At 68.4% G+C, this 55475-nt stretch carries 57 protein-coding genes and 4 tRNA genes (2 of these 61 only partly in view); 26 read left to right on the forward strand and 35 right to left on the reverse strand.

All coding sequences use genetic code 11. From position 1 onward, the window contains the following. From IEY60_RS23370 to IEY60_RS23385, 4 genes are all read right to left on the reverse strand, one after another. Window positions 1-589: the 5' end (the start) of an arabinosyltransferase domain-containing protein gene (locus IEY60_RS23370; RefSeq protein WP_229740056.1), read on the reverse strand. The gene continues 2780 nt to the left of window position 1, outside the view; the window shows 589 of its 3369 coding nt (coding positions 1-589); the start codon lies at window positions 587-589; its stop codon lies off the left edge, out of view. 46 nt (window positions 590-635) lie between these two features. Then, a complete protein-coding gene (locus IEY60_RS23375; RefSeq protein ID WP_189032103.1) occupies window positions 636-1148 on the reverse strand; it encodes a hypothetical protein in 513 nt (170 codons plus the stop codon). Between the two features lie 215 nt (window positions 1149-1363). Then, on the reverse strand, window positions 1364-1906 hold the full coding sequence (locus tag IEY60_RS23380) for a hypothetical protein (RefSeq protein WP_189032105.1): 543 nt from the start codon (window positions 1904-1906) through the stop codon (window positions 1364-1366). Between the two features lie 176 nt (window positions 1907-2082). Then, a complete protein-coding gene (locus tag IEY60_RS23385; RefSeq protein ID WP_189032113.1) occupies window positions 2083-3036 on the reverse strand; it encodes a helix-turn-helix transcriptional regulator in 954 nt (317 codons plus the stop codon). A gap of 93 nt (window positions 3037-3129) precedes the next feature. Here IEY60_RS23385 and IEY60_RS23390 point away from each other — a divergent pair, with 93 nt between their 5' ends. Continuing rightward, a complete protein-coding gene (locus tag IEY60_RS23390; protein ID WP_189032115.1) occupies window positions 3130-3756 on the forward strand; it encodes a TIGR03086 family metal-binding protein in 627 nt (208 codons plus the stop codon). Between the two features lie 7 nt (window positions 3757-3763). Here IEY60_RS23390 and IEY60_RS23395 read toward each other — a convergent pair whose 3' ends face one another. The 3 genes from IEY60_RS23395 to dprE1 all read right to left on the reverse strand — a co-directional run bounded on the left by IEY60_RS23395 (window position 3764) and on the right by dprE1 (window position 8067). Continuing rightward, on the reverse strand, window positions 3764-5734 hold the full coding sequence (locus tag IEY60_RS23395; protein ID WP_189032117.1) for a galactan 5-O-arabinofuranosyltransferase: 1971 nt from the start codon (window positions 5732-5734) through the stop codon (window positions 3764-3766). A gap of 129 nt (window positions 5735-5863) precedes the next feature. Beyond that, window positions 5864-6643 (reverse strand): decaprenylphospho-beta-D-erythro-pentofuranosid-2-ulose 2-reductase, encoded by a 780-nt coding sequence (gene dprE2 / locus IEY60_RS23400; protein ID WP_189032125.1) that lies wholly within the window; start codon window positions 6641-6643, stop codon window positions 5864-5866. Continuing rightward, window positions 6640-8067: a decaprenylphosphoryl-beta-D-ribose oxidase gene (gene dprE1, locus IEY60_RS23405; protein WP_229740057.1), complete on the reverse strand. Its 1428-nt coding sequence runs from the start codon at window positions 8065-8067 to the stop codon at window positions 6640-6642. Before dprE1 ends, dprE2 begins: the two co-directional genes overlap by 4 nt. A gap of 15 nt (window positions 8068-8082) precedes the next feature. Here dprE1 and IEY60_RS23410 point away from each other — a divergent pair, with 15 nt between their 5' ends. Beyond that, window positions 8083-8580 carry a GtrA family protein gene (locus IEY60_RS23410; RefSeq protein WP_308426120.1) on the forward strand — a complete coding sequence of 166 codons (498 nt, stop codon included), beginning with the start codon at window positions 8083-8085 and terminating at the stop codon, window positions 8578-8580. Here IEY60_RS23410 and IEY60_RS23415 read toward each other — a convergent pair whose 3' ends face one another. Both IEY60_RS23415 and IEY60_RS23420 read right to left on the reverse strand, forming a co-directional pair. Beyond that, window positions 8581-9210 carry a pyridoxamine 5'-phosphate oxidase family protein gene (locus IEY60_RS23415; protein ID WP_189032538.1) on the reverse strand — a complete coding sequence of 210 codons (630 nt, stop codon included), beginning with the start codon at window positions 9208-9210 and terminating at the stop codon, window positions 8581-8583. It abuts the gene before it with no gap. Between the two features lie 169 nt (window positions 9211-9379). Then, window positions 9380-11551, reverse strand: coding sequence for a molybdopterin-dependent oxidoreductase (locus tag IEY60_RS23420; RefSeq protein ID WP_189032127.1), 2172 nt, complete (start codon window positions 11549-11551; stop codon window positions 9380-9382). 185 nt (window positions 11552-11736) lie between these two features. Here IEY60_RS23420 and IEY60_RS23425 point away from each other — a divergent pair, with 185 nt between their 5' ends. Next, on the forward strand, window positions 11737-12147 hold the full coding sequence (locus tag IEY60_RS23425; RefSeq protein ID WP_189032129.1) for a hypothetical protein: 411 nt from the start codon (window positions 11737-11739) through the stop codon (window positions 12145-12147). Between the two features lie 160 nt (window positions 12148-12307). Here IEY60_RS23425 and IEY60_RS23430 read toward each other — a convergent pair whose 3' ends face one another. Beyond that, window positions 12308-12799, reverse strand: coding sequence for a hypothetical protein (locus IEY60_RS23430; protein WP_189032131.1), 492 nt, complete (start codon window positions 12797-12799; stop codon window positions 12308-12310). 181 nt (window positions 12800-12980) lie between these two features. Between IEY60_RS23430 and IEY60_RS23435 the strand changes: the two genes are divergently transcribed. Further along, window positions 12981-13580 (forward strand): DUF4282 domain-containing protein, encoded by a 600-nt coding sequence (locus IEY60_RS23435; protein WP_189032132.1) that lies wholly within the window; start codon window positions 12981-12983, stop codon window positions 13578-13580. Between the two features lie 147 nt (window positions 13581-13727). Next, a complete protein-coding gene (locus IEY60_RS23440; protein WP_189032134.1) occupies window positions 13728-14573 on the forward strand; it encodes a helix-turn-helix domain-containing protein in 846 nt (281 codons plus the stop codon). 3 nt (window positions 14574-14576) lie between these two features. On the opposite strand, the gene IEY60_RS23445 is transcribed toward IEY60_RS23440, so the two are convergent. Next, window positions 14577-14978, reverse strand: coding sequence for a MarR family winged helix-turn-helix transcriptional regulator (locus IEY60_RS23445; RefSeq protein WP_189032144.1), 402 nt, complete (start codon window positions 14976-14978; stop codon window positions 14577-14579). Window positions 14979-15063: 85 nt separating this feature from the next. On the opposite strand from IEY60_RS23445, the gene IEY60_RS23450 reads away from it, so the two are divergent. After that, entirely contained in the window at window positions 15064-16545 is a 1482-nt protein-coding gene (locus tag IEY60_RS23450; protein ID WP_229740058.1) for an MFS transporter, read from the forward strand. A gap of 60 nt (window positions 16546-16605) precedes the next feature. Here IEY60_RS23450 and IEY60_RS23455 read toward each other — a convergent pair whose 3' ends face one another. Further along, complete coding sequence (locus IEY60_RS23455; protein ID WP_189032146.1) at window positions 16606-17154, reverse strand: dTDP-4-dehydrorhamnose 3,5-epimerase family protein; 549 nt, start codon at window positions 17152-17154, stop codon at window positions 16606-16608. Window positions 17155-17156: 2 nt separating this feature from the next. Beyond that, entirely contained in the window at window positions 17157-18029 is an 873-nt protein-coding gene (rfbA, locus tag IEY60_RS23460) for a glucose-1-phosphate thymidylyltransferase RfbA (protein WP_189032148.1), read from the reverse strand. A gap of 239 nt (window positions 18030-18268) precedes the next feature. Here rfbA and IEY60_RS23465 point away from each other — a divergent pair, with 239 nt between their 5' ends. Then, entirely contained in the window at window positions 18269-19324 is a 1056-nt protein-coding gene (locus tag IEY60_RS23465) for an alpha/beta hydrolase (protein ID WP_229740059.1), read from the forward strand. Between the two features lie 117 nt (window positions 19325-19441). On the opposite strand, the gene IEY60_RS23470 is transcribed toward IEY60_RS23465, so the two are convergent. Both IEY60_RS23470 and IEY60_RS23475 read right to left on the reverse strand, forming a co-directional pair. Further along, entirely contained in the window at window positions 19442-20146 is a 705-nt protein-coding gene (locus IEY60_RS23470) for a DUF8020 domain-containing protein (RefSeq protein WP_189032151.1), read from the reverse strand. Window positions 20147-20277: 131 nt separating this feature from the next. After that, window positions 20278-20985 (reverse strand): DUF8020 domain-containing protein, encoded by a 708-nt coding sequence (locus tag IEY60_RS23475; RefSeq protein ID WP_189032153.1) that lies wholly within the window; start codon window positions 20983-20985, stop codon window positions 20278-20280. Between the two features lie 326 nt (window positions 20986-21311). Between IEY60_RS23475 and rfbB the strand changes: the two genes are divergently transcribed. After that, the gene (rfbB, locus tag IEY60_RS23480; RefSeq protein WP_189032155.1) at window positions 21312-22313 is read left to right on the forward strand and encodes a dTDP-glucose 4,6-dehydratase; all 1002 of its coding nucleotides are present in this window, start codon (window positions 21312-21314) and stop codon (window positions 22311-22313) included. 20 nt (window positions 22314-22333) lie between these two features. On the opposite strand, the gene IEY60_RS23485 is transcribed toward rfbB, so the two are convergent. Further along, window positions 22334-23869 carry a DUF2142 domain-containing protein gene (locus tag IEY60_RS23485; RefSeq protein ID WP_189032157.1) on the reverse strand — a complete coding sequence of 512 codons (1536 nt, stop codon included), beginning with the start codon at window positions 23867-23869 and terminating at the stop codon, window positions 22334-22336. Then, the gene (locus IEY60_RS23490; RefSeq protein WP_189032159.1) at window positions 23866-24831 is read right to left on the reverse strand and encodes a glycosyltransferase; all 966 of its coding nucleotides are present in this window, start codon (window positions 24829-24831) and stop codon (window positions 23866-23868) included. Before IEY60_RS23490 ends, IEY60_RS23485 begins: the two co-directional genes overlap by 4 nt. 126 nt (window positions 24832-24957) lie before the next feature. Between IEY60_RS23490 and IEY60_RS23495 the strand changes: the two genes are divergently transcribed. Next, the gene (locus IEY60_RS23495; protein WP_189032161.1) at window positions 24958-25488 is read left to right on the forward strand and encodes a GtrA family protein; all 531 of its coding nucleotides are present in this window, start codon (window positions 24958-24960) and stop codon (window positions 25486-25488) included. 111 nt (window positions 25489-25599) lie between these two features. Next, a complete protein-coding gene (locus IEY60_RS23500) occupies window positions 25600-27498 on the forward strand; it encodes a glycosyltransferase (protein ID WP_189032170.1) in 1899 nt (632 codons plus the stop codon). A gap of 66 nt (window positions 27499-27564) precedes the next feature. On the opposite strand, the gene IEY60_RS23505 is transcribed toward IEY60_RS23500, so the two are convergent. After that, complete coding sequence (locus IEY60_RS23505; protein WP_189032172.1) at window positions 27565-27897, reverse strand: hypothetical protein; 333 nt, start codon at window positions 27895-27897, stop codon at window positions 27565-27567. Window positions 27898-28458: 561 nt separating this feature from the next. Here IEY60_RS23505 and IEY60_RS23510 point away from each other — a divergent pair. Continuing rightward, on the forward strand, window positions 28459-28671 hold the full coding sequence (locus IEY60_RS23510; protein ID WP_189032174.1) for a hypothetical protein: 213 nt from the start codon (window positions 28459-28461) through the stop codon (window positions 28669-28671). A 190-nt stretch (window positions 28672-28861) separates the two neighbouring features. Here the strand turns inward: IEY60_RS23510 and rsgA are convergent, their stop codons facing one another. The 6 genes from rsgA to IEY60_RS23540 form a co-directional block, all read right to left on the reverse strand. After that, entirely contained in the window at window positions 28862-29893 is a 1032-nt protein-coding gene (rsgA, locus tag IEY60_RS23515) for a ribosome small subunit-dependent GTPase A (protein ID WP_189032183.1), read from the reverse strand. A gap of 244 nt (window positions 29894-30137) precedes the next feature. Next, the gene (locus tag IEY60_RS23520; RefSeq protein WP_229740060.1) at window positions 30138-30665 is read right to left on the reverse strand and encodes a hypothetical protein; all 528 of its coding nucleotides are present in this window, start codon (window positions 30663-30665) and stop codon (window positions 30138-30140) included. Window positions 30666-30722: 57 nt separating this feature from the next. Next, entirely contained in the window at window positions 30723-31823 is a 1101-nt protein-coding gene (gene glfT1, locus IEY60_RS23525) for a galactofuranosyltransferase GlfT1 (RefSeq protein ID WP_229740061.1), read from the reverse strand. Further along, window positions 31820-32662, reverse strand: a complete 843-nt coding sequence (gene wzt, locus IEY60_RS23530) for a galactan export ABC transporter ATP-binding subunit Wzt/RfbE (RefSeq protein ID WP_189032185.1) — start codon at window positions 32660-32662, stop codon at window positions 31820-31822. Before wzt ends, glfT1 begins: the two co-directional genes overlap by 4 nt. 13 nt (window positions 32663-32675) lie before the next feature. After that, window positions 32676-33560 carry a galactan export ABC transporter permease subunit Wzm/RfbD gene (gene wzm, locus IEY60_RS23535; RefSeq protein WP_444543806.1) on the reverse strand — a complete coding sequence of 295 codons (885 nt, stop codon included), beginning with the start codon at window positions 33558-33560 and terminating at the stop codon, window positions 32676-32678. Window positions 33561-33676: 116 nt separating this feature from the next. After that, entirely contained in the window at window positions 33677-34264 is a 588-nt protein-coding gene (locus IEY60_RS23540; RefSeq protein WP_189032187.1) for a bacterial proteasome activator family protein, read from the reverse strand. Window positions 34265-34350: 86 nt separating this feature from the next. Here IEY60_RS23540 and IEY60_RS23545 point away from each other — a divergent pair, with 86 nt between their 5' ends. Further along, entirely contained in the window at window positions 34351-35553 is a 1203-nt protein-coding gene (locus IEY60_RS23545; protein ID WP_189032189.1) for a cysteine desulfurase-like protein, read from the forward strand. Window positions 35554-35606: 53 nt separating this feature from the next. Here IEY60_RS23545 and IEY60_RS23550 read toward each other — a convergent pair whose 3' ends face one another. Further along, on the reverse strand, window positions 35607-36596 hold the full coding sequence (locus IEY60_RS23550; protein WP_189032191.1) for an NAD(P)H-quinone oxidoreductase: 990 nt from the start codon (window positions 36594-36596) through the stop codon (window positions 35607-35609). 80 nt (window positions 36597-36676) lie between these two features. Here IEY60_RS23550 and IEY60_RS23555 point away from each other — a divergent pair. Beyond that, window positions 36677-36761, forward strand: a tRNA-Ser gene (locus tag IEY60_RS23555). A gap of 57 nt (window positions 36762-36818) precedes the next feature. Here the strand turns inward: IEY60_RS23555 and IEY60_RS23560 are convergent. Further along, window positions 36819-37769, reverse strand: a complete 951-nt coding sequence (locus tag IEY60_RS23560; RefSeq protein ID WP_189032193.1) for an Lrp/AsnC family transcriptional regulator — start codon at window positions 37767-37769, stop codon at window positions 36819-36821. A gap of 84 nt (window positions 37770-37853) precedes the next feature. On the opposite strand from IEY60_RS23560, the gene IEY60_RS23565 reads away from it, so the two are divergent. After that, a complete protein-coding gene (locus tag IEY60_RS23565) occupies window positions 37854-38726 on the forward strand; it encodes a VOC family protein (RefSeq protein ID WP_189032195.1) in 873 nt (290 codons plus the stop codon). Here IEY60_RS23565 and IEY60_RS23570 read toward each other — a convergent pair. Together IEY60_RS23570 and hisC are read right to left on the reverse strand one after the other, a co-directional pair. Further along, window positions 38716-39831, reverse strand: a complete 1116-nt coding sequence (locus IEY60_RS23570) for a nitric oxide synthase oxygenase (protein WP_189032197.1) — start codon at window positions 39829-39831, stop codon at window positions 38716-38718. The genes IEY60_RS23565 and IEY60_RS23570 overlap by 11 nt on opposite strands. A gap of 193 nt (window positions 39832-40024) precedes the next feature. Then, window positions 40025-41101, reverse strand: coding sequence for a histidinol-phosphate transaminase (hisC, locus tag IEY60_RS23575; RefSeq protein WP_189032199.1), 1077 nt, complete (start codon window positions 41099-41101; stop codon window positions 40025-40027). 87 nt (window positions 41102-41188) lie between these two features. On the opposite strand from hisC, the gene IEY60_RS23580 reads away from it, so the two are divergent. From IEY60_RS23580 to IEY60_RS23590, 3 genes are all read left to right on the forward strand, one after another. Beyond that, window positions 41189-41923: a dienelactone hydrolase family protein gene (locus IEY60_RS23580; protein ID WP_189032201.1), complete on the forward strand. Its 735-nt coding sequence runs from the start codon at window positions 41189-41191 to the stop codon at window positions 41921-41923. Between the two features lie 93 nt (window positions 41924-42016). Then, window positions 42017-42106 (forward strand) — tRNA-Ser (locus tag IEY60_RS23585). 32 nt (window positions 42107-42138) lie between these two features. Next, a tRNA-Arg gene (locus IEY60_RS23590) sits at window positions 42139-42211 on the forward strand. Window positions 42212-42396: 185 nt separating this feature from the next. On the opposite strand, the gene IEY60_RS23595 is transcribed toward IEY60_RS23590, so the two are convergent. After that, on the reverse strand, window positions 42397-43122 hold the full coding sequence (locus tag IEY60_RS23595) for a maleylpyruvate isomerase family mycothiol-dependent enzyme (RefSeq protein ID WP_189032203.1): 726 nt from the start codon (window positions 43120-43122) through the stop codon (window positions 42397-42399). 144 nt (window positions 43123-43266) lie between these two features. Then, the gene (locus IEY60_RS23600; RefSeq protein ID WP_189032205.1) at window positions 43267-43662 is read right to left on the reverse strand and encodes a RidA family protein; all 396 of its coding nucleotides are present in this window, start codon (window positions 43660-43662) and stop codon (window positions 43267-43269) included. Between the two features lie 85 nt (window positions 43663-43747). On the opposite strand from IEY60_RS23600, the gene IEY60_RS23605 reads away from it, so the two are divergent. Beyond that, window positions 43748-45328: an esterase-like activity of phytase family protein gene (locus tag IEY60_RS23605; protein ID WP_189032216.1), complete on the forward strand. Its 1581-nt coding sequence runs from the start codon at window positions 43748-43750 to the stop codon at window positions 45326-45328. Here IEY60_RS23605 and IEY60_RS23610 read toward each other — a convergent pair. Next, window positions 45321-46004 (reverse strand): DUF998 domain-containing protein, encoded by a 684-nt coding sequence (locus IEY60_RS23610; RefSeq protein ID WP_189032218.1) that lies wholly within the window; start codon window positions 46002-46004, stop codon window positions 45321-45323. The genes IEY60_RS23605 and IEY60_RS23610 overlap by 8 nt on opposite strands. 142 nt (window positions 46005-46146) lie before the next feature. On the opposite strand from IEY60_RS23610, the gene IEY60_RS36265 reads away from it, so the two are divergent. After that, window positions 46147-46275 (forward strand): hypothetical protein, encoded by a 129-nt coding sequence (locus IEY60_RS36265; protein ID WP_268241489.1) that lies wholly within the window; start codon window positions 46147-46149, stop codon window positions 46273-46275. 6 nt (window positions 46276-46281) lie between these two features. Here the strand turns inward: IEY60_RS36265 and IEY60_RS23615 are convergent, their stop codons facing one another. Both IEY60_RS23615 and IEY60_RS23620 read right to left on the reverse strand, forming a co-directional pair. Beyond that, complete coding sequence (locus IEY60_RS23615) at window positions 46282-46764, reverse strand: very short patch repair endonuclease (protein ID WP_189032220.1); 483 nt, start codon at window positions 46762-46764, stop codon at window positions 46282-46284. Beyond that, a complete protein-coding gene (locus IEY60_RS23620) occupies window positions 46761-47894 on the reverse strand; it encodes a DNA cytosine methyltransferase (protein ID WP_189032550.1) in 1134 nt (377 codons plus the stop codon). Before IEY60_RS23620 ends, IEY60_RS23615 begins: the two co-directional genes overlap by 4 nt. A 195-nt stretch (window positions 47895-48089) precedes the next feature. On the opposite strand from IEY60_RS23620, the gene IEY60_RS23625 reads away from it, so the two are divergent. The 3 genes from IEY60_RS23625 to IEY60_RS23635 are packed head-to-tail and all read left to right on the forward strand — an operon-like array spanning window position 48090 to window position 52442. After that, a complete protein-coding gene (locus tag IEY60_RS23625) occupies window positions 48090-49922 on the forward strand; it encodes an ABC transporter ATP-binding protein (RefSeq protein ID WP_189032222.1) in 1833 nt (610 codons plus the stop codon). After that, on the forward strand, window positions 49919-51775 hold the full coding sequence (locus IEY60_RS23630) for an ABC transporter ATP-binding protein (protein WP_189032224.1): 1857 nt from the start codon (window positions 49919-49921) through the stop codon (window positions 51773-51775). The genes IEY60_RS23625 and IEY60_RS23630 overlap by 4 nt, the downstream gene beginning before the upstream one ends. Window positions 51776-51824: 49 nt before the next feature. Next, the gene (locus IEY60_RS23635) at window positions 51825-52442 is read left to right on the forward strand and encodes a putative glycolipid-binding domain-containing protein (RefSeq protein ID WP_189032226.1); all 618 of its coding nucleotides are present in this window, start codon (window positions 51825-51827) and stop codon (window positions 52440-52442) included. 13 nt (window positions 52443-52455) lie between these two features. Here IEY60_RS23635 and IEY60_RS23640 read toward each other — a convergent pair whose 3' ends face one another. Next, window positions 52456-53403 (reverse strand): prephenate dehydrogenase, encoded by a 948-nt coding sequence (locus IEY60_RS23640; protein WP_189032228.1) that lies wholly within the window; start codon window positions 53401-53403, stop codon window positions 52456-52458. A gap of 58 nt (window positions 53404-53461) precedes the next feature. Between IEY60_RS23640 and IEY60_RS23645 the strand changes: the two genes are divergently transcribed. The 4 genes from IEY60_RS23645 (at window position 53462) to IEY60_RS23660 (ending at window position 54928) form a co-directional block, all read left to right on the forward strand. Then, complete coding sequence (locus tag IEY60_RS23645; protein ID WP_189032230.1) at window positions 53462-54001, forward strand: tRNA adenosine deaminase-associated protein; 540 nt, start codon at window positions 53462-53464, stop codon at window positions 53999-54001. A gap of 11 nt (window positions 54002-54012) precedes the next feature. Next, the gene (locus IEY60_RS23650) at window positions 54013-54447 is read left to right on the forward strand and encodes a nucleoside deaminase (protein ID WP_189032552.1); all 435 of its coding nucleotides are present in this window, start codon (window positions 54013-54015) and stop codon (window positions 54445-54447) included. A 46-nt stretch (window positions 54448-54493) separates the two neighbouring features. Beyond that, a tRNA-Ser gene (locus IEY60_RS23655) sits at window positions 54494-54584 on the forward strand. A 152-nt stretch (window positions 54585-54736) separates the two neighbouring features. Continuing rightward, window positions 54737-54928 (forward strand): hypothetical protein, encoded by a 192-nt coding sequence (locus tag IEY60_RS23660; RefSeq protein ID WP_019044478.1) that lies wholly within the window; start codon window positions 54737-54739, stop codon window positions 54926-54928. A gap of 5 nt (window positions 54929-54933) precedes the next feature. On the opposite strand, the gene IEY60_RS23665 is transcribed toward IEY60_RS23660, so the two are convergent. After that, window positions 54934-55475, reverse strand: the final stretch of a protein-coding gene (locus IEY60_RS23665; RefSeq protein ID WP_189032232.1) for an MMPL family transporter. The gene runs 1747 nt beyond the window's last position; the window shows 542 of its 2289 coding nt (coding positions 1748-2289); its start codon lies off the right edge, out of view; it ends in the stop codon at window positions 54934-54936.

Here is a 55475-nt window from a genome sequence, read left to right on the forward strand (position 1 = left end):
TCGTCGGCGTGGAGGTGAACCGGGAGTCGATGTCGGCGTGCACGCGGGCGCCGGTGAGCGCGGCCTCGTCGAGATCGGTGAAGACGCCGACGATCTGCGGGCGCTTGTCGACGGTGACGGTGTTGCGGAACGGGCTGCCGTCCTCGCGCGTCACCCCGGCGAACTCGACGGTTGTCGCCGCGATGGTCGATTCGATCGTGATGCGCTCGCAGTTCGCGATCTCGGCGATCGGCGCCGACAGCATCGGCACATCGCGCGCCTGCACCCCCAGCACACCGTCACGCACGGCGACGGTCAGCCCCTTCTGGGTCTGGCCGGACGCGACCGGGATGGTGCCGAACAGCGTCGTCGCCCCGGTCTCCGGCAGGTCGCGCAGCATCGTGCACGGCAGCTGCGCGTCGAGCCGCTGGGGCACATAGGAGACGAGCGGTGCTTCGACGCTGGTCGCGCCCGCTTGCGGCCACTCCAGGCTCGCGCGGTCCTGCCGCACCGGCAGCAGCGGCGTGAGCAGGGCAAGCACGAACCCGAGCAGCCCGCAGACGAGGGCGATCAGGCGGTATCGGGTGAACGCTCGTTCAGATCGCAGCACGGGGGTTGATGCTAGCCATCGAACCTGTGCGCGACACGGCGCCGGGTCATCCCGTCTTGCGGTCGCTCCAATCGAGCTGGGCTTTGGCCCAGTCGGGGATTTCGCCGTCGGGCCGGGAGTAGGCGGCGAATTCGGCGCGCAGCTCCTCGACCGAGAACTCCGGCATCCAGTCCGGGACGGTGCTGGTGGAGTAGGTCGCCTTGTAGCGGGTGGGGCCCGCGATGAAGATCTCGGCGCTGAGCCAGGCGCCGACGGCGGGGTCATAGGACAGGCGCTTGTGGTCGGTGAAGTACTCGAGCACCTCGACCGGCGGCACCAGATTGGTGACCGTGCCGTCGCGCTCCTTGATCTGCACACCTGCCACGGTGTTGTCGCCGACCTGCATCGACCACAGCAGCGCGAACTTCTGGCCCGGCGCCAGCATAGCGATCGCGGCGTCGACGACTGTCTGCTCGATCTGACCGACCGTGTGGAGCTCTTCCCTGGGAGAGGGTTCGCGATCCTGACGGTGCGGGCGAGTCAGCAAGAGATCGATTCGCTCCGGTCTGCTGAGCGTCATAGCTATACCTCTGCATCCGTACCGATCAGCACTACCAAAACTGATTTCGGTCGGCCGAACTAATCAACATTTCGCAGCGTACTCGCCCCGCGACACGAACTGCGCGGTTTGTTGACACTGACCGGACATATTGTGGTCTATCGGGCTCCCGCACACCAGTAGCTACCGGGTGTCGATCAACACAACACCCGGTTGAGGGCGCCTGACCAGGCCATTCAGGCGGCCGAAGCGCGCAGCGCGAACCAGCCGTCGATCGGGTCGGCGAAACCGTGATAGACCAACGGAATGCGCTGGTCGATCTCGAAATACCGGTAGACCGCCAGCATCGCCTGGCGCACCGAATGAGACTGGAAGTCATCGATGCGGCGCGGGCCGATGCGGTGCTCGGGCAGCAGTTCCAGGCGCATCAGTTCGGCCGGGTCGTCCATGTCAAGGCCCCACGGCGCCGGTTCCTCGATGAGATGGTCGTGCAGCACGGTGCGCGCGGTAGGCGGATCATGGCGGCTGCCCGCGAACGCGACGCGCTCGACGCGGGCGAGGCCGCGGGTGCTCAGCGGCGTGCGGACCGCCTCGATCAGGTCGATCATGTCGACATCGGGTTTGGGTTCCGGCGTTCGTCCGGCGACCGGCGCTTGTTCGAGCATATGGAGCACCTGCCCACCGCGGACCAGCGGTTCGGGCACCACGAAGAAGCTGATGCTCGGGCAGTCGCAGTGCATGCCGGTGAGGCACACCCGCGTGTGCAACGGATCGGACATAAGTCCTCCTCCGGTATCGGGTCGCCGGGACCCGTGACGTGCAGGATCGATGATTCCAACGCCATCCGCCGCGGGACGCGCCCGCCGACGGCGACCGTGCCGCACCAGTCAGTGTAGTGCCGTCGAGCGGCCTGGACAGGGGGTTCCGGCACGGAACGGAAACGATCCGCGAGCGGTCACGGTGCGATGGATTCGGTGTACCGGCGGGCCAGGGTGCGCAGATGGGCGACCAGTTCGGGCGGGCCGTCGACCCGGAAGTCCATCATCAGCATGCTCAAGTAGATCGCGATCGTCTCCATCGCGTCGGCGCCGGTATGCAGCACGCAGCTGTGGTCGTCGACCGGTTCGACGACACCGACGGCGGGGTTGATCCGGGCGATGACGGTCTCGGCCGGGGCGAGCACGGTGACGCGGGCGTGCACCCGCCAGCCGGTGGTCGCGATGTGGCGCATGACGAAGGCGACCAGATCGTCGTCGGGGAGTCTGCGTGGCGCGAACACCCGGTGACCCGCGGTGGCGCTGGTGATACGGGCGGCCGGGATCGCCTCCCAGGCGTGGGATTTCATGCTGTAGGCGACGAGGTACCAGCGGCGTTGCCAGTTGATCAGCCGGTAGGGCTCCAGCTCGATGTCGTCGTCGACGGTGACCGCGGTGGTGCGGCGGACGGCGTCGGCCAGCGTGGTGAGGATGCCCGCGGCGACCGGGGCGTCCGGTTCGCGCGAGCCGGTGGTGGCGGGGCCGATCTCGGTGGCGTCGTGCAGGGCGGAGACCTTGCGCTGCAAGCGTTTCGGCAGGATCTGCTCGATCTTGCGCAGGGCTCTGGTGAGCTGGTCGCCGAGATCGGAGACGGCGAGCGAGCCGTCGGCTGCCACGGCGATGGACAGGGCGACGGCCACCGCTTCGTCGTCGTCGAGTAGCAGTGGCGGCATCGTCGCGCCGCGCCCGAGCCGGTAGCCGCCGACGGCGCCGCGTTCGGCGTGCACGGGATAGCCGAGCTCACGCAGTCGCGAAATGTCGTTGCGGACAGTGCGTTCGGTGATCTCCAGGCGATCGGCGAGTTCGCGGCCGGTGTAGGAGCGGTCCTGGAGCAGGGCGAGCAGGCGCAGGACGCGCGGTGTCGTCGCGGCCATTGTCACCTCGTCGGAATCGGTGGAGCAATTAGGAAAGAAACGAGCCTAATAGGTTTCTAGGCTGGAGTCATCACCGAGCAGGAAGGCTCCATCATGAACAGCACCGCAGCCCTCGACACCGTGTGGCGCGACGTCGTCGCCACCTCCTACGCCGCCCTCGTCGACGTCGTCGCAGGCATCCGCGACGACCAGTGGAACCTGCCGACCCCGTGCTCGGAATGGACGGTCACCCAGGTGATCCAGCACGCGGCGGGCGACCAGCTCGCCTACGCCGCGGCCCTCGGCGTCGGCCCAGGCCCGAGCTACAACCCCTTCGCTCCGTCCGGCGCCGTCGACGGTTCCGCCGTTGAGCTGGTCCGCGCGGCCGTCGACCAGACCGCCGCCGCCTGGGCCACCGTTGCCGACGCCACCGCCACCGTCCCCACCCCGCTCCCACACGGCGACCTCCCCACCGCCGTCGCCGCTACGTTGGCCGCCCTCGACGCCGCCGTCCACGCCTGGGACATCGCCGTCGCCACCGGCCAGCCCTCCCCGCTGACCGACGACCTGGCGACCCACCTGCTGACCGCGGCCCGCACCGTCCACGCGGCGCCAGGCAGCGGTGTCGACGCCGAGATCGTCGAACCTCTGCGTCAGTGGGGCGCCTACGCTTCCGTCGTCGAGGCCACCTCCACCGGCCCGGTCGACGACCTCCTGCACTACCTCGGCCGCACCGCCTGAGCAAGCCTCAGCGGCGGACCGTGATCAGGGTGAAGGGACCGATGTCGGTGGTGGTGAAGGCGGGGTCGGCGAAGAGGGTCTTGGGGAAGGCGACGGTGTAGCGCTTGACGTTCGGGTCGTTGGGGTAGACGTCTTCGGCCAGGCGCAGGGTGTAGGTGTCGCCGTCGCGGCGGAAGAGGAAAGCGTCGGGGGCTCGCCACGGGGCCGTCGACATGGCGTCGAGGAGGGCGGGAGCGGAGTCGAGTTTGCTCCAGGCGGCGATGGTGGCTGCGCGGTCTTTGAAGTCCGACAGGGGGTTCGCGTAATGCGAGGTGAGGGCCTGGAAGCCGAAGTACGGGTAGAAGGACAGGAAGCTGGTGTCGGCGGTGAGGACGACGGTTTCGTCTCGGGGACGGCCTGTTCGGGCCAGCAGGGCCTCGTCGACAGCGTGGTAGTAGGCCACTGCCGAGGGCTTGCGCTTGTCGGCGCGTTCGCCGAAAGTGCCCTCCGCGTTGGGCACATCGGTGGGCACCGTGTCGGTGTAGGCGGTGTCGATCTCGTGGGTGAGCACGGTCGGGATGTGCTGGGCGAAGGCCAGCGCGCCGAGCACCGCCACCACGCCCGCCGCAGTGCGCACCGGGGTCGAGTCGTTCATCGCTCGATAGACCAGGGCCGCGGTTTCGACGAAGCCGAAAACGCCTGCGGCGGCGAGCAGGGCGAGCAGCACCGGCTCCAACCGGAACGACAGCAGCGTGGTGCCCGCGGCGGTCGCGGCCATCGACAGCAGCGTCCACAGGTAGATCGCCACCACCCCGAGCCCCAGCGACTGTGCCCGGCGCGAGGTTCCGGCGCGCAGCACCAGCCACAGCACTCCGAGCAGGCACAGCGCACCGCGCAGTGAGAACTCCAGCATCGGGAACGCCAGCTCGGCGCCCGACTGCGGCAGATAGTGGAAGGCGTTGCCCGAGGGCAGTTTCGCCCCCGACAGCATCTTCAGCAGATACGGCGCCCACACCACCAGCGCGAGCACGGCGGCGATGGCCCCGATGACGACCAGCTTGGTCAGCGGCGCGATCGCCGACCGCCACGGCGCCGGACCACCGACGGCACGGGGTCCGCCGACCCGCGGCCGCAGGTCCTCCTTGCGCGTGTACACGGCCACACCCGCCGCGACCACGGCCATCAGCACCACCGTGAACGCCACGATCGCCAGGTACAGCGTGTAGAAGCAGGCGGCGACGCCGAGGAACAGCCCGGTGCCGAGCACCGCGCCCCACCCGCCCGACGACCGGTGCAGCGCACCCCAGGCGAGCACGAGCACCGGCGGAATGAACACGACCAGCACCGCGCCATAGGCCTCGGGGGAGGCGTAGGCCAGCGTCATGGCGGTCACCGCCGCCGCGGCGCCGACCGCGAGATCGGCCCGCACCAGCTGCGTCCACAACACCAGCGCCACCGCCGCGGCGACCGCGAGCAGCCCGATCGCGTACGGCTTGAACACTTCCCAGCCGTCCATACCGAGGACATTGCCGACCCGCCCGCCGATCCAGAACCAGCCCGCCGGATAGAACGGCGGCAGATCGACATAGGTCATATCCCGCAGCGCCGCGCTGTCGGTGAGCCGCGTCAGATACTCGGTGCGAAACTCCTGATCCACCGAGACACCGAACAGATACAGCTTGGTCGCCGCCAGCGGCATCCCGAGCGTCACCGTCACGAAGCTCGAAATGCCCACCCAGGAGGCCAGTTTCGCCACCACCGGCCACTTCCGCAGCCGGATCAGCAGCACCGAGACCACCAGCAGCGCGATGGCGACGACCTGGCCGACGGTGGTCAGCGCCCGAGTCACATTGGAGGAGTTGAACGCGGGCCACTGCACCGCCGAGAAGGCGAACAGCCCGACCGCGGCGACGACGAGCGCAACCAGCGCCGCCGCAACACCCTCACCGACCCCGGCCCCGATCCTGCGCACCGACCGCACCTGTTCGTTCGTCGTCATCGGCGCGCTGTCCTCCAGCTCCTGTCGGCTCTACGGTCCGGGCCAGCCTAGTGGAGGCCATGCCCGTGGGCGTGAACGAGAACTGCCGCACCATCCGGGGACGATGCGGCAGTTCGGGGCAGCGAGAGATCAGATCGGCAGCTTGCGGAAGATCGGGCGCGGCACGTGGCGCAGCGCCGACATCAGGAAGCGGGCCTCGCCGGGCGCCCAGACGATCTCGGTGCCCTTCTCCGAGGCGGAGACGGCCATCCGGGCGACGTCCTCGGGGTCGACCGTGAGCGGGGCTTCCTTGGAGCCGGTGGCTTCCCAGTGCGCCTTCGTCGCCGAGGTGCGCACCTGCATCGGGCGAACGACGGTGACGCGCGGGCCGTGCGGGCGCAGCGCCTCGCCGAGGCCGAGGTAGAAGCCGTCGAGGCCGGCCTTGGTGGAGCCGTAGACGAAGTTGGAGCGGCGAACGCGCTCACCGGCCACCGAGGACATGACGATGATCCGGCCGTGGCCCTGCGCCTTGAACTTCTCGCCGACCAGCACGCCCACCGACACACCGGCGGTGTAGTTGATGCCGACGGTCATGACCGCCTTGCGCTGGTTCTGCCACAGCTCCTCGGCGTCGCCGAGGACACCGAACGCCACGATCGCGACGTCGACGTCACCCGCGGCGAACGCGGAGTCGACGACCTTGGGATGCGAGTCGGTGTCGAGCGCGTCGAAGTCGATGACGTCGACCTGGGTCGCACCGGCCGCCTTCAGCTGCGCGACCGCGCCCTCGAGCAGCGGGTCGCCGGGCAGGTTGGCCAGGACGATCCGGGCCGGGCTCTTGCGCAGGTACTCGGCGCAGATCGCGAGACCGATCTCGGAGGTACCGCCGAACAGCAGAATGGTCTGTGGGTTGCCCACTGCGTTGATCACTGGAGCTCCAGCCTCCTGGCCATATCGGACATGAAAACGCCGGTCGGGTCGACGCTGCGGCGGATCTTGATCCACTCGTCGATCCGCGGGTACATCTTGTGGAACGCCTCCGCGCTCGTCCGCGAGTCCTTCGCGGTGTAGAGGCGGCCGCCGAACTCCATCACGCGCCGGTCCAGATCGGTGACCAGCTCGTTGAGGCCACGACGGATCGGGAAGTCGACGCAGATGTTCCAGCCGGGCATCGGGAAGCTCAGCGGCGCCGCGTTGCCCTCGCCGAACAGCTTGAACACGTTGAGCGCCGAGATGTGCCCGGACGCCTGGATGTCGATGATGATCCGCTTGAACTCTTCGACGGCCTCGGTCGGGACCACGAACTGGTACTGCAGGAAGCCTGCCGAACCGTAGACCCGGTTCCACTCCGCGATCATGTCGAGCGGGTGATAGAACTGCGTCAGGTTCTGGACCTTGCCGGTGTAGGTGCCGCCCATGGCGTAGTACGCCTCGCCGACCGCGCCGAGCGAGAGGCGGTTGGCCGACCAGCTCGGGAAGATGTTCGGCACCGTCAGCAGCTGCGGCGCGTCGAACTTCAGCGGATTCTTGCGCAGCTTCTTGGGCAGCTCGTCGACCTTGGCCAAGCGGCCTCGGGTCAGGCAGGCGCGACCCAGCTTGGGCAGCGGGTTCATCACGTCGAACCACGCGCTCGAGTAGGTGTAGTTCGCCTCGCTGCCGTCGCTGTGCACCGCGATGGTCTCGTCGAGCGTCGACGTCTTCACACCGTCGTTGAGGAAGTAGGCCGTCTCCGTCGGCGCCATCTCGACGGTCGCGCGCAGGATGATGCCGGTCAGGCCGTTGCCGCCGACGGTGGCCCAGAACAGCTCGGCGTCGGTGGTCGGCGAGATCGTGCGCACCTGACCGTCGGCGGTCAGCAGGTCGATCGAGCGGACGTGGTTGCCGAAGCTGCCTTCGCTGTGGTGGTTCTTGCCGTGGATATCGGAGGCGATGGCGCCGCCGATGGTCACCTGGCGGGTGCCGGGTAGCACGGGGACCCACAGGCCGAACGGCAGCGCGGCCTTCATCAGCTGGTCCAGGCTCACGCCGCCGTCCACGTCGACCATGCGGGAATCGCGGTCGATACGGTGGATGCGGTTGAGCGCAGGCATGTCGATGACGAGCCCGCCCGCGTTCTGCGCGTGGTCGCCGTAGGAGCGGCCGAGGCCGCGGGCGATCACGCCGCGTCGCAGGTGCGCCGGCTTGGAGTCGTTGTCCTCGGCGACCATGCTCACGGCCTTGACGATCAACTCGGGATCGCTGGTCGAGAGCACTTCGGCGGAGGTGGGTGCGGTGCGACCCCATCCGGTGAGCGTGCGCGTGCGCGTAGGCAGCGCAAACGCACCGTCGGTGGTGGTCGGAATGTTCTCGGACATCGGCTAAGAGGCTACATGCATGGCGGGAAACGCGACCGGTCTCGTAGTCTTCCTCACGTGCAAGCCCAACCGCATCTGCCGCTTCCCGCCGAAATTCCCCTGGTCGACGAGCCCGGTGGAACCGAAGTAGACCTGAAGACGCAGATCGTGCGGTTCACGCTGACCGGCGGCCTCTCGGCGATCGTCGACTACGGCATCTACAGCCTGCTGCTGAACCTGGTCGGCCTGCCGGTGAGCCTGGCCAAGGCCATCAGCTTCGTCGCGGGAACGACCACCGCGTACCTGATCAACCGCCGCTGGACGTTCAAGGCCGAACCGAGCAGGGCGCGCTTCTTCGCCGTTGTCGCGCTCTACGCGGTGACCTTCGCCGTGCAGGTCGGCATCAACGCGGTGCTGTACTTCGCGCTGCCCGACGAGTGGTGGCGGCAGCCATTGGCGTTCGTCATCGCGCAGGGCACCGCAACCGTCATCAACTTCGTCGTGCAGCGGCTGGTGATCTTCAAGATCAAGTAGTCAGCTGGCCTTCGCCGCCGCGGGTGCAGGCTGCTTGCCGGCCTTGACGCCGAAGTAGTCGCCGCCCTTCGCCCTGACATTGTCGGTGCCCCACTCGCGGCGATCCCGCGCGACCGGCACCATCTGCGGGATGTGCTTGCGGCAGTGGATATAGGCTTCTTCCACGTCGACGACGACCCAGACCTGCGACGTCTTCCCGCGTTCAGGGTCGGGCAGATCGCTGACGGTCTCGCGTAGCTCACTGTCGGCAACCATGCGGGCTTTCCCGTTGATGTGCAGCCCGATCAAGTCGCGAACGAAGTCGATCATCAAGATCCCCACGTGCGGGTTCTCGAGGATGTTGCCGAGGCTGGCCATTACTCCGTTACCTCGATATTCGGGGTACGCAATCGTGCGTTCGTCGATGACGTGCAGGAATCCCGGGGTACCCGCGCGGAAGCTGGCGTCACATTCGCCGTGCGAGTCGGCGGTGGAGATGAACGCCATGTCCATCCGCGCGACGAATTCGACCATGGATGGGTTCAGGTAGTCGATCACCTGGTCGTCGTAGAAGCGTTCCGCCCTGTCCGCGGTGCCCAACGTGTCCTGAAGCTCGTGCTCTCCGTCGCTGCCGACGTGTTTTCCGGGCATCGGGGCCCCCTCTGCTAGCCGAACCGGGTGCTGCGGGTTTCGCGCTGAAACCCCCGCTTGTGACCGCAATCTCACCCAGTGTAGGGGACCGTCACAAGTCGTGGGGCGTGTCCATTGTTGCGAATGGCATGGAAGCCTGGTTTGCGCAACGGTTTCCGGGGTGGACTGATCAGGCCGGTCCTACCGTCACCGGTACGCCGTTGAACACCGCGGTGCCCGACACCGCGTCGACCACCGAATCATCGGTCAGCACATTGGCATTCACGCCCGCGTGCGCGAGGGCGACCGATTGGGTGGTGCTCGCGCCGTGTCCCCAGCCGTGCGGCAAACTCACCACGCCGGGCATGATCGTCGGCGTCTGTTCGACTTGAACCGTCAATGAACCCGCCGCCGAACTGATCTCGGCCAGCTCGCCGAGACCGAGCCTGCTCGCGTCGTCGGGATGGATCTGCAGCGTGCACCGGTTCGATCCGCCGACGAGTCCGGCGATGTTGTGCATCCAGCTGTTGTTGGAGCGCAGCTGCCTGCGCCCGATCAGCACCATCTCCGGCGCGCTCGTCGCGAGTCCGGCACGCAGCCTGGTGACGTCGGCGAGCAGCTCCGGCGGTGCGAGTTCCACCTTGCGCGACGCCGTGCGCAGCACGCCGGGCAGGCGCGGTTGCAGCGGACCGAGGTCGATCCCGTGCGGGTTGGCGAGCAGGGTGCGCAGGCTCAGCTCGCCGCCGTTCCACGCGCCGTACGGGCCGAGCTTGAGCATCAGGTCGATGCGCTGCTCTGTGGTGTCGGTGCCTTCGAGCTCCTCGCGCCGCTCGCTCATCCCCGCCTTGTGCAGCATGCCCGAGATGACCAGCTCGTCGATCATCGCGATCGGGCTGTCCGCGCCGGTGCCCGCGTGCGGTTGCCCGCTGATGGCGGCGGCGAGCCGCGCGATCACCGCCGACTCCGACGGGCGGCCGTCGAGCGGAACAAGCGGCGGCGAGTACCGGGTGTAATTGCGCACCGCGAACTGCAGCAGCGCGAAGTCGTAGTGCGGCGACTGCACCGAGCGCGGCGGGGGCAGGATCACCGTCGCGTGCCTGGTCGTCTCGTTGACGTACCGGTCGACACTGACCATGAACTCCAGCCCGGCGAGTCCACGGTCGAGCCTGGCGCCGCTCGGCGCGGACAGCACCGGGTTGCCCGCGACCGTGACCAGCGCCTTGATCTGTCCCTGACCGGGGGTTTCGATCTCGTCGGCGAGGGTGGCGACGGGCAGTTCGCCCATCGCCTCCGGCAGTCCGCGCACCCTGCTGGTCCAGCGGCCCGGCCGGAACGGCCTGGTGCGCGGGATGCCGCCCGCCGCCGCGGTGGCGAACATGGCGCCGCCGGGGGCGTCGAGATTGCCGGTCAGTGCGTTGACCGCATCGACCAGCCACTGGGTCAAGGTGCCGAACTCGGCGGTGCAGGTGCCGATCCTGGCGTAGACGGCGGCCGTCGGCGCCGCGGCGAGGTCGCGGGCGATGGCGCGGATGGTGTCGGCGGGGATGCCGGTGCGCTCGACGACCGCTTCCGGGCTGAATTCCGCGGCGGCGGCGCGCAGGTCGTCGATGCCGTCGGCCTCGATCCGCACGTCGGTCAGTTCCTCGGCGAAGAGGGTGTGGACGACGGCGAACAGCAGGTAGGCGTCGGCGCCCGGCCGGATGAACAGGTGCTCGTCGGCCAGCGCCGCGGTCCTGGTCGCCCTCGGGTCGACGACGACCAGCTTGCCGCCGCGGGCGCGCAGCGCCTTCAACCGGCCGGGGAAGTCCGGCGCCGTACACAGCGAGCCGTTGGATTCGAGCGGGTTGGCGCCGAGCATCAGCAGGAAATCGGTGCGGTCGAGATCGGGCACCGGCACGGTCAGCGGGTCGCCGAACATGAGCCCGGCCGCGACCTGCTTCGGCATCTGGTCGGCGGTGCTCGCTGTGTAGATGTGCCGGGTGCTCAGCGCGCGGATCAGGGCGGGCAGATACAGCGCGCCCGCGACGGTGTGGGCGTTGGGATTGCCCAGGTAGACCGCGGTCGAGCCGCTGCCGTGCGCCGTGACGATCTCGGTGAACCTGGTCGCGATCAGGTCGAACGCCTCGTCCCAGCTCGCGGCGCGAAAGCCCTCGCCCTCGCGGATCAGCGGGGTGGTGACCAGATCGGGGTCATCGTCGAGCTTGCCGAAGCTCGCGCCCTTCGGGCACAGGAAGCCCTTGCTGAACGGATCGTCGCGATCGCCGCGCACCGAGACCACTTTGTCGGCGTCGTCGAGCGTGATCGCGAGACCACAGACGGCCTCACACAGGGGACAGGTGCGCAGCAGCGTTCGCGGAGCCATGCCCCATCCTTACGCCGACCGGCGCACCTGGGTTCGAAAACGCCGAAACCCGCGAAGACGATCGGATTGCCCATCTTCGTGTTTCTCGAAACACGTTTTCCCCCAACACTATTAGGGGCATGCGAGAAGGTCGGATCGTCCTATGATCGCCTGCGAGGGGGTATGGGGGTCACTGGAAGGGAACAATGCGTACTTTCAAGCTTGCCACCGGGGCCACTGCCCTCGTCGCCGCCGCGATCACCCTGTTCGCGGGCACCGCGTCCGCCGCGCGGACCGCCGACGCGGTGGGCGGTGCCGACACCATCACCGTCTCCATCAACAACACCGACGACACCTGCTGGTCCGGGACGGTGATGGTGGACGAGATGTTGCAGAGCGCCATCCTCTCCAAGGAGAAGCCGTCCGCGGTGCTCGCGAACATCGAGGCGGGCAACCACCGGGTGCGGGTCCACCTCTACGTCGGTGAGGGCGAGACCTGCAGCGTCAACAGCCCGGCCATCGAACTGCTGGACAAGACCGTCGCGGTCGGCGACACGGCAGGCAACCCGATCCAGGATCTCCTCGATGCGGGCAGTGCGGCCCTCGGCCTGAAGTAGGCAGCACCGGGAAAAGCTCGGGCCGGTCGACCGGCCCGAGCTTCGTCGTCTACGCAGGTGCGGTCGCGGACAGCGACGATCCCCTCCGGGAACGCCGAAAACCCGCTGATCGCGACGTCGGGGAGGCGTCGCGATCAGCGGGTTCGGTGAGTTCTTGTCCTCAGCAGGCCACGGTCAGCGTGGCGCGCTTGCGGGTCGCGGCGGCGCGCACGGCGGCACCGAGGGCGACGACCGGCGGGACCCAGCGGGCCTCGCCCGGTGCGACGCCCCACGAGGCGGAGCCCGCGGCAAGCTGGGTCGGGGGCAGCGGGATGCTGGCACCGTCGGTGTGCACGATGACGCCGGCCTCGCGCATGGCCTCGATCGCCATGGCGGCCTTGCGGACACCGGTGACCAGGTGGATCTCGCGACGCTCCTGGCCCGGGATCTCGATCACGGGGCCGGACAGGTTGTTGGCGCGCAGGAAGCGACGGACCTCGCCCGCCATCTCACCGGTGATCTCGATCGCCGAGACCTCGTCGTCGGTGATCAAGCACAGGCCATTGGCCGTTTCGGCAACCGTCCAACCCCGCGCGGCGTACTCCTGCGCGGCGGCACCCTTCTCGGCGGCCGAGGTTGTGGTCGGAAACGTCGTGCGCACTGTGTTCTCCATTCCCCGAAGAGCTCTGTTCCTGCGTTCATGGGTCGTATCGGACCGGGGTGGCCGTCTTGTTACGCCGTTCCCGAAAAATATTCGCGACTGTCTGGTTCGTCTCACTTCGCGGACCTTCGCTATCGGAGGATGTGGCCCGGCAGGGTTGGCTTAGGGGCCGAAACCGGGCAGGATTCGGCACATGACCGAAGCGCCGGGCGCCACCCCGTCTCCGGAGGGGGAACCCGAGGAGTTCGAAGCCGAATCACGGTGGCTCTCTTGGAAAGAGACCGACATCAAGCGCGCGGCGCGGCGGGCGGAGCCGGTCGGCGATGAGAATGCGGACGATTCGGACATGCCGCGCGACGAGGGTTTCGAAGATCCGTTCCGCAGCACCGGATCGGCCAAGCAGTGGGCCGCCGAAGTGCTGCGCTCGCTGCTCGATGTCCAGTTCCGCAGGCCGGCGACCAGAACGTTGCTCCCGCTGGCCTACATCCTCGGCGTCGTCTCCTTCGGCATCGGCATTCCGGTCGTGCTCACGGTGCTGGCGTGGCGGGCATCGGCACTGCTCGGCATCCTCGCCGCGCTGGTCGCGATTCCGCTCGGGCTGACGATCGCGGCCGCGGTGCGCCTGATGCTCGAGTTCGCGAGCAACGCCGCCCGGCTGGCGGGCCGGGTCGAGCACATCAGCGATCTGGCCGACGGGTTGTTCCAGGCGCTCTCCGATGTCGCCGAGCCGGTGAACCAGCTCTCCGAAGACGTTCGTGCCGTGCAGTTCTGGCGCTTCAGGAAGAAAAAGTAGTTCCGTACTTGCCCCCTGAACCAGGTGTTGCGCGATGTCCGATTCATTGTGAAACAATCCGTACGCAGATCCGACGCGTATGTCGGCTGCGTAGGGCGGTCTCCGGAAGAGATGGGGGAGGCCGGATTTGGATAACAGGGGGGAAGTATGGCTTCACCACAGGGTGTCACCGGTTCGACGATGCCGCGCAGGCAGCTGGGCAGGCACTTACGTGACCTGCGCAATCAGGCGCGGATGACGACCAGGACCGCGGCGGCGCAACTCGAGTGGTCGGAAGCGAAGATCTGGCGGATCGAGACCGGCCAGACCTCGTTGCGCAGCCTCGATGTCGAGGCGATGTGCAAGGTGTACGGCGCGCCGGCGGAGCTCATCGAGCCGCTGGCCGCCTTGGCTCGCGAAACCAAGGCACGGGGATGGTGGACGAGCTACGGCGATGTGATCCCGGAGGGCTTCGAGGTCTACATCGGGCTGGAGGAGGCGGCCACCGGGCTCTCGATCTACGAGGACGGCCTGGTCCCGGCGCTGTTGCAGACCGAGGACTACACCAGGGCGCTGCTCGAGCAGACCGTCCCAGGGCTGACCGAGGCCGAGCTCGAGCGCAGGCTGCGGGTGCGCGAGGCGAGGCAGGCGCTGCTCACCCGCGCGGATTCGCCGCTGCGGCTGCAGGTGGTGCTGGCCGAGGCGGTGCTGACCCGGCGCATCGGTGACGATCGGGTGCTGGCCGCCCAGCGCGCGCAGTTGCGTGAGCTGGCCGAGTTCGACACGGTCCGGATCCAGGTGGTGCCCGGTGATACCGGCTATCACGCGGGCCTGGAATCGGGCCGGTTCGTGATCCTGGACTTCGGCGTCGACGGCTCGCTCGACCGGCCGGAACCGCCGGTGGTCTACGCCGAGACCTTCGCGGGCTCGGCCTATCTGGACAAGCCCGCCGACTACGAGCGCTACCGCGGCGCGTTCACCGACATCAGCGCGGCGGCGTCCGGCACGCTGTAGCTCCTACCAGGAGTTGGCGAGCACCGCACGGTGCGTGGGCAGGGCTCGGTCGTAGACCGCCCTGCCCTTTTCCGTCAGGTGGACGAAGATGGCACGGCGGTCCTCGACGCACATGGTGCGCTCGACCAGGCCGTCTTTCTCCAGCCTGGCCACGGCGCGCGAGAGCGCGCTCTGACTCAGGTAGATATCGCCGGCCAGTTCGGTCATCCGGTACTTCTGACAGGCCGCGTCGACCAGGCGATCGAGGGTCTCGAATTCGCTGAGTCCGATGCGGTGTTCGTGCTGAAGCGCCTTCTCCAGTGCGCAGCTCACGGCGGCGTGCCGATCGAGCAGTTCGCGCCACTGGCCGACCAGCTCGGGGGGCGCTTCGTTGCGCCGAGCTGATGCTGTGGCCGGGTTCGACATGGCCCCATCTTAGTGATCGGGGCATGTCCATGCAACCGCAATTTATGTGTTGGCATTTAATGCGTGCGCATGTAATGTCCTCCGCATGACTTCGCCAGCAACGCTCTCGGCCGCAGATCAGGCGACCGATCCGACCAGGTGGCCGCTTCGCCTCTGGGGCATGCTGATCACCCTGTGCATCGTTCTGTTCCTCGACGGTCTCGACGTCTCGATGATCGGTGTCGCGCTGCCGTCCATCGGCGCCGAACTCGATCTGTCCACCTCCACCCTGCAGTGGCTCGTCAGCGGCTATGTCCTCGGTTACGGCGGCCTGCTGCTGCTGGGCGGCCGCACCGCCGACCTGCTCGGGCGCCGCAAGGTCTTCCTCGTCGCGCTGGCCGTGTTCGCCGTCGCCTCGCTGGTCGGCGGCCTGGTCAGCGACCCGGCGCTGCTGATCGTCACCCGCTTCATCAAGGGCCTGGCCGCCGCGTTCACCGCGCCCACCGGCCTGTCGATCATCACCACGACCTTCGCCGAAGGAAAGGCGCGCAACAAGGCGCTGTCCATCTACACCGTCTTCGGTGCCGGTGGTTACTCCATGGGCCTGCTGTTCGGTGGCCTGATGACCGGCGTCGGCTGGCGCTGGACCTTCCTGCTGCCGGTCCCGATCGCCCTGGCCGCCCTGGTCGCCGCCTACGTGCTGGTGCCCAAGGACGGGAAGGCAGAAGAAGGCGGTCACGATCTGCTCGGCGCGCTGCTGTCCACCGCGGGCATGCTGCTGCTGGTCTACACCGTGGTCACCGCGCCGGAGGTCGGCTGGACCTCGCTCCGCACGGTCGGTTCGTTCCTCGCCGTCATCGCCCTGTTCGCCGCGTTCGTTGTCACCGAGCAGCGGGTGAAGCACCCGCTGGTTCGCCTGGGCATCCTGCGCAAGGTGTCGCTGGTGCGGGCCAGCCTGGCCATCATCGCGGTCGCCGGTTCCTACTTCAGCTGGCAGTTCATCGTCACCCTGTACATGCAGGACACGCTGGGATGGTCGGCGCTGAAGCTGGCGATGGCGCTGCTGCCGGTGGGCATCCTGGTCGTCGGGTCGGCGTTCTTCTCCGAGAAGCTGATCGACCGCTTCGGCACCGGACCGGTCATCGCCGTCACCATGTCCGTCATGGCCGTCGGCTACCTGCTGTTCCTGCGGGTCGACACCGCGCCGGACTATCTGACCGTGCTGCTGCCCGCCATCTTGCTGATCGGCATCGGCTGGGTCGGCTTCCCGGCGATCAACGTGCAGGCCACCAGCGGTATCGATGACGACGAGCAGGGTCTGGCGGCCGGCGTGCTGCAGACCTCCATGCAGGTCGGCGCGGCCATCGTGCTCGCGGTGACCACCGCGATCGTCACCTCCGGCGGACACGGCGCCGGTGCGACGCCGCAGCAGATGCTCGACACCTACCGGCCGGGCCTCGAGTTCGCCGCCGGCGTCACCATCGTCGGCGCGCTGGTCGCCCTGACGGTCTTCCTGCCGCGGTTGACCCGGTCGCGGGTCGCCGAGGTGCCGGTCGCCGAGGAGAAGGTCCTCGAACCGGTCGCCTGATCGGACAACGCCGGACGGCACCACCTTTCGCGGGTGGTGCCGTCCGGCGTTTCACGTGGATCAGGAAAAAGGCGGGGCGAGTTCGTCTTTGGCGGAGCGGATATAGGTGAGTCTGCTGCCGTCGCGACCCTCGGTCGGCCACTCGATCCCGAGGCGGGGATCGAAAGCGTCCATGTCGCGGTCGAATTCGGGGGAGTATTCCAGCGAGCACAGGTAGGTGACCGTCGAGCCGTCCTCCAGCGAGAGGATGGCGTGGCCGAGACCCTCGGACAGGAACACCGAGCGGCGGTGCACGTCGTCGAGCAGCACACTGTCCCAGCGCCCGTAGGTGGGCGAGCCGGGCCGAAGATCGACGACGACGTCGAGGAACGCGCCGCGCACGCAGGTCACGTACTTGGCCTGGCCGGGCGGGTCCTCGGTGTAGTGGATGCCGCGCAGCACACCGGCGGCCGAGACCGAGGTGTTCACCTGGTGCAGCTCGAACGGCCGCCCGGTGGCCTTCTCGAACTCCGAGGCCTTGAACGATTCGCAGAACATGCCGCGGTCGTCGCCGAGCAGGCGCGGGGTCACCTCCCACGCGCCGGGGATGGCCAGTTCACGGATCTGCATGCTTACCAGTCTTTCCCGCGGTCGATCAGATCCAGCAGATAGCGGCCGTAGCCGGAGCGCACCATCGGTTCGGCCAGCTCGCACAGCTGGTCGTCGGTGATCAGCCCGCGTCGCCACGCCACCTCTTCGGGCACGCCGATCTTGAGGCCCTGGCGTTCCTCGATGGTGCGCACGTAGTTGGCGGCGTCGAGCAGCGAGTCGAAGGTGCCGGTGTCGAGCCAGGCGGTGCCGCGGGCGAGCACGTCGACGCTCAGCTTGCCCTGTTCGAGGTAGGCGCGGTTGATGTCGGTGATCTCGTACTCGCCGCGCGCCGACGGGCGCAGTTCGCGGGCGATGTCGACCACGTCGTTGTCGTAGAAGTAGAGGCCGGGGATGGCGTAGTTCGAGCGCGGCACCTTCGGCTTCTCCTCGATGGAGACCGCGCGGCCCTGCTCGAACTCCACCACGCCGTAGGCGGTCGGGTCGCTGACCCAGTAGGCGAACACCGCGCCGCCGTCGATGTCGTGGAACCGCGCAAGGCTGGAGCCGAGGCCGGGCCCGTGGAAGATGTTGTCGCCGAGGACCAGAGCGGCGGGCTCGGCGCCGATATGGTCGGCACCCAGCACGAACGCGCGCGCGAGACCGTCGGGCTCGGGCTGCACCACGTAGCTGATCGAGACGCCGAACTGGCTGCCGTCACCGAGCAGCCGGGCGAACGCGTCGGCATCCTCCGGCGTGGTGATCACGAGAATGTCGTCGATCCCTGCCAACATGAGGGTGGACAACGGGTAGTAGACCATGGGCTTGTCGTAGACCGGGACGAGCTGCTTGCTCACCCCGCGCGTGATGGGGTGCAGCCGCGAACCGGTGCCGCCCGCCAGAATGATTCCGCGCATGGGGGAAGTCTGCCAGCTCCCGCTCGCGCGGAGTCGGGGAGGTTCCGACACGTCGACGAAATGGTCACGAACGTTTCGTGACCGGGCGTGTCGGGCGATTAACGGGACAGACATCGCGTTCATCTGATTATGTGAGCATCGATGTGTGAAACATCACCGTGTTAGATGTCAGCGTCGACATCCGTTCCGGGGGTTGCCCTGGTCCGCGGTCGACGCGCCAGCTGTGAGGTAGGTGCGCGATGGCAACACCCAAGATCGCCGGAATCGGTGTGTTCAGCGGGGTCGCGCCCGCCACCACAGCCAAGAGTACGGGCAAGCCCCACCCCCAGGGCATTATCGTGAACTCCGGCCGGAGCAGCACCTCCTCGCGGGTCCTGATGGGCGCGTGCGTCGGTGTCATCGGACCGCTGCTGCGGACCGTCCCGATCAACCGGGCGACCATCCCGATCGGCGCCGCCGCCGTCGACCTGCTCTCCCGGCTGCGGCCGGAACCGCACGGCATCGAGCGCGAGCAGATCCAGATGGACGGCTTCAAGATGGAGATGGTGCGCCCCGCGGGCGGATCGCGTGCGCTGCGTCATGGCGCGGTGCTGTACATGCACGGCGGCGGATTCGCGGTCGGCGGCCTGCAGTCGCACCGCGCGATCGTCGCGGGCGTGGCCCGGCGGACCGGACTGCCCGTGCTGAATGTGGAGTACCGGCAGCTGCCGGGCCGCTCGATCACCTCGGCGATCGAGGACTGTGTGCTCGCCTACCGCTGGCTGCTGCGCCACGGCGCCGATCCGGCCAGGATCGTCTTCGCGGGCGACTCCGCGGGCGGCTACCTGACTTTCGCCACCGCGCTGCGCTCCCGCGAGATCGGGCTGCCGCTGCCTGCGGCGCTGGTCGGCCTGAGCCCGCTGCTCGACCTGGACTACCGGGCCAAGCAGGGATACGTCAACGTCAGCCGGGACGCGTACATCCCGCTGGCGGGTCTCGAGGCTGTCGTCCGGCTCGGCGCCGAGAGCGAGGGTCCGCTCGACCCGGCGCTGTCGCCGGTCAACGCCGACCTCGCCGGACTGCCCCCGGTCCTGCTCATCGCCGCGGAGGACGAACTGCTGCGCTACGACTGCGAACTCATGGCCCACCGGCTCAGCGCCGCGGGTGTCCCCAACACCCTCGAGCTGTGGCGCGGCCAGGTGCACGCGTTCATGAGCATCCTGCCGAGCATGCCGGAGAGCCGCTCGGTGCTCGGCCGGGTCGCCAAGTTCGTCCGGGTCGCCCTGGAACCCGCCCAGCGGGCCAGGACCGCGTAGAAGCTATCGAACTGGCTCGGACGTCCTGATCACGATCGGCCGGACGAGCCTCCTACCTGAAGAAGCCCCGCCCGGCACGTGCGCCGGACGGGGCTTTTCGCTGTATTCGGTCCCGGACTACTTGGCGGGAGCCTTGAACGGCGCGTTGATGGTGGTGAAGTACTGGATGGCCGCACCGATCGCGATCGGAGCGGTGATGAACAGCTGACCGGCGATCGCGCCGACCGGGCCCACCAGCAGCGCGCCGGCGATGCAGCCGACGGCGGCGGCGGGCAGGAAGGGGCCGAGCAGGCCGACGATGGTGCCCAGGGCGACCGTGCCGGCGAGGACGCCACCGAGGACGCAACCGACGGCGGCGCCGCCGAGGCCACCGACCAGCGCGCCGATGGAGGCGCCCATCGAGATGGTGCCGGTCAGGCGGCTCCAGGCCGCGACCTCACGGTCGTACTCGCTCTTCCACGGCGCCTTGTCCTCGAAGGGCAGCGCGACGGGCTTGTAGACGGCCTTGGCCGGGTCCAGTTGCGGGGTGAGGACGGCCTTGTTGCCCGAGATCTCGGCGGCGATCGGCAGCTCGAACTCGTCGAGGCGGAACGACAACGGGGTGGCGGCGATGGTGTCGCCGTTGGCGGCCTTGATCTTGAAGGCGCCATCTTCGGCGACCAGCGAACCACCGTCGGTGGTGATCACGGACGTGCCGTTCACTTCCTGGGCGGTGTAGTTGATCGGGGCGGCCTCGGCGGGCGCGGCGTTGACAGCACCGGCGGTGACGCCCATGGCGGCGATCAGCAGGGCCGAAGTCGCGGCGAACTTCTTGATGAGCATGAGCGGTGGAGTCCTCAATGTCGATGCGGTGCAGGGGATCAATGCATGAAGCCCCGCCCGGAATGCCGGGCGGGGCTCCTGGCTCGCGTATTCAGTTGTGCGAGTTCAGTTGTGCGTCGTTCGAGACCGGATTACTTGGCCGGCGCGGTGAACGGCTGGTTGATGGTGGTGAAGTACTGGATGGCAGCACCGATGGCGACGGGGGCGGTGATGAAGATGTTGCCCGCGATGGCGCCGACCGGGCCCACCAGCAGCGCGCCCGCGATGCAGCCGACGGCGGCGGCAGGCAGGAAGGGGCCGAGCAGGCCGACGATGGTGCCCAGGGCAACCGTGCCGGCGAGGACGCCACCGAGGACGCAACCGACGGCGGCGCCGCCGAGGCCACCGACCAGCGACGCGATGGAGGCGCCCATGGAGATGGTGTCCTTCATGCGGTTGAAGGCGGCGACCTCACGGTCGTACTCCGACTTCCAGGGGGCCTTGTCCTCGAAAGGCAGGGCGACCGGCTTGTACACGGCCTTGGCCGGGTCCAGCTGCGGGGTCAGGACGGCCTTGTTGCCCGAGATCTCGGCCGCGATGGGCAGCTCGAAGTCGTCGAGGCGGAAGGTCAGCGGGGTGGCGGCGATGGTGGTGCCGTCGGCGGCCTTGATCTTGAAGGCGCCTTCTTCTTCGACCAGCGAGCCCGCGTCGGTGGTGATGACGGACGTGCCGTTGATCTCCTGGGCGGTGAAGTTGACCGGGGCCGGGGCCTCGTTCGGCGCAGCGTTGACGGCGCCGGCGGTGACGCCCATGGCAGCGATCAGCAGCGCCGAGGTGGCGGCGAATTTCCTCATCAGCATTTTCGTTGAACCTCGATGTTGGAGCGTTCGGAGGGGACTCGATGATCAAAATCCCTCGCAGCTAACGCGCGGTGAACCCGCCGTGACCGTCTATTCAAATTCTGTTCACCGGCGATACCCCAGGACCAGTGCGTTGCTCGAAACCTGAGCGTTGACCGGGCCTTTTCTCAGGAAACCAGCCCCTGAGTCGTAACCTACCGTCCCGTAGTGTGACCGACATCACGGTGTAAATATCTAGGGCTTCTCCGCAGTGCGGCGGTACGGCAACGGATTTCGGCCGGACTCCGCCGCACGGTACGCGTGCGCGAGCACGTATCGTTGGCGAGGTGCGAGTGCTCGTAACCGGCGGGGCCGGCTTCATCGGCGCGAATTTCGTCCAGCAGACCGTGGCAACGCGCCCGGATGTGCACGTGACCGTCCTCGACGCGCTCACCTACGCGGGTAACCGCGCGTCGCTGGATTCGGTCGCCGATCGGATCGAATTCGTGCACGGCGACATCGCCGATCTCGACCTGGTCGACAATCTGGTCAGCGGCGTCGACGCGGTGGTGCATTTCGCCGCCGAATCGCACAACGACAACTCCCTGGCCGAGCCGTGGCCGTTCGTGCAGACCAATATCGTCGGCACCTACTCGCTGCTGCAGGCGGTGCGCCGCCACGACGTGCGCTACCACCACGTCTCCACCGACGAGGTGTACGGCGATCTCGCCCCCGACGATCCGGCCTTCACCGAAACCACCGCCTACAACCCGTCGAGCCCGTATTCGGCGACGAAAGCGGGCAGCGATCTGCTGGTACGCGCCTGGACCCGGTCGTTCGGCGTCCGCGCGACGCTGTCGAACTGTTCCAACAATTACGGCCCGTATCAGCATGTGGAGAAATTCATCCCACGCCAGATCACCAATTTGATCGACGGTGTGCGCCCGCGCCTCTACGGCGCAGGCCATCAGGTGCGCGACTGGATCCACGTCGACGATCACAATCGCGCGGTGTGGGACATTCTCGACCGCGGCCGGATCGGCCAGACCTACCTCATCGGCGCCGAGGGTGAACTCGACAATCTCAGTGTCGTCCAGCTCATTCTGCAGGCCTTCGACCGCGATCCCGCCGACTTCGATCACGTGACCGACCGGCCGGGCCATGACCAGCGCTACGCCATCGACGCGAGCCTGCTGCGCGAGGAACTGGGCTGGTCGCCGCGGTACGCGGACTTCCGGGCAGGCCTGGCCGACACCATCACCTGGTACCGCGAGAACGAGGGCTGGTGGCGGCCCAAGAAGGCCGCCACCGAACGCGCCTACGCCGCGGCGGGCGAAAAGAAGCTCTGACCCCCACCGTCGTCCGGGAATTATCCCCAGACGACGGTGTAATACGTTGCGGCCGCGGCGATCAGCGCGAAAACCGACGCGCAGGTGACGGTGATCGCTGTTCCGCGAGTGGGAATCACGCCGTCGGAATCGGTGAGCCGCAAGGGAACCCAGCGCGCGACGACGGCCAGACCCATGATTGCCAGCGGCACGAAATACCGGCCCTGCACACCGTCGATGATGTAGAAATCGACCGGCGTGAACGACATGTACAGCGTCACGTAGATCATCGCCACGCTCGCCAGCACCGTCAGCGCCACGATCAGAGTGCGCCGGAAAGTGGCTGTCACGGTGCTCATCCGGTCGGCGATACCGAAACTCACCGCGAAGGCGATCAGGCACGCCAGCATGGATATCGCGGGCACGTCGACATAGGCGAAACCGAGTTCACCGAAGAACTGGTTGAACCAGCGATGATCGCGCAGGGCGATGCTCTCGCCGAACGTGTGCACGAATTGCACCGGGTCGCCGATGATTCCCTTCAGCTGGTCGCCCGGACGCACCTCGTACCACTGGTGCGGCGGGCGCATCAGGCCCATGCCTTCACCGGTCGGCGCGGCGATCTTGGTCCACGCGAGGAAAAGCGCGCCGCCCGTCGCGGCGAACGCCCACGGAATCAGCTTGAGTTTCCCGGTGAATCCGAGCCGGTCGGCGGGCACCACGACAACGAGCATCGCCAGCAGCACATAGGTCGGTTTGCTCAGCGGCAGTGCGATCGTCGCGGCCAGCAACGCACCGGTTTCCACCGGCCGCAGCCGATCACCGACGAACAGCGCCTTCAGCAGCAGCGCCGACACCATGATCGCGAGCGCGTTGGTGAGCGTGTCCGCGGTGACGGTGCCGGCCTGGAACAGCGCGATCGGCAGCACCGCGACGGTGAACACCAGCCACTGACTGCGCCGCTCCCGCAGCGAGTACAGCGCGAAGCCGACGACCGCGAGGTAGACGAGCAGCCCGGCCAGCCGGGTCAGCAGATGCAACCCGCCGATATTCAGGCCCAGCGCCTCACCGAGCCGGATGCCGACGGCGGCGGGCACATACGGCACCGGCGAATACGCGGCGGTGTTGGTGAACCACATCTGCTTGGTCGCCGAGCTGATCTCGGCGTCACCGAGCCGGTCGTAGGCGCCGGGGTCGGCCACCATCGCGTCGGGCTCGTCGGGGTTGTCGTTGTAGTCGCGGAAGGCGTAGCCCATCAGCGCGTCGACGCTGACCGGGATCTGGCCGCCGTAGGCGACACCGCGATCGTCGGCGATGCGCTGCGGGAACACCCCGCCGTGCGCGACCTGGTAGGCGCGGCCGAACTGGGTCAGCTCGTCATGGCCCCAGAACGGCGGCGTGAGCACGGCGAACAGCGCGCCGAACACGGTCGCGATCACGGCGAACGCGACCGTGGCCGCGCCCAGCTTGTCGGTCAGTGTGCGCACCGGCGCGAGGACGCGGTCCTTGGTGCTCGGTGCGGGAGTAGCGGGCTTGCTGAGCTCGACGGTGGTGTCCGGCTCGGTCGAAGTCGTCACCGACGGTCTCCGGCAGCGACGTCGTCGTTCACCCCGGCCGCGGAATAGCGCAGGTAGACCAGCCGCGCCGCCTCGTGGCGGGACCGGCGGATGCCGTCGAGGATCATGCCCGCGGTCCAGGCCAGGCTGCCGAGCAGCATCAGCGTGAACGCGAAGAACAGCGTCGGGAACCGCGCCACCTCGTGGGTGTTGTAGAACTCGACCACGATCGGGACGGTCAGGATCAGCGACACCAGCCAGGCCAGCGTGCCGAACAGGCCGTAGAACGCCACCGGGCGCTCGTGCCTGGCCAGGCCGAGGATCAGCGCGAGGATCTTGGTGCCGTCGCGGTAGGTGCGCAGCTTGGACTCGCTGCCGGCCGGGCGGTCACGGAAACCGACCTGCACCGCGGTCTGCGGCACCCGCAGGTGCAGCGAGTGCACGGTCAGTTCGGTCTCGATCTCGAACTCGCGCGAGACGGCGGGGAAGCTCTTGACGAACCGGCGCGAGAACACCCGGAAGCCGCTCAGCATGTCTTCGACGTTCTCGCCGAACACCTTGCCGACGACGCCGTTGAGCACCTTGTTGCCGGTCTCGTGACCCGAGCGGTAGGCGTTGGTGTCCTCGTCCTGCTTGCGCACGCCGAGCACGTGATCGTAGGGGCCATCGAGCAGCGTCTTGATCATCAGCGGGGCCGCGGACGCCTCGTAGGTGTCGTCGCCGTCGATCATCACGTAGACATCGGCCTCGATGTCGGCGAAGGCGCGCCGCACGACGTTGCCCTTGCCCTTGGTGTTCTCGTAGCGCACGATCGCCCCGGCCTCGCGGGCGCATTCGGCGGTGCGGTCGGTGCTCAGGTTGTCGTAGACGTAGACGACGATCCCCGGCACGGCGGCCTTCAGGTCGGCGACGACCTTGGCGACCGCAGCCTCTTCGTTGTGGCAGGGGACCACGGCGGCAATGCGAAGCTCGGTGGAGTCCACCCGGGTCAATCCTCGATGTAGGCAGCAGTGGGACACCGGGAGGGTACACAGCGCGGTGGCGATCCGCTCACCCGGTTCAGCGAGCTTAACGCGGGAGCCGACGGGCCATCGGTGTACGGTCGGCCCGTGTCCCACCCCGAGTTGTCCGAGCCGGTCCCCGCGTCCTTGATGTCGAAGGTGGTGACGGCCCTGCGGCAGGGGGCGGCGTTCCTCGTCGTCGGCGCGATCGGATTCCTGGTCGACGCGGGCACCTACAACCTGCTGGTCTTCTGGGGCGGGGGATTCTCCTTCTCCGAAGGTGTGCTGTATCACTCTCCGCTGCCCGCCAAGATCATCGCGATCGCGGTGGCGACGGTGGTCACCTACTTCGGCAACAAGTGGTGGACGTTCTCCCACAAGAAGACCGACAACCCCGGTCGTGAGTACCTTTTGTACGCGGTATTCAACGTGGTCGCGATCGGCCTGCAACTCGGCTGCCTCGGCTTTTCCCGCTATGTGCTCGACCTGTCCTCGCCGCTGTCGGACAACATTTCCGGCACGTTGATCGGCCAGATCGTCGCGGTCGTATTCCGCTATTGGGCCTACGACAAATTCGTCTTCACCGGCTCTTCGGCAACCGAAGAGCAACACGCGCGGGGTGCGGCGACCCCTCACTGACGGCGCGACGACGCCGGGCGATTGATATCCTCACCCCCGCCTGCCGCGCCGCCCTTTCTTTACGTGACTGCTTGCGTCGGCGCAGTCGATACCGAGAATTTCGAGGACTTCATGGAACAGTCGGCTACGGGAGCCGTGACCGAATCGAACGATCGGCGCGAGGCCGCGCCGGAATCGCTGCGCGGGGAACACGCGGCGCCGGAGCGGCTGGTGCTGGCCAGGGGCATATTCACCGGTCCGTCGGCCCGGGTCAGCGACGAGCTCTACGCCGTCGTCAAGGGCGGCGCCGCGGTTCGCGAGCGCCTGGCGCTGCACCTGCCCAAGGGCGCCACCGCGCACACCAACACCTACTTCGGCCGCTTCGCCGCCAGCTACTGGCAGCGCTGGACCACCGTCACCGAGGTGACGGTGGGCGCGACCCTCGAGGTCGGTGACAAGGCCAACGTGCGCCTGGTCGCCTCCGACATCGCCGGCCACCGCCGCATCATCGCCTCGCTCGTGGCAACCAGCAGCGGGCGCGTCAGCCTGAGCGCCCCGCTCGACCAGTACGTCGACGGTGGCGCGCTGTGGCTCGAGTTCGACGCCATCGGCGGTCCGCTCGACATCACCGAGCTCGCCTGGACCGCGCAGGCGCCGGAGAAGGTCCGTCCGGTCGCGATCGCGATCTGCACCTTCAACCGGGCCGAGGACTGCGCGCACACCGTGGCCGCGCTGGCCTCGGACGCGACCGTGCTGGCCGCCATCGACGCGGTCTACGTCGTCGACCAGGGCACCGACCTGGTCGAGAACCGGCCGCTGTTCCAGCAGGTTCGCCCCGATTTCGGCGACAAGCTGCGCTACATCCGCCAGCCCAACCTCGGCGGCGCCGGTGGCTTCACCCGCGGCCTGTACGAGGTGTCGGCGGCCAACGAGCACGCCGACGTCATCCTGATGGACGACGACATCCTCTGCGAGCCCGAGACCGTGCTGCGGTTGCAGGCCTTCGCCAACCTGACCGTCGAACCGACCCTGGTCGGCGCGCAGATGCTGTTCCTGCTCAACCCCGACTACCTCAATGTCGGCGCGGAGGAGGTGCACCTGCACGAGCTCAAGCACGGGCAGAAGGTGCCCAAGGCGCTGCGCAACACCTCCATGCTCAAGAAGAACCAGGAGCGCCGCGTCGACGCCGGCTACAACGCCTGGTGGACCTGCCTGATCCCGGCCGAGGTGGTCGCCAAGATCGGCCTGCCGGTGCCGATCTTCTTCCAGTGGGACGACGTCGAGTACGGCATCCGCGCGCGCGAGCACGGTTTCGTCACCGTCACCCTGCCCAACGCGGCCGTCTGGCACGCCGACTTCTACTGGAAGGACTACGACGACTGGGCGCGCTACTTCTCCACGCGCAACTCGCTCATCGTCGGCTCCCTGCACACCGATCTCGACGGCAAGGCGATCACGCGCGAGTTCTTCCGCTACATCGCCGAGCATCTCGTCGGCATGCAGTACGGCCTGGTGCACACCACCCTGCAGGGCATCGAGGACTTCATGAAGGGCCCGAAGGTGCTGCGCGACGGCGGCATCGACGCCCTCGCCGCCGCCCGCGGCACCCGCGGCGACTACCCCGAGACGATCAAGCACCCCGCCGCGACCCCGCCGGTGAACTCCGCCGACATCCAGGTCCGCCGGGCCAGTGGTGAACCGAGCCGGGTCACCCTGGTGCTGATCAAGCGCGCGATCACCCAGTGGACCGGACGCACCCAGCCCGGCCTGATCGGAGTCACCCGCGAGGACGCGCACTGGTGGCACGTCGGCCTGTTCGACCACGTCGTCGTCACCGACGCCTCGCAGTCCGGCGTCCGCGTGCGCCGCCGCGACAAGGCCCGCGCCCGCGCCCTGCTCATCCGCACCTACCGCACCCTGCGCAAGCTCCGCAAGGAACTGCCCGCCCTGCAGGCCGAGTACCGCGCCGCAGTCCCCGAGCTCACCAGCCGCGAGAACTGGGCCAGGCTGTACGGCATCGACCCCAGCTGAGTCCGAAAGCTGCACGCCGCGCCGGAATTCGTTCCGGCGCGGCGTGTTTCGTTTTGTGCGACGGGGTCAGCCCACCAGGATCAGCACGAACATCAACAGGAAGACCAGCGCGAGCACCGCGAACGGCAGCGCCATGAACAGCAGACCGGGTGTCTTCTGCGGCTCCGGCCCGATCGCGCCTTTCAGGAAGATGACCGCGGGCGGCTTGTAGTAGACCTTGCTCCCCGGCCCATGCCCGACCGGAACCTGGATCTCCGCAGGCCCCATCTCCGACAGCCACGGCGTCACCACGCGCACGTGATACTGCCCCGGCCCGACCGGCACATGAGTCTGCCCCCACCGCGCATCCGGCACCGGCTGACCGTTGACGAAGATCTTCGGCTTGACCAGCGCCAGCATGAACGAGATCCACGGATACGACGAATCCACCGTGATCCCAGGCGGATTCGGCCCTTGCCGCGGCGCGCCCTGAGGCGGCTGCCCGAACTGGCCGGGTGCGCCCTGCGGTGGGTAACCGGCCCCGGACTGCCCGAACCGCGGCTGATCGCCCTGAGCCCCGGCGAATCCGTCAAAAGAGCCGGCCCCCGCCGGAGGACGCTGCGGAGGCGGGAATCCCGGCTGCGCGGGTCCACCCTGCGGCTGGCCGTACCGCTGCGGAGCGCCCTGCGCGGGACCGAGACCGGTTGGCGGAGTGTGTGGTTGGCCGAAAGCGGGGTTATGCGGCTGGCCCGGTGGCGGGATCTGCGGCTGACCGGGGGCCGAAACGGCCGGTCCCGCAGGCGGACGGCCGAATCCGGGTGGCGGCGCGCCGGGGCCGGGCTGGCCGTACCCGGGAGCCGGAGCGCCTGGGCCAGGCTGGCCGAACCCAGGAGAGGGAGTGCCTGGTCCGAAAGGGGGCTGGCCGAATCCGGGTGGCGGCGCGCCTGGGCCCGGCTGTGCGAAACCAGGAGCTGGAGTCCCGTGCCCCGCAGGCGGCTGACCGAACCCGGGTGGCGCACCGGGCCCGCCGAATCCCGGTGGAGCGACTCCCGGGCGACCGTGGCCGGGCTGTGGGATGTCCGGCCTGCTCACCGACCACTGGTCGCCGGTGTGGGGCCGGATCAGGCTGGGTTGCGGTGTGCCACCGCCTGTTTCGCCGACATCGGCGCGAGCCGAATCGGCGGGGTGTGGTGATGGGAAATCGCCGGGGCTACTCATTCATCCCTCCCGGATAGCGAACCGTGCGCCCGCACCCTATCGCGCTACCGCACCCGCGTCCGGGCGAGCGCGGCTCCACCGGATGAACAAGATCACCACGCTCTGGTGCGGGTCGGCACTCGGCCGATGCTTACACCAGAGCGTGGTGATCATTTGTCCAGGTGGGTTAGCGGTGGCCGCGTTCGCGGTATCGGCGGCGCTGTTGTTTGGCGATGGTGCGCCAGGCCTGGGCGCGTTCGGCGGCGAGGCGCTTGTCGGTGCGGGCCGCCATCCATTCGTTCTCCTTGGCCAGTTTTCGATAGCTCGTCAAGCGGCGTTCGGGGAGGGTGCCGTCGGCGAGGGCGGCGAGAACCGCGCAGCCGGGTTCGGTCTGGTGCGCGCAGTCGGCGAAACGGCATTCGGCGGCGAGGGATTCGATGTCACTGAATGTCTTGCCGATGCCCTCGGCCGCGTCGTACAGGCCGATGCCACGCAGTCCCGGAGTGTCGATGAGTGTGCCGCCGCCGGGGAGCGGACGGAGCTCACGGTGCACCGTGGTGTGGCGGCCCTTGCCGTCTACCGCGCGAACGGCGTTGGTGGCGAACACCTGCGCGCCGAGCAGGGCATTGGCGAGGGTCGATTTGCCCGCACCGGACGGGCCGATCAAGGCGACCGTTCCGGTGAGCGAAGCGGTGAGCACATCCAAGCCGACATCGGCGGAGGCACTCACCGCGAGCACCGTGGCCCCGGGTGCGACGGCACGTACCTCGTCGAGCGGGATATCCACCGCGGCATCGGCTTTGGTGAGCACGACGACCGGCTGCGCGTTGCTCTCCCACGCCAGGGCGAGCATCCGCTCGATCCGGCCGAGGTCCACATCACCGTCGGCGGCCGTGCAGATCAGCACGGTGTCGACATTGGCCGCCAGCACCTGGGCGACCGAACGCCCCGACACCGACGATCGCATGATCGCCGAACGACGCGGCAACAGTTGCCGCACAGTGTGTTCGGCGTCGAGGCCCACCCAGTCGCCGGTACACAGTCCGGTGATATCGCGCGGACAGGAGGCCCGCGCCGGGCCGCTCGGTGTGACCACATCGCATTCGCTGCGGTCCATCCGGACGATGCGGGCAGGGGTGAGATCGCCGAGCAGCGGCAGATATTCAGAAGCTACGGCTTCGGTCCAGCCGTAAGGGACGAGCAGGTCGTAGTCGACCATCGGTGTGAAGTCCTTCATCGGGCGCCGAACCCGACAACGGGTTCAGCGAGTAGAGGTGATGTCCGGAGCGGCCAGGGCGGGCGCGCAATCGCGCTCCCCGGGCACGGCAATCCACACGGCTGTACTCACGGACATCCACCTCCTCTCCAACGTTGCTCCCACTGTGCCGCACACCCGCGACACCGCACAACTGATTTATGCCGCCGAGGGCTGACGAATCAGGTCCCGGTGGCGTCGACGCAGGTTACGGGACGACGATCTCGGTGGAGGCGGGCAGACTCGGACGGTCGGTGCGCACGGTGAGCTGGAACCGGCCGGGGCCGGTGGGGGCGACCACCTGGAACGGATAGGTGCTGTTGTGGCTGGCGGGAACGAAATGCGTCATGGAGCCGGTGGCACCGTTGTCCAGGTTCCGCCAGTCGACGATGACATTCACATCGCACGTCAGCAGAGCAGGAGCCATGTTGCCGAGCAGGCCCTGCGAGATGCGCAGCGAGATGCTGTGGGTGGCACCGGGCGCCACGCTCGGGGAGTTGAGCGGTCCGTCGAACGCGGTGCCGCCCACGTTCACGAGGCCGAAGCAGACGCCGTTGCCGAGCGTGGGCACCGGGGCCGTGCGCAGTTCGTTCATGACGCAGGAGCGGGGGCCGACGTTGGACGCGCCGAGCTGACAGGTGTCATCGGCGTTGGCGGTGCCCGGCACGGCCAGGCATAGTGCACTGCCGGCGAGGATGGCGGCAGCGGTGGACGCGAAACTCGTTCGTAAGGTCACTTACCGATCCTAGGTTGCGAGATCGCCAGGACTACCCCCTATTTCTGGGGGCTCCGCCTAGTCCGGTTTGCCGAACTGTTCGTTCCGGCCGAGCGAGCGCAGCCGGAACCATTCCTTCAGGCCGGCCGGGTCGCGACGGGTCACCAGGAAGAACCAGGAGAATCGAATCCACTCCTGCGGCAGCAACTTGCGCATACCGGGCTGCGACATCAGATAGCCGCGGTTGCGGTAGGTGAAGTAGCGCTTGACCGGGTCGTCCGGGTACTGGGTGTGCATCCGCCCGCCCAGGATCGGCTTGAATTCCTCGGCGCCGTTGGGATGCAGGTAGGCGGTCTGCAGGCAGGTGCCGAAGGGCAGCCCGGAGCGGACCAGGCGGCGATGCACCTCCACCTCGTCGCCGCGTACGAACAGCCGCAGGTCGGGCACACCGATCAGATCCACGGCCTTCGCCGAGATCAGCGCGCCGTTGAACAGCGAGGCGATGCCGGGTAGGAAGTCCTCGTCACCGAGCTCGGAGCGCAGCCGTCGCCACACCACGCCACGGCGCAGGGGGAACGCGAGCCGGTCGGGTTCGTCGATATCGCAGACCACCGGCGATACCTCGACCAGGTTGTGCCTGCGCGCGCAATCGATCAGCGTCGCGAGCACTTCGGGCCCGTCGGGGCGGCCGTCGTCGTCGGCCAGCCACACCCAATCCGCGCCCTGGGTAAGCGCGTGCAGCATGCCGAGGGCGAAACCACCGGCGCCGCCCAGATTGTGCCGTGAACCCAGGTAGGTGGCCTCGATCGGCTGCTGCGCGACCAGTTCGGCCACCGCGTCCTCGTTGGCATTGTCGACGACGATCAGATGGTCGACCGGACGTGACTGCGAGGCGAGGACCTTCAGTGATTCGGCGAGGAGCTCACGGCGCTTGTGGGTGACGACCACCGCGATGATCCGCGCGCTCGGCCCGGTCTCGGTCGTGATGTCGGCGGGTTCGGCGCCTGCGGGCAGTTCCGCGTCGTCAGCCAGCGCGACGACCTGCGCGGGCGCCGGTTCGTCGGGCAGCACCGCGTCATCGGCCAGGGCAGCGGCGGGCTCTGCGGGTGCCTCGGTCGCCTCGAGGCGATCGGTCATGCTGAACCCACCCGGCACCGGCTTCCCGTGGTCGTCGCTCATGCCTGGTTCTGCTCCAGTTCTCGTTCGCCGCCTGCGCCCGCTGCGCCCTCGGTCTCCAGCTCGCGCAGCACCTGTGCCACGTGATTACCCGCGTCGGGACCCTCGTACGCGCGCACGACTTCCTCGATCCCGCCCTGCAGCCGGATCTGGCCGTGGTCGACCCACATCGCGGTGTCGCACAGCTGGGCGAGGAACTCGTTGGAATGGCTGGCGAAGACGAGGATGCCCGAGCGCGCGACCAGCGACTGCAGCCGCGTGCGCGCCTTCTTCATGAACTCGGCGTCGACCGCGCCGATGCCCTCGTCGAGCAGCAGGATCTCGGGGTCGATCGAGGTGACGACGCCCATCGCCAGGCGCACCCGCATGCCGGTGGAGTAGGTGCGCAGCGGCATCGACAGGTACTCGCCGAGCTCGGTGAAGTCGGCGATCTCGTCGATCTTGGACATCATCTGCTTGCGGGTCTGCCCGAGGAACAGGCCGCGGATGATGATGTTCTCGTAGCCGGAGATCTCCGGGTCCATACCGACGCCGAGGTCGAACACGGGCGCCACCCGGCCGCGGATGCGCGCGCTGCCGCGGGAGGGTTCGTAGATGCCCGACAGCAGCCGCAGCAGCGTCGACTTGCCCGCGCCGTTGTGGCCGACCAGGCCGATCCGGTCGCCTTCCTTGAGCGAGAGGTTGATGTCACGCAGCGCCTCGACGACGACCACATCGGAGCTGTTGCGCCCGATCGCGCCGCCAGCCTTGCCGAGGAACGCTTTCTTCAGCGACCGCGACTTGGCGTCGAAGATGGGGAACTCGACCCACGCCTGCTGGGTTTCGATACTCACACGGCTCATCGGGAGTCTGCTCCTAAACCCAGTACGGGACGCGGGCACGGTACTGCTTGAGCGCCAGGATCGCGACGATCCAGCCGACCACCGTGATCGCGCCGACGATCGCCCAGTGATGCCACTCCGACGGCTCGCCGAGCAGCGGCGCGCGCACGATCTCCAGGTAGTGGAAGGTGGGGACGATCTCGATCAGCTTGGCCCGGTCGCTCATGCCGCCGACCGAGTTCTCCAGCGCCTTCGTCGACCACATGACCGGGGTCAGCACGAACAGCATCAGCGTCATCGAGCCGAGGATCGGGGCGATATCGCGGTAGCGGGTGGAGAAGATGCCGAACACGATCGACACCCACATGGCGTTGAGGAACAGCAGGAGGATCGCGGGGAAGACCAGCAGGATCGACCAGTTCAGGTCACGCCAGATCGAGAACGCGGCCACCAGCACGGCGTAGATCGCCGCGTTGTGGATGAAGAACAGGAACTGCCGCCACACCAGCCGGTATACGTGCACGCTCAGCGCCGACGGCAGCTGTTTGATCAGGCCCTCGTTGGCGATGAAGACATCGGAACCCTCGAGGATCGAGGCCTGGATGACGTTCCACACGATCAGGCCGACCGTCACATACGGCAGGTACTCGCTGATCGGCTGATCGAGCAGCGTCGAATACAGCAGACCCATCGCCAGCGCCTGCAGCCCGGTCGCGATGGTGATCCAGAACGGGCCGAGCACCGAACGGCGGTACCGCTGCTTGATGTCCTGCCAGCCCAGCGACAGCCATAGCTCGCGCTGATGGAAGCCGTCGCGCATGTCCTTGAACGCGCGCGTGAACGTCTGCGAATCCGACACGATCGGCGGCGCGACCTCGGCCACGGCCTCGGTCACCGGGGAGTTGTCGTCGGAATGCACGGGGCTCTCTTCGGTACGCGCGTCACTCCGGTCGGAGACCGAATCGGGACGAGCGGCAGCTGCGGGCACGGTCCCCGACCTTACAGGGTGCATCGATGGCCGGTACGGCGTGTTCGCTACAGGTACTGCCCACCCCCGACGTGGCCACCGGCCTTGTGATCACCCGCGTGCATGCCGGGCGGCAAGGCGCCCTGACGCATCTGTTCCAGCTGCGCGCGGGCGGCCATCTGCTGGGCGAACAGCGCGGTCTGGATGCCGTGAAACAGGCCTTCGAGCCAGCCGACCAGCTGGGCCTGGGCGATCCGCAGTTCGGCGTCCGACGGTACCGACTCGTCGGTGAACGGCAGGGTGAGCCGCTCCAGTTCCTCGCGCAGTTCGGGGGCGAGGCCCTGCTCGAGCTCGCGGACCGAGGACTTGTGGATCTCCTTGAGCCTGGTCCGGCTCGCGTCGTCGAGCGGAGCCGCCCGCACCTCCTCGAGCAGCTGCTTGATCATGGTGCCGATGCGCATCACCTTGGCGGGCTGCTCGACCATGTCGGCCAGCGACTCACCCCCGTCGGCGTCGTCGGTGGCGGGCTTCTCGTCGTCGGGCACGACCTGTCCGGTGAACGTGGAACCGCCGTTCTGGTCGGCGGGCACGGTGAGCGGACGGCCGTCGGGACCGATCACGACGATGGATTCCGGTACATCCTCCGAGTGCGTCATATCCCCATCATTGCGTGTGTGCCGGGTTCGCGCTAAAACCCCGACGCGGTTACACCGGGACGCCCGCTGCCCTTAAAGTGGCCACCATGACTTATGACGTCGCGAGGGTTCGGGGCCTGATACCGTCCCTGGGCGACGGCTGGATTCATCTGGACCCGCAGGCGGGGATGCTCGTTCCCGATTCGGTATCGCGTGCCGTCTCAACGGGTTTCCGCACCTCCTCGTTTTCCCACATCGGCCGCCACGGTGCGGCGACCCGCAGCGGTGCGATCCTCGACGCCGCGCGTTCGGCGGTCGCCGATCTGGTCGGTGGAGATCCGGCCGGCGTCGTGCTCGGACCCGATCGCGCGGTGCTGCTGGCCTGGCTGGCGGAATCGCTGAGTTCCCGGCTCGGTCTCGGCACCGGCATCGTGCTGTCCCGGCTCGACGACGAGGCCAATGTCGCCCCGTGGCTGCGCATCGCCAACCGCTACGGCGCGCATGTGCGCTGGGCCGAGGTCGAGATCGAGACCTGCGAGATGCCGTCCTGGCAGTTCGAGGAGCTCATCGGCCCGACCGCGCGCCTGGTGGCGCTCACCGCCGCGTCCCCGATCGTCGGCTCGGCGCCCGCGGTCCGGGTGGCCGCCGACCGCGTGCACGACGTGGGCGGACTGCTGGTCGCCGACGCGTTCGGCGCCGCACCGTACGCGCTGATCGATATCGACGAACTCAACGCCGACGTGGTCGCGCTGAGCGCGCCGTCCTGGGGCGGACCGCAGGTGGGCGCGCTGGTTTTCCGTGACCCCGCGTTCCTCGACCGCATCCCGTCGATGTCGCTCAACCCCTATGCCAAGGGTGCTGAACGGCTCGAGGTCGGCGGGCATCAGTACGCGCTGCTGGCCGGGCTCACCGAGTCGATCGATTTCCTCGCCGGGCTCGACGAACGCGCCCGCGGTACCCGCCGCGAACGGCTCGAGATGTCGATCACCTCGCTGCAGGACTACCACGACCAGCTGTTCGACCACCTGATGCAGGTGCTCGAGAAGGTCGAGAACCTCACCGTGATCGGCCGCGCCTCCACCCGCATCCCCACCGTCAGTTTCACGATGGCGGGCATGCAAGCGGAGAAGGTGGCGGCCAAGCTGGCCGACAACCGGATCGGCACGGTCTCCGGCGTGCACGGCGGCAGCCGATTACTCGACGCGCTCGGTGTCAACGACGAGGGGGGCGCCGTCACCATCGGTCTGGCGCCGTACACCACGCGCTACGAGATCGACCAGCTCGGACGCGCGCTGAGCTCGCTCGAATAACCTGCGCCGGATTCTCGACGGCCGCGACGATCGGTGAACGCCCAGCGCGGTTCTCAGTCGCGTACCCGCAAGACGACCTTGCCGAAGGTCTCCGAATCGTCGAGCAGCTCATGCGCACGGCCCGCCTCGGTGATCGGCAACTCGGCGGAGATCACCGGCACGATCTCGCCCGCGGCGACCTGCGGCCACAGCTGTGCGCGCACCGCGGCGACAACCTCGGCCTTGCTGCCCGCCCCGGTGCGCGGACGGTTGCGCACGTTCGTCGCGTGGATCGTGCCCCATTTGCCCAGCAGCGTGGCCAGATTCAACGTCCCCGCGATGCCGCCCTGCATGCCGATCACCACCAGCTGACCGTGCGGCGCCAGCGCCTCCACATTGCGTTCCAGATACAGCGCGCCCATGTTGTCGAGGATGACGTCCGCGCCCGCCGACTGCTCCGCCGCGATCTCGGCGACGAAATCCTGAGTCTTGTAGTTGATCAGCAGCTCGGCCCCCAGCTCGGCACATTTGGCCAGCTTCTCGTCCGACCCGGCCGTTACCGCCACCCGCGCCCCGAGCCGCCGCGCCACCTGGATCGCGTGCGTCCCGATCCCACCGCCGCCACCGTGGATCAACACCAGCTGCCCCGACCGCAGCCCCGCGGTCATCACCAGGTTCGACCACACCGTCGTCGCCACCTCGGGCAGACCGGCCGCGGCGACCGGATCGAGCCCGTCCGGAATCGGCAGCAGCTGCGTAGCGGGCACCGCCACCAGCTCGGCGTACCCGCCGCCGGCCAGCAGCGCACACACCCGATCCCCGACCTGCCAATCCCGCACCCCGTCCCCGAGCGCGACGATCGTCCCCGAACACTCCAGCCCCGGCACCGAACTCGCATCGGCGGGCGGCGGATAGAACCCACGCCGCTGCAACACATCGGCCCGATTCACCCCCGCCGCGATGACCTCGACCAGCACTTCCCCCGGCCCCGGCTCCGGATCGACCGTCACGGTCCACTCCATCACCTCAGGCCCGCCGAACCCGTTCAACTCGATCGCATGCACGCTTGCCCGCCTCTCCGGCTTTCCCCATGTCATCAGTGAGATCTGTGGTCGCGGATGCGTCCGCTACGATCTCACCCTAGGGAGACGTGGCAGAGCGGCCGAATGCACTCGCCTTGAAAGCGAGCATGGGTAACACCATCGGGGGTTCAAATCCCTCCGTCTCCGCTCCTACTCCTCGTCCCACGCCGGGATCGAGGTCTGGTCGTCCGGGGACGGCCTGAATCAGACGACCGGAGCGGCCCGTTTGGCGATGGCCGTGATCGGCACCGACTCCACGCGCTGGAGACCCGCGAGCGCACCGATGGGGCCCGCGACGTAGTCGAACAAGGCGCTCGCGTCGCGGCACACGACGATGACGATCACGTTGTGCGGCCCGGTGATTCCGCCGACGAAGGCCGCCTCCTGATGCGTCGCCAACGTCCGGGCCGCGGCGACGAGCTGGCCGGGCGCGATGGTCATCCACAGGATCGCCTGTACCGGAAAACCCAGCACCCCTGCATCGATCTCCACATCGAACCGCAGCACGCGATGATGGCGCAGCTCGTCGACGCGCCGCCGCACCGCGGACTCCGACCAGTCGACCGCGCGCGCGAGCCGCGCGTAGTCGGCTCGGCCGTCGACGGCGAGAGCGGGCAGCAGCCTGCGGTCGAGTTCGGTCATCGCGACAGTGTCCGGCCGGTCGGTCGTCGCGGGTGCGAGGGCGCTGACCTGCTCGGTGGTCAGCGCCGAAGTGCGGCCGTGCCAGCGGCGTTCGGTCAGATGCCGCATCAGCAGCTGGACGTCGACCGAGTCGACCTGCGGATGCCGGGCCAGCGCGTCCAGCGGCGCCGCCGACGCGGCGTCGACGCGAAAGAAGCACGTCACCTCGGTGCCACCGGCCAGCACAGTCACCCACGAGGTATCCGCCCGCCGCGCCAGCGCCTGCGCGAGCGCGGCAGCGCCACCCGGCCGGACCCGGATGCGAACCAGCCACTCCGCGTGCCCGATCCGCCGACTGTCCGCGACGCCGGTGACCCGGGCCAGACCGTGCGCCCGCAACCGCGCGAACCGCCGCGCCACCGTCCGATCGGAGACGTCGAGCACCTCCGCGATCCGGCTGAACGCGGCACGACCGTCGACCTGCAGGGCGTGCAGCAAACCCAGATCGACGGTATCGAGCCTGACCGAATCCACCAGAAGAGCGTAGGACGTGTCGGATTCCGGCGCAGCGGCCTCGGTTCGACGACAGGCGCCCGCGACCGAACCACGATCGGCGTCATGACAGCAGACATCAGCGGCATCCACCACGTCGGCATCCTCACCAGGGATCTCGACGGCCTGGAAAGCCGATACCGCTCCTTCGGCTTCACCCTCAGCCCGCGTTCCCGCCATCTCCTCGGCGCCGAGCCCGGCCGCCCGCCCGTCGCGGGCTGCACCGCCAACCTGTGCGCCCTCTTCGGCGATTCCTATCTGGAACTGCTCGGAATCGTCGACGAGTCGGCGCCCGACCCGTGGCGCACGAAGGCGATGGCCGACGAGTACGAGGGCCTGCGCCTGCTCAACCTCGAGACCTCCGACGCCGACAAGGCAGACCGCCACCTGACCGAGGCGGGCCTGCGGACCTCCGGCGTGCTCGAGCTCGAACGCGACGTCGACACCGAGGACGGCACCCGCACCGTGCGGGCCCGCGCCGTCCACCTCGATCCACGCGCCACCCCCGAGACCTACCTCGGCATCGCCCAGCATCTGACCCGCGAATACGTCCACCAACCCCGCTACCTGCGCCACCCCAACGGCGCACGCGGGCTCGGCTCGGTGCTCTTGGTCGTCGAGGACGCCGCGTTCGCCGCTGTCGCCGACCGGTACCGCGTCATCCTGGACCGGACACCCGAGCACGAGGGTCCGCTCACGCTGTTCACCGTCGGCCCGGCGCGGCTCGAACTCGTCCGGGCAAGCGACTCGGGTGAGCTCCTGCCCGACGAGCCCGCGCCCGCCGCCTCCTACCCGGCCGCCCTGACCATCAGGGTCGACGACGTCACCGCGGCTCGCGAGCTCGTCGAAGACGGTGGCGCACCGACGATCTCGACCGCGGACGGCTTCTTCGTCTCCGCCCGGGACGCCTACGGCGCCGGACTGTTCTTCACTGCCTGACCACCGAGTCGTCGACGCGCTTGACGAAGTTGGGGCGGATGTCGAGATCCGGCTCGTCGTAGTAGCGGTGGAAGGTGGGCGTGAGCACCGCGGAGATCGGCGGGTTGACCCAGCTCCAATCGGTAGGGCAGCGGCGGCCCGCGGCTTCCTCGCGCTGGACGTGATCGCAGAACTGCTTGGCGACGGTGTGGTGGTCGACCATGTGCACTCCCGAGTGCCGGAAGCTGTGCAGAACAGCGTGATTCAGCTCGATCAGTGCCTTGTCGCGCCACAGTGTGCGCACCGACGAGGTGTCCAGGCCCATCATGTCGGCGATCAGCGGGAGCATGTTGTAGCGGTCGGTATCGCTGAGGTTGCGCGCGCCGATCTCGGTGCCGACGTACCAGCCGTTGAACGGCGCGAACGGGTAGGTGACGCCGCCGACCTCCAGATCCATATTCGACACAGCGGGTAGCGCATGCCATTTCAGCCCGAGGGTGGCGAACCACGGATAGTCGGGATGGATCAGGTCGACCTCGCGGACCAGTTCGCGCGGAACATCGAAGTACCGCAGGCCCTCGTCGGGCGTGCTGATCAGCACCGGCAGCACGTCGAAGGGCGTGCGCGCGCCGCGCCAGCCCAGGGCCGTCGCCTGCTCGGTGGCGGCGATGTTGGCGGGATCGCCGGTGACGGTCCCGTCCCCGTTGGGGTAGCCGGCGTAGCGGATCAGCTGCGAACTCACGATCCGGTACTCGCCGACCCCGGGTTGGGACTGCGGGCCGACCGTGATCATCGATTGGATCGCGCCGCCGTTGGTGGCCAGGCGCAGATGCTGCCAGCACGCCTCGGAAAGCTCCTTGGCGGAAGTAGCTCGGCGCGCGTCGAGCAGTTTGAGCGATCGCCAATGTTTGCGGCCGACACAGCGAGCGTGATTGCGCCAGGCCAATTTCGCGCCGATCAGGATTTCCTCGGCGGTCTGCCGGTAGGTGCCGGTTTCGCGGAGTTCGGCGAGCGCGCCGAGACGTCGCTGGAGGGGTAGATGTCCCAGCTCGGGCTGGCGGAAGAACTCGTCGCATTCGCGTAGCCGCCGATTCGGCTCGGTGTCGCGCGTTGCGCCGTCACGCACCGAAGTGACTGTGGTGGAAGCTTTTTCGCAGACAGCAGGGTGAGAGCGTTGGTTCACGGTACATCTCCGGTCGGGCAGCTTCGAACACCGAGATTCACTGTGCGCCAGCCTACGACCGGTGTGCTGGCAGTGTGCTCGAATTCGCGCTAATCCCAGCGCGACTGACGTCAAGGCATGCTGACCGTGCGCTGGCCTAACGGAATCGGGCGGCGGTCTCCGGTGCCGTGGCGAAGGCGAGGAATTGCTCGTTCTCGTGCGGATCGCCGATCGTCACCCGCACACCGTCCCCGGCGAACGGACGTACCAGTACACCCGCGGCGGCACTCGCCTCGGCGAAGTCGGTGCTGCGCTCGCCCAGTGGCAGCCAGATGAAGTTGGCCTCGCTCGACGGCACCTGATAGCCCGCGGCCAGCAGCGCGTCGCGCACCTGGTGCCGAGCCGCGACCAGCACATCGGTCCGGTCGAGGAGTTCGCCGCGCGCCTCCAGCGAGGCGATCGCGGCCGCCTGCGCCACCCGGTTCACGCTGAACGGGATGTGCACCTTGAGCAGCGCGGTGATCACCTCGGGATCGCCGACGGCGTAGCCGACGCGCAGGCCGGCCAGGCCGTAGGCCTTCGAGAACGTCCGCAGGACAACCACATTCGGCCGGGTGCGGCCGATCTCGACACCGTCTGGCCGACTCTCGGGAGTCAGCCGCAGGTACTCGTAGTAGGCCTCGTCCAGCACGACGAGCACGTGCGCGGGCACCCGGTCGAGGAACCGCTCCAGCTCGGCGCGCCCGCGCGCGGTGCCGGTGGGGTTGTTCGGGTTGCAGACGAAGATCAGCTTGGTCCGCGCGGTGACCGCGTCGGCCATCGCGTCCAGATCGTGCCGGTAGCCCTCGGCCAGCGGCACCGGCACCGCGGTGGCGTTACCCACCTGGGTGACGATCGGGTACGCCTCGAACGAGCGCCACGCGAACACCACCTCGTCGGTCGGCGCGTCACAGGTGATCTGCACGAGCTCCTGGCACAGCGCGACGCTGCCGCAGCCGACGGCGACATTGGCGACGGTCACGTCCAGGAAATCGGCCAGCGCGGCCCGCAGCTCGGCGACCTGGTTGTCCGGGTACCGGTTGGCCTGCTCGGCCGACTCCGCGATCGCCTTGGCAGCGCTCGGCAACGGCCCGAAGGTCGTCTCGTTCGACGCGAGCTTCACCGCATCGGGGCGGTTACGGCCGGGAACGTAGGCCGGGATGGTGGCGAGGTCGGGCCGGATGTGCGCTGTCACGCCTCCACCCTAAGTGAACGCTGTTTCCGGCCGCCGACGCCTGGTCGGAACCTACCCAAGGACGACTGATCGGCCTACCCTGGATCTATGTCGGGCACCTACGACGATGTCGCTCCGCTGCGGGCGACGGAGCCCACCGCCGACAGCGCCGCAGGCACGGCTCTCGCCGCGACGCGTACCTCGGTGCCCATCACCGTCGTCGAACCGGAGCGGGTCGCCCGCGGCGGCATCGTTCTGCTGCACGAGTCCCGCGAGTTCTCACCCCAGCTGCTCGACCTGATGCGATCGCTGGCGTTCGAGGGCTGGATCGTCGTCGCGCCACACCTGTTCGACCGGATCGCCGACGACCAGGTGCACGAGGTGTTCGGCGACGAACTCTTCGACGACTTCGACGCCGGCTTCGACTGGCTCACCCGCCGCGGCGTCTTCGCCGACACCATCGGGGTACTCGGCTTCGATTCCGCGGGCACCGCCGCCTTCCTCGTCGCAACGAACCGGCCCATCGGCGCGGCGGTGAGCGTGGCCGCCCCCGGCATCACCGAGCCGCTGCCCGACCAGGAGGTCGCCCTGGTCGACATCGCCCCCAGCCTGCAGGCGCCCTGGCTCGGCCTGTTCGGCGCCGACGACCCGGCCACCCCACCCGAGGCCGTCGACCGACTGCGCGACGCGACGGCGCGGGCGAATGTGGCCAGTCTCACCATCACCTATCCCGGCCTCAGCCACCGTGCCGACCGACCAGATCCGGACGACGACGCGGACAACGCCATCCGGATCGATTCCCAGACCCGTATCTACGACTGGTTCGACAGCAACTTACGCTAGTTGACCAGGCGTTTTGGACTACATGAACTGCTCGTGTAATCTTCATTCCCGGCGGTTCGACAAGGACCGGTGCCCTCGAAAGAGAAGGCTCCAGGAGGCGTGCCAGAGCGGCCGAATGGGACTCACTGCTAATGAGTTGTCCCTTCACGGGGACCGGAGGTTCAAATCCTCTCGCCTCCGCCACACCCGGTTCGCCGGGTACAACTGAAGACCATGCGCCCGTAGCTCAACGGATAGAGCACTTGACTACGGATCAAGAGGTTAGGGGTTCGAATCCCTTCGGGCGCACAACAATCCGCCTCCTACCGGTACCCGGTGGGAGGCGGATTTCGTTCGTGGTCAAGGGACGCGGGAGAAGAGGCGGCCGGCGAGGTCTACTCGGGTCGGGTCGGGTCAGCGGGTCAGTGCGGCGGCGCCGAGTCCGGCTCGCACTGCGCGAACGGCCGGACGACGGTGCAGGTCGAGGAACTGCGCTACTTCCAGGCAGGCAGTGGTGGCAGCGGGCCGGTGAGGTCGGCGCCGGTAGAGCGGCCGAGGAGCCAGGCGAGCAGGGCGGCGGATGGGCCGAGGACGGTGTGGTGCGGGCGGCCGGGGCCGACGGTGGCGATGAAGTCGGTGTCGGTGGCCTGGATGTCGAATGTCGGGGTGGCGTCCGGGATCATCTTCGCAGAGAGGTCGGCGATGGCTTCGGGGAGCAACCGGGCGACGAAGGCGGTGGGCCAGTCGGCGGGGGTGTAGCCGACGCCGAGGTCGACGTGGTGGATCTCGGTCTCGCGCAGGCGCATCCACGGAATCTGGTCGGCGGTGAGCGAACCGCCCTGCCGGTTGCGGACCACCGCCTGCCAGTCCGCGGCGGACATCGTGGTGGCCACGGCCTGCCAGCGGTGGGCCGACGCGGTGAAGTCGGCGTGCTGGACGTCGAGATGCCGCGGCGCGCCCGCCTCGATGTCGGCGTCGCGCTGGGCGGCGCTGGCGTACTGGGGGATCTCGATGCCGGTGCGCGCCCACAGCAGCAGGTTCAGCAGGCTGTCGGCGTTGCGCGACATGTGCGCGACGACGTGCCCGCGAGTCCAACCGGGCAGCAGGGACGGCTCGCTCAGCTCGGCGTCGGTGAGCGCACCGATCGCCGCGTCGAAGCGGGCGGTGGACGCGGCGACCTGGGCGAGCAGGTCGGTGGGAGTGGTCGTTGCGCTGGTCACAGGTCCGAGCGTAGTTGCCCGGCCCGGTCGGCACCGGCGTTCACGACGGTGTCGGCGCCGGCCTGTGGATAACCGTGAACCTGTGGATAACTGGGGAATTTTCGCGTCCGGCGCCCGGGGCTGCGACCGGTCGCGTGTGACGATTCAGCCGGTGACGATCGCGTCGGCCTCGATCTCGATCAGCAGTTCGGGAGCGATCAGCGCGGTCACCTCGTACATGGCGGCAGCGGGGCGGATCGTGCCGAACACCGCGGCATGGGCGGCGGCGACCTCGGGCCAGCGGGAGATATCGGTGACGAACATGCGGGTGCGCACCACATCCCGCAGGCTCGCGCCCGCTTGTTCGAGCGCGGTGGCGATCCGGGCGAGCACCTCGGTGGCCTGCGCGCCGATGTCGTCGCCGCCTACCACGCCACCGCCGGGGACGGCAGCCGTCGTCCCGCTGACCATGACGTGATCACCGACCCGCACCGCCCGCGAATACCCGACTACATCTTCGAAATCGGAGGCAGAGGAAATGTTCACCCGAGTTGTGGTCATGGCAGCCAGAATGATCCACCGTGCAGTGGATGACAATTCATTTGCCGGTCGGCTGCTGGTCGGTTCGGCGCGGTACGCATGGCAAATGAACGCACGTCCAGGTTTCCGTCTCGTCCCGCTCACCGCCGCGCTGTGCGCGGCCGCTGTCGCCGCGGGTTGCTCGACGCCCGGCTCCGACGCCGACTTCACCGTGAGCAAGGATCAGCCGCTGGTCATCTCCCTCGACGACCTGGTCGCCAAGACGGGGAAGAGCGCGGTTCTCGGGGTGAGCCTGGAACCCGAGCACGGCAATCTGACCCGGCGTACCGACGGCTCCTACGTCTACACGCCGATCGCCGGCTACACGGGCCTCGACCAGTTCAAGGTCACCACCACCGACGCGGTTCGCCTGTACACCACCGACATTCCGGTGCTCGGCGAGTACGGCGGTACCACGGTGCAGGGCAGCGGCTTCGGTTCGGCATGGACCGCGGTGCCGGGCAGCACGGACGAGTTCTACGGCCTCACCGACCGCGGCCCCAACGTGGACGGTCCGGCGAAGAACGAAAAGCTCTCGCCCACACCGAGCTTCGTGCCCAAGATCGGCCGGTTCAAGCTGGTCGACAACAAGGCGGTGCTGCAGTCGAGCATCGAGCTGCGCAACAAGTCGGGCGTGCCGTTCAACGGCCAGGTCGACACCGCGGCCAGTACCGGGGAGACGATCAGGGATCTGCAGGGCACTGTGCTGCCGCCCACCGATCACGGCCTCGACCCCGAGGGCCTCGTCGCTCTGCCCGACGGCACCTTCTGGGTGTCCGACGAATACGGCCCGTTCCTGGTGCATTTCGACGCCACGGGCACCGAGATCGAGCGCCTGTCGCCCGGCAACGGCCTGCCGAAGGAGATCGGGCTGCGCACCCCGAACCAGGGCATGGAAGGCCTGACCGTCACGCCCGACGGCAGCACGCTGGTCGGCGTGGTGCAGAGCGCGCTCAACACACCCGGCTTGAACGGCTCGGCCAAGGAGGTGCCGTTCGCGCGCATCGTCACCGTCGATCTGAAGACCAAGGCGCAGAAGGAATTCCTGTATCCGCTGGAGAACCCGAAGCAGAACAAGGTCGCCGTCTCGGAGATCACCGCGCTGAGCGCGACCACCTTCCTGGTCGACGAGCGTGACGGCAACCTCGCACCCAAGTCGGACAAGAAGATCTGGACCATCGACATCGCGGGCGCGACCGACGTCGGCCCGCAGTCGGCCGTCCCCGGCGCGACCTACGACGCGGAGAAGGGCGGCCTGCAGATCGACGGCAAGCCGCTGGAAACCTTCGTCGGCGTCACCCCGACCGCGGACGCGGTCGCCGCGCTGACCAAGGTGGGCATCACCCCGGTCGCCAAGAAGAGCAACCTCGACCTGTCGGCGCTGGTCGTCGCCCTCGACGAGCAGGGCCGGTTCTTCGGCCACGACAAGATCGAAGGCATCGCCACCACCGACGGCGGCAAGACCATCTACATCGCCAACGACAGCGACTTCGGCCTGGCCGCTAGCCAGGGGGAGCAGCCGCCGTTCGGCCTGAAGCCCAAGACGCTGCCCAACGGCGTCCAGGACAGCGGCGAGGTGCTCGTGGTCGACACCACCGAGCTGCCGGCGAAGCTCGACGGCTACACGGTGAAGATCACGGTCAACTAGTCCACTCCCGCGCTTCGACGAGCACGGCGGCGGCCAGCGCGAGCAGCCACAGCGACATCGACCCGACCTGGATGCGCTGGGCGATGCCGAGGGCGTACGAGCCGGACAGGTTGTCGGCGACCAGCATCCAGATGGTCGCCGCCGACCCGACGACGAGCACGACCACACCGAACTCGCGCAGGATCCACCAGCGGTGGTAGCGGTAGGCGGCGGCGCTGAACGCGAACGCCGCCACCGCGATCGAGGTGACGGCCAGCGTGCTGGTCAACGCGTGTGGTTGGTGCAGTTGTGGGAACAGCCCACCGCCGCACGCGCTGACCGCAGGGTCGCAGTCGCGCAGGGGAAGCATCGCGTCGGCGATCGTCGACGCGCCGAAACACGCCAGGGCCACCCAGCCGACGGTGGTCAACCGGCGACGACGGAATACCAGCAGCCCGCCGATCGCGGCCGGGATCAGCAGCAGGCCGACCAGCTTGTCGGCGGTGGCGAACACCTCCCGGTAGGGCTTGCCCTCCGCGTCGAGTTCGCTGAGGAAGGAGTTCACCGGATCGGTGTCGATCGGCAGGACGAACTCCAGCACCCAGGACGAATAGCAGAGGCCGGCGACCGCGATCGCGACGGCGATCAGCAGGGGATAGCCACGGGGTATCCGGGTGGATGCGGGCACATCGACCATTGTGCTGCCCGGCGGAGACCACCCGGGCGTTCGCGCGGATCGGGCGCGTCGCACGGTGCGCACGTGGTTTCATCACAGCGCACACAGGTTGTTGTCAGGTTTACCGGGCAAGGTGGTGTCGTTACCAACCGGGAGGTCTTCGATGAGCTACGTGATCGCACTGGCCGGCTTCGCCATGTTTCTGGCGATGGCGGTCTCCGGCTACGCCGCGGCCAACGCGCCACGGTCGCTGGTGCGCGTCCGAGTGCGGAGCAACCCGGGTCGTCGCTGACCCACGTCAGCCGGTCGGGCCCTGTTCCTGACGGGGTGCACGCTCGCGCACCAGCGCACGGATATGTTCGGCCGCTACCCGGGGATCTTCGTGTTCCCACACCCGCACGACCTGCCAGCCCGCCTCGATCAGCGCGGCATCGGTGGCCCGGTCCCGTGCGACATTGCCTGCCAGTTTCTCCGCCCACCACTGGGCATTGTTCTTCGGATCGGTCGCGTGTTCCGGGCACCGATGCCAGAAACAGCCGTCCACATAGACGGCGATGTGCAGCCGGGGAAAGACCACGTCGGCGCGACGCCGCAGGCCTTTGATGGGCGCGCGGTCGACGAAATAGCGCAGGCCCGCGCGATGGAGTTCGCGGCGTAATGCCAACTCGGGATTGGTATTTGCCCGCTTCTGCCGGGACATGCGCGCACTGGTCGCCGCATCGGTGACGGGCTTGGAAACCGACGGCGAACGATCGCCGTCCGGAACCCGCCGCGCGTTCATGCCGCCCAGCCGCCCATGCGGTCGAGATGGTCGCGCACGTCGTCGAGGAAGCCCGGCGGGAAACGCAGATTGCCCATCTCGGTGCGGCGCAGAAACCCCGCGGTGGCGCGCGGCGAGAGCAGCCGCGGCTCGGTGAGGAAGTTCTTCAGATCCTCGTACGGCTCGTGCACCGGCCAGGTCGACAGCGGCACCCGATGCACCACACCGGCGCGCCCCCAGGCCGCGGTCGGCCAGGGTGATCCCGGTCGCAGCGGTTCCCCCACTGTCAACGGCTCGGACGGCGCGGCCAACCGCTCACCGACCCAGTTCGCCATCCGCACGCTGACCGCATTGCCGACCAGCTTCCACCGATGGCCCTGCCGGACACCGGGTACATCGAGGGCGGGCGCGGTCCACTCGGCGTCGAAGCCCTGCAAACGCTCGCCGTCGACGATGCCCGGCGTGACGATCTCGCCCGCGGGCAGCCGGACCGCGGGCGGACTGGCGATGCCGAGACCAGATCCGCCCTTCAGCGTCGGCACCGCGTTCACCGCCCAGCCGAGACCTCGCACACCCTCGGTCCAATAGAAGCCGCACGGATCGCGATCCGCGTCGCCGTACTCACGTGGGCCGGCGTCGTCACCGAACAGCACCTCGCGCGGATCCTCGGTGCGCGAGGCCAGCATCAGCACCCGCTGCCGCCGCTGCGGTAACCCGAACGCGCGGCCGTCGACGACGCGATACGCCCACGTGTAACCGAGTTCCTCCAGCGCAGCGGTGATGTGCCGCATGGCAGCGCCGCGACCCAGCTGCAGCATGAACGGGACGTTCTCGATCAGCAACCACCGCGGCCCACGCTGCCGGCGGACCAGCCGGAACACCTCGTCGACCAGGCCCGAACGACGTCCGGTGATGCCCGCGGTCCGCCCGGCCTGGGAGAGGTCCTGGCAGGGGAAGCCGGCGGCGACCAGCTCGGTGCCCGCGGGCAGGGAACGCAGGCGGGTGATGTCGCCGTGCAGCGGAGTCTCCGGGAAGTGGGCAGCGAGCACGCCCTGCGCACCGGGGTCGATCTCGCACAGCAGCTCGGTCGACCAGCCGTTCCTGCCGAGGCCGAGTTCGAGCCCGCCGATCCCGGCGAACAGCCCGACCATCCGCGTCAACGACCCTCCTGTGCTGGTTGGAGCGCCCGCTACTCGCGCCTGCCGCGCATTGTATCGAGGAAAATCAGTGGCTCCCGGCGGTGGTCCGGTGGGACTCTTGACGGGCCGACTTGTCGGACCCCGGTGCGAACATCACCGGGCGTCCGTTCCGGAACCCAACCATCCACCGGACACCAAGGGGGAGTCTTGTCTGTCACTTTGGAGCTGGCGGCCACCGAATCGGAGGCCGACAGATCGGGGCGGCCTTCGCCGCGGCCGAGCGGGAGATTGCGGTCGCTGTGGCGGTTTCTGCCCTACCTCCGGCCTTACCGGGTACCGCTGATCGGGGCCAATGTGCTCGCCGTCCTCATGGTCGGTACTGCCATCGCGATCCCGCTGGTCATCGCCCGGGTGATCGACGGGCCGATCGCGCGGCGGGACTTCGCGGGTCTGCTGGCGCCGGTAACGCTGATCTTCTTTCTCGGCGCGCTGGACTCCTTCGGCATGTGGGGTCGGCGATGGCTGGTGTCCAAGCCGTCGACACTGTTCGAAATCCGGATGCGCGCCAAGCTTTTCGGTCAGCTCCAGGCGCTCTCGATCGGTCGGCATGACGGCTGGCAGTCGGGTCAGCTGCTCTCGCGCGCGATCGACGATCTGGCCGAGCTGCGGCGGTTCGTCGCGTTCACCGGACCGTTCCTCATCGTCCACGGCATCATTCTGCCCACCGGCCTGATCGCCCTGTTCGCCATGAACTGGCAAGTGGGACTGATCTTCGCGGTGATCTCACTGCCGCTGATCCTGATGTGCGTGCGCTTCGTGAACCGGTTCGAGGTGGCTTCGCGGCGTTCGCAGGATCAGTCCGGCGACCTGGCGACCATCGCCCAGGAGTCGGCGCAGGGCGTGCGTGTGCTCAAGGCGCTCGGACGCGGCCGTTTCTTCGGCTCGCGCTTCACCGCGCTGTCACGCGAACTGCAGAAGACCGAGCTGGAGAAGGTGCGTCTGGACGCCACGCTGTGGGCGGCGCTGGTGACTCTGCCGACGGTCTCGATCGCGGTGTCGCTCGGCGTCGGCGGCTATTCGGTGGTGCAGGGTTCGATGACGATCGGCACGCTGGTCGCGAGCATCACGCTGGCGACATTCCTGCAGTGGCCGATCATCTGGACGGGCTTCCTGCTCTCGGAACTGTTCGAGGCGCGCACCGCCGCCGACCGGTTCTGGGAGATCATGGACACCCCGCTCGACATCACCGACCCGCCACACCCGGTGAGCCTGCCCGCGACGGTGCGCGGTGAACTGGTCCTCGACCACGTCCGCTTCGCCTACCCGACCGGCGAGGATCGGTCGGAAAAGGCGGTACTGGAAGACATCTCGCTGCGGATCCGGCCGGGCGAGACCGTCGCGCTGGTTGGTGCGACCGGCAGCGGCAAGACCGCGCTGCTGGAGCTGATTCCCCGGCTCTACGACGTGGACGACGGCAGCATCACCATCGACGGCATCGACATCGCCACCCTGCGCCTCGCCGACCTGCGCCGGGTGGTGACGGTGGCCTTCGAGGAGCCGGTGCTGTTCTCGGCCAGCGTGCGCGAGAACGTGGCACTGGGCGATCCGCGCGCCACCGACGCCGAGGTGCGCCAGGCGCTCGACATCGCCCAGGCGAGCGAGTTCGTCGACGCGCTGCCCTGGGGACTCGACACCAGGATCGGCGAGCAGGGCATGAGCCTGTCCGGCGGGCAGCGGCAGCGGCTCGCCCTGGCCAGGGCGGTGCTCACCGGCGAGGCCGGCGCCGAGCACGGCCGGATCATGGTGCTCGACGATCCGCTCTCGGCGCTGGACGTGGAAACCGAAGCGCGCGTGCAGGATCGGCTGCGCACGGTGCTCGCCGGCGCCACGACGCTGCTGGTCGCGCACCGGCCGTCGACGGCGGCGCTGGCCGATCGGGTCGCGCTGCTCGCCGACGGGCGCATCGCCGCTGAGGGCACCCACGAGAAACTACTGCGCACCAACAGCCGCTACCGCGAACTGATGGGAGGTGAATCATGAGTACCGACACCGATATCGAAGCCACCGCGCCCGATCAAGCCGATCGGGCCGCGGACTGGCGCGGTATCGCCAAGGAGGACGACGCCGTCACCGGCACCGGAAACCTGGTGCTGGCCGGGCGATCCCGGCAGCTGCTGCTCGACCTGGTGCGGCCCTACCGCAAGCAGGCGGTGCTCACCTTCGTGCTGATCGTTCTCGACAACGCGGCCAAGGTGTCGACCCCGCTGTTCATCGCCTACGGCCTCGATCACGGCATCAGCCAAGGGCGGCAGGGCAATTGGACGCCGCTGATGGCGACCGTCGCCGGCTTCGTCGCGGTCACCGTGCTGTCGGGCCTGACCACGTATCTGTTCCTGCGTGCTTCGGGCTCGCTGAGTCAGCGGGTGCTGTTCGACCTGCGGGTGCGTGCGTTCCGGCACACGCAGCGGCTCAGTGTGTCGTTCCACGAGAAGTACACCTCGGGCAAGGTCGTCACCCGGCTCACCAGCGATATCGAGACCCTGCAGGAACTGCTCGAAGGCGCGCTCAACCAGGCCTTCAGCGGAATTCTGTCGGTGGTCACCATCGCGGTGCTGCTGGTCTGGCTGGATCCGATGCTGGCCTCGATCGTGCTGCTCGGGTTCGTGCCGCTGGTGCTGGTGACCCGGTGGGCACAGCGGCGCCAGCGGGCTGGGTACCGGCGCACGCGCGGCGCGATCGCCCGCGTCGTCGTGCAGTTCGTCGAGTCGATGAGCGGCATGCGCGCGGTGCAGGCGTTCCGTCGCGAGCACCGCAACCAGGAGGTGCTCGGCGCCGAGGACAGCGAGTACCAGAAGGCGACCACCACCGCGATCCGCGGCATGGGCGACTACGTGGGCCTGTCGAACTTCATCGGCAAGGTGACCACGGTGATCGTGCTGCTGGTCGGCGCCTGGCAGGTGATGGAGGGCAATCTCGCGATCGGCGTGCTCGCCGCCTACCTGCTCTACCTCGACCAGTTCTACGGCCCGCTCGACGAACTCGCGCAGGTGTTCAACTCCTACCAGTCCGCCGCGGCGGCGCTGGAGAAGATCTCGGGCGTGCTCGAGGAAGAGCCCGCGGTCGCCGAACCCGACGACCCGATCGCCCTCGAGCGGGCGACCGGCCTGGTGCGGATGGACGAGGTCTGGTTCGGCTACCACGCCGAGTCCCCGGTGCTGCCGGAGTTCGACCTGGTCATCCCGGCCGGACAGGTGGTGGCGCTGGTCGGCGCCACCGGCGCGGGCAAGTCGACCCTGGCCAAGCTGCTCACCCGGTTCTACGACCCGAGCGGCGGCACGATCACCCTCGACGGTGTCGACCTGCGCAGGCTGGCCGACGCCGAGCTGCGCAGGCACGTCGTGATGGTCACCCAGGAGGCGTACCTGTTCTCCGGCACCATCGCCGACAACATCCGGCTCGGCAGGCCGGACGCGACCGAAGCCGAGGTCGCGGCGGCGGCGCGGGCGGTCGGGCTCGACGCGTTCGTCACCTCGCTGCCCGACGGGTACGCGACCGACGTCCGCACCCGCGGCGGCAGGCTCTCGGCGGGCCAGCGTCAGCTGGTCGCGTTCGCCAGGGTGTTCCTGGCCGACCCCGCGGTGATCGTGCTGGACGAGGCGACGTCGAGTCTCGACATCCCCGGTGAGCGGCTGGTTCAGCACGCGCTGGAGACGCTGTTGCGCGAGCGCACCGCGGTGATCATCGCGCACCGGCTGTCGACTGTGGCCATTGCCGACCGGGTGCTGGTGCTCGACGCGGGCCGGGTCGTCGAGGACGGTTCGCCCGCCGAGTTGATCGCCGGACAGGGCCGCTTCGCGGGTCTGCACGCCGCCTGGCGGGATTCGCTGGTCTGATGCCACCGTGTTGTACAGCCACGGGGCTGGTGTCGCTTACCGTAGAGAGGTGACGACCCCAGCCCCGGGCCCAGCCGACGGCCCCACCGAGATCAGACCGGCCTCCCGGTGGCCGGCGGTACTCACCTGGCGCGCCCACGACAACACCCGGATGGAATCGGTCCGGGTGACGCTCAACGGCAATCGGATCAGGGCAGCGGGCCGGATGATCGGCAGTGCCTGCGGCGAGCACCCGGCGTTCAGCGCGTCCTACGACCTGGTCACCGACGAGGCGGGCGCGACCCGGCGGTTGTCGTTGCGCACCACCACGGCCGCCGGTGAACGGCACGCCTCGATCTCGCGCGACGAGGAGAACTACTGGCTCGTCGATGCGGGCGGCAGCCATGTGCGCTCCACGTTCGCCGGCGCGCTCGATGTGGACGTGGTGCTGAGCCCGTTCTTCAACACGCTGCCGATTCGCCGGTTCGGCCTGCAGAACGCGGTCGGCGATATGCAGGTCCCGGTCGTCTACGTGCGGCTGCCCGATCTGCTGGTGCAGGAGGCCGAGCTCACCTACTCGAGCGCCTCCGACGGCATCAACGTGCTGTCGCCGGTCTCCAGCGCCACGCTCACCGTCGATCCCGAGGGTTTCGTGCTCGACTACCCGGGACTCGCCGAACGGGCCTGAGACCGAACGAGATTCACAGTGCGCGCAGCACTCCACCGCGCCGGCCGGCTCGGTGCAGTTCGCCGAGCCAGTCGCCCACACCGGGAACGATGCCGGTGATCTCCCAGCGCGTGTGCTCGTTGTAGGCGGTGCGACCGCGGTAACCCGCCTCGACAACATCGCCGAGGCTGCCGTCCGCCCGCAGGGTGTCCCGCGCGGTGACCAGCGCCGCGATCGTCTCGTCGAGCACCTGCCCGAGCGCGGCGGCATTCGGTTCACAGATGGCGCGCACCAGATCGGGCGCGGTCCCTGCCACCCGCGTGCCGTCGCGGAAGGACCCCGCGGCCAGGCCGAGCGACAGCGCGCCACCGGCCGCGCCCGCCGCCGCCAGCGCTTCGGCCAGCACGTGCGGCAGATGCGAGATCCGCGCGACCGCCTGATCGTGCTCGTCGGCGACCACCGGAACCACGACCGAACCGCAGTCCAGCGCCAGCCGCACCACCCGCGTCCACGGCTCGACCCTGGTGCCCTCGTCGACGCCGACCGCCCACACCGCGCCGCGGAACAGCTCAGGATCGGTTGCCGCCCAGCCCGATTCGGCCGTCCCCGCCATCGGATGCCCGCCGACGTAGTTCGCCTCGATACTGTGCTTGCGCACCGCGTCGGCGACCGGGCCCTTGATGCTCACCACATCGGTCAGCGGGCACCGCGGCGCGACGGCGGCGATCTCGGCGAGGATGTGCTCGACCGCGGGCATCGGCACCGCGAGGACAAGCAGCGCGTCGGTGTCGGCGGCCCGGCGCAGCACCGCGGGCAACTCGCCGGAGACGTCGAATCCGTCTCGACGCGCCGCCTCCGCACCCGAATCCGACCGGTTGTAGCCGAACGCCTCGTACCCCGCCGCGACCGCAGCGCGCAGCAGTGAGCCGCCGATCAAGCCGGTTCCGAGGACGCAGACAGGGGCACGCTGGACGAGGGTCATCGGAACAGATTGGCACACGAGTTCATCATTACGGGCGGGACAGACTACCGTTTGGTCCATGGCAGCACAGCGCTCGGGCTCGAACAGGGCGACGTCGGATGACGACTTCGACGTCGAAGGGTTCGCCATGGCGGTGGTCCGCGAAGAAGGCACGTGGCGATGCAGTCCACTGAGCCACGACGCGCTCGTGGATTTGTCGGCCGCCGAGACCGAATTGAAGGCATTGCGCAGCTCGGGGGCGGTGTTCGGGCTGCTCGACGTCGATGACGAGTTCTTCATCGTGTTGCGTCCCGCGCCGAGCGGCACCCGCCTGCTCGTCTCGGACGCGACCGCCGCGATCGACTACGACATCGCCGCCGACGTCCTCGACGCGCTCAACATCGAGATCCCCGACATCGACCCCGACGAACTCGACGACATCGAACCGTGGGAAGAGGGTGACCTCGGCGTACTGGCCGACCTCGGCCTGCCGGAACCGGTGCTCGCCGTGATCCTCGCCGAGACCGACCTCTACCCCGACGAGCAGCTGGGCATGATCGCCCAGCGGCTCGGCTTCGCCACCGAATTCGCGGCGGTCCTGGACAAACTGCCTCGGTGACCGACGAAGACATGGTGCGCGCCGCGATCGCGGCCGCCGAGGGCGCCGACCCGCGCGATGTGCCGGTCGGCGCCGTCGTCTTCGATGCCGACGGCCGGGAACTCGCGCGCGCGACGAACGCCAGGGAAGCCCTCGGCGACCCCACCGCGCACGCCGAGATCCTCGCGCTGCGCGCCGCCGCCGCTGTCCACGGCGACGGCTGGCGACTCGAAGGCGCGACCCTGGCCGTCACCCTGGAACCGTGCACCATGTGCGCGGGCGCGCTCGTGCTGGCAAGGGTCGGCAAGGTCGTCTTCGGCGCCTGGGAACCCAAGACCGGCGCCGTCGGCTCGCTCTGGGACGTCGTGCGCGATCGCCGGCTCAACCACCGTCCCGAGGTCCGCGGCGGCATCCTCGAAACCGAGTGCGCCGCCCTCCTCGACGATTTCTTCCGAACCCAGCGCTGACCAGCCGATTTAACGATCAGGCACCCCCTCCGGTATCGTAGTCGGCGGTGGCGTGTCCGAGCGGCCTAAGGAGCACGCCTCGAAAGCGTGTGACGGGTAACCCCCGTCCGAGGGTTCAAATCCCTCCGCCACCGCCACAGAGCCCCTCACCTGATATGCCAGGTGAGGGGCTCTTTTTTTGACCGGACGTAATACACTGGTAGTACCGAAATCCGGGAAGGAACGATGTCTTATGCGCGGGCGACAGCCGCCACCCGCGAAGTCCGGGATCGGGCTCGGGGGGAAGCTTATGGTTCTCGTCGTTCTCGGCTGGGTAGCCGTCGGGCTGCTCGCTGCGGGCCAGCGACATTACTTCGCGCACCTACCCAAGGAATGCTCCGACTGGGCCACGATCGCGGTCACCGCCGCCGCGGGTCCGGCCAACTATGTCGGCCTGAACCCGCGGGTCAGCGAGTGCGAGGTACCCCAACCGAGCCAATAGCCCGGTCAGGTGTGCGCGGGTACCGGGGTCTTGGCCTGCTGCTGTAGTTCGCGCAGGCGAGCGCCCTCGACGTCGATGTCGGGGACGATCTTGTCCAGCCACTTCGGCAGCCACCATGCCCATTTGCCGAGCAGCACCAGCAGCGCGGGGATGAGCACCATGCGGACGACGAACGCGTCCAGGGCGACACCGGCCGCGAGCGCGAAGCCCATGGACTTGGCGGTGACGTCGGACTCGAGCAGGAACGAGCCGAACACCGAGATCATGATGATCGCCGCCGAGGTGACCACGCGCGCGCCGTGGTGATAGCCCTTGACCACGGCGTCGGTGGGGTCGGCGCCGTGCACGTATTCCTCGCGCATGCGGGTCACCAGGAACACTTGGTAGTCCATGGCCAGGCCGAAGACCAAGCCGATCAACATGATCGGCAGGAAACTGACCAGCGGATGCGGGTCCTGGATGAGGCCGAGCTTGCCCTCCTGGAAGATCAGCACCGTCGCGCCGAAGGTGGCCGCCATCGACAGCAGGAAGCCGAGCGCGGCCGTCA

The sequence above is a fragment of the Nocardia rhizosphaerihabitans genome (assembly GCF_014646295.1).
Lineage (GTDB): Bacteria > Actinomycetota > Actinomycetes > Mycobacteriales > Mycobacteriaceae > Nocardia > Nocardia rhizosphaerihabitans.

Coding starts and splice junctions, on each gene's coding strand:
- IEY60_RS23375 (WP_189032103.1), bottom strand. CDS start 1,148: ATGACGCTCAGCAGACCGGAGCGAATCGATCTCTTGCTGACTCGCCCG.
- IEY60_RS23380 (WP_189032105.1), bottom strand. CDS start 1,906: ATGTCCGATCCGTTGCACACGCGGGTGTGCCTCACCGGCATGCACTGC.
- IEY60_RS23385 (WP_189032113.1), bottom strand. CDS start 3,036: ATGGCCGCGACGACACCGCGCGTCCTGCGCCTGCTCGCCCTGCTCCAG.
- IEY60_RS23390 (WP_189032115.1), top strand. CDS start 3,130: ATGAACAGCACCGCAGCCCTCGACACCGTGTGGCGCGACGTCGTCGCC.
- IEY60_RS23395 (WP_189032117.1), bottom strand. CDS start 5,734: ATGACGACGAACGAACAGGTGCGGTCGGTGCGCAGGATCGGGGCCGGG.
- dprE1 (WP_229740057.1), bottom strand. CDS start 8,067: ATGTCCGAGAACATTCCGACCACCACCGACGGTGCGTTTGCGCTGCCT.
- IEY60_RS23410 (WP_308426120.1), top strand. CDS start 8,083: ATGCATGGCGGGAAACGCGACCGGTCTCGTAGTCTTCCTCACGTGCAA.
- IEY60_RS23415 (WP_189032538.1), bottom strand. CDS start 9,210: ATGCCCGGAAAACACGTCGGCAGCGACGGAGAGCACGAGCTTCAGGAC.
- IEY60_RS23420 (WP_189032127.1), bottom strand. CDS start 11,551: ATGGCTCCGCGAACGCTGCTGCGCACCTGTCCCCTGTGTGAGGCCGTC.
- IEY60_RS23425 (WP_189032129.1), top strand. CDS start 11,737: ATGCGTACTTTCAAGCTTGCCACCGGGGCCACTGCCCTCGTCGCCGCC.
- IEY60_RS23430 (WP_189032131.1), bottom strand. CDS start 12,799: ATGGAGAACACAGTGCGCACGACGTTTCCGACCACAACCTCGGCCGCC.
- IEY60_RS23435 (WP_189032132.1), top strand. CDS start 12,981: ATGACCGAAGCGCCGGGCGCCACCCCGTCTCCGGAGGGGGAACCCGAG.
- IEY60_RS23440 (WP_189032134.1), top strand. CDS start 13,728: ATGGCTTCACCACAGGGTGTCACCGGTTCGACGATGCCGCGCAGGCAG.
- IEY60_RS23445 (WP_189032144.1), bottom strand. CDS start 14,978: ATGTCGAACCCGGCCACAGCATCAGCTCGGCGCAACGAAGCGCCCCCC.
- IEY60_RS23450 (WP_229740058.1), top strand. CDS start 15,064: ATGACTTCGCCAGCAACGCTCTCGGCCGCAGATCAGGCGACCGATCCG.
- IEY60_RS23455 (WP_189032146.1), bottom strand. CDS start 17,154: ATGCAGATCCGTGAACTGGCCATCCCCGGCGCGTGGGAGGTGACCCCG.
- rfbA (WP_189032148.1), bottom strand. CDS start 18,029: ATGCGCGGAATCATTCTGGCGGGCGGCACCGGTTCGCGGCTGCACCCC.
- IEY60_RS23465 (WP_229740059.1), top strand. CDS start 18,269: ATGGCAACACCCAAGATCGCCGGAATCGGTGTGTTCAGCGGGGTCGCG.
- IEY60_RS23470 (WP_189032151.1), bottom strand. CDS start 20,146: ATGCTCATCAAGAAGTTCGCCGCGACTTCGGCCCTGCTGATCGCCGCC.
- IEY60_RS23475 (WP_189032153.1), bottom strand. CDS start 20,985: ATGCTGATGAGGAAATTCGCCGCCACCTCGGCGCTGCTGATCGCTGCC.
- IEY60_RS23500 (WP_189032170.1), top strand. CDS start 25,600: ATGGAACAGTCGGCTACGGGAGCCGTGACCGAATCGAACGATCGGCGC.
- IEY60_RS23505 (WP_189032172.1), bottom strand. CDS start 27,897: ATGCTGGCGCTGGTCAAGCCGAAGATCTTCGTCAACGGTCAGCCGGTG.
- rsgA (WP_189032183.1), bottom strand. CDS start 29,893: ATGGTCGACTACGACCTGCTCGTCCCTTACGGCTGGACCGAAGCCGTA.
- glfT1 (WP_229740061.1), bottom strand. CDS start 31,823: ATGAGCGACGACCACGGGAAGCCGGTGCCGGGTGGGTTCAGCATGACC.
- wzt (WP_189032185.1), bottom strand. CDS start 32,662: ATGAGCCGTGTGAGTATCGAAACCCAGCAGGCGTGGGTCGAGTTCCCC.
- IEY60_RS23540 (WP_189032187.1), bottom strand. CDS start 34,264: ATGACGCACTCGGAGGATGTACCGGAATCCATCGTCGTGATCGGTCCC.
- IEY60_RS23545 (WP_189032189.1), top strand. CDS start 34,351: ATGACTTATGACGTCGCGAGGGTTCGGGGCCTGATACCGTCCCTGGGC.
- IEY60_RS23565 (WP_189032195.1), top strand. CDS start 37,854: ATGACAGCAGACATCAGCGGCATCCACCACGTCGGCATCCTCACCAGG.
- IEY60_RS23580 (WP_189032201.1), top strand. CDS start 41,189: ATGTCGGGCACCTACGACGATGTCGCTCCGCTGCGGGCGACGGAGCCC.
- IEY60_RS23600 (WP_189032205.1), bottom strand. CDS start 43,662: ATGACCACAACTCGGGTGAACATTTCCTCTGCCTCCGATTTCGAAGAT.
- IEY60_RS23605 (WP_189032216.1), top strand. CDS start 43,748: ATGAACGCACGTCCAGGTTTCCGTCTCGTCCCGCTCACCGCCGCGCTG.
- IEY60_RS23610 (WP_189032218.1), bottom strand. CDS start 46,004: ATGGTCGATGTGCCCGCATCCACCCGGATACCCCGTGGCTATCCCCTG.
- IEY60_RS36265 (WP_268241489.1), top strand. CDS start 46,147: ATGAGCTACGTGATCGCACTGGCCGGCTTCGCCATGTTTCTGGCGATG.
- IEY60_RS23615 (WP_189032220.1), bottom strand. CDS start 46,764: ATGAACGCGCGGCGGGTTCCGGACGGCGATCGTTCGCCGTCGGTTTCC.
- IEY60_RS23620 (WP_189032550.1), bottom strand. CDS start 47,894: ATGGTCGGGCTGTTCGCCGGGATCGGCGGGCTCGAACTCGGCCTCGGC.
- IEY60_RS23630 (WP_189032224.1), top strand. CDS start 49,919: ATGAGTACCGACACCGATATCGAAGCCACCGCGCCCGATCAAGCCGAT.
- IEY60_RS23640 (WP_189032228.1), bottom strand. CDS start 53,403: ATGACCCTCGTCCAGCGTGCCCCTGTCTGCGTCCTCGGAACCGGCTTG.
- IEY60_RS23645 (WP_189032230.1), top strand. CDS start 53,462: ATGGCAGCACAGCGCTCGGGCTCGAACAGGGCGACGTCGGATGACGAC.
- IEY60_RS23650 (WP_189032552.1), top strand. CDS start 54,013: ATGGTGCGCGCCGCGATCGCGGCCGCCGAGGGCGCCGACCCGCGCGAT.
- IEY60_RS23660 (WP_019044478.1), top strand. CDS start 54,737: ATGGTTCTCGTCGTTCTCGGCTGGGTAGCCGTCGGGCTGCTCGCTGCG.